Genomic DNA, 50,544 nt, shown 5'->3' with positions numbered 1-50,544 from the left:
GGTTCCTTCGCCCCCCTTATAAGCCTTTTTCTGCCATTGGTCTTCTCCCCAACAACCCCCCGGTTGGGTTTTTGTTTTCGCCTCCCCCCCTTCGCCCCCCCCCGCCCCCACCCCTCTCCGCAGGTTTCAGCCCTTGCGGGGGGAGAAACCGCCGCCGGCCTCGCCGTGGGCCGTGCAGTCCATGTCGCGGTAGCGGTCGACGAAGGTGCCGGTCAGGCCGGTGAACGCGTCGTACGTCTGGTCCATGGGCAGGTCTTTGCTCACCCTGAACCGCAGCTGCACGTGGACGGACTCGCGGGGCTTCAGCGTCTTCGGGCCGGGGATGGTGCCGCGGGCCTTTCCATCGGCCTGGCGCAGCGTCTTCCAGGCTCGCTGCGAGGTGTCCCAGTACTGCAGATCGCCGTACGGGCTCAGGTCGCGCTCACCCTCGTTGTAGACATAACTGCCCAGCTTGGCGCTGAGTTCGAACGACTTCAGCTCCTTCGCCGAGGCGTTGGTGAGCGTGGCGGTGTAGGTCGTCCAGTGAGTGCCGAGTGCGATCGACTTGGGTATGCCGAACGAGCGGCCCACGAAGGTGTTGTTGTGGTACTGCCCGTAGGCGGTGTCGAGGTCGTAGCACGTCGGGATGTCCGCGGCAGGGGCCGCCTGGGAGGCGGGCGCGGCGGCCACCGCCACGGGGAGCAGGGCGGCCGTCGCGGCCGAGGCCGACAGGGCGCGGCGCAGTTTCATGAAGATCTCTTTCCCGGTTCTTCGGACCCTTGGAGTTGGAGCCTTTGTTTCCCACGTCATTGAGTGCTCAGGCCGTGGATCCTTGGATGATCAGGTTCCTGGAGAATGGTTGGCTTACGCGGTGATGTCCGTGGCGCCCGGACCGGCCGCGCCCTTCCGGCGGCGCACGCCGATGACCGCACCCGCGCCGACCACCATCGCGGCTCCACCGGCGAGAGCGATCGCCGGGAGCGCGGACGAGGAGCCGGTCGCGGCGAGATGGGCGCCGCCCTGCGGGCCGAGGCCACCGGTGGAATCGGAACCACCCGTACCGCCACCGGACGCGGCGCTCTGGCTGGGCTCGGCCGTGCCACCCGGCTTGCCCGGCTCACCCGACTCACCCGGCTTGGTGGTCGGGGGCTGCGTCGGCTTCGCGCCCGCGGGGAGGATGGTGAAGTCGTACCAGGCTTCCTTGGCCGAACCACAGGAACCGTCGCGGTTACGGTAGTCGCCGGCGGCGAGCGCGTACCCGGCGCCGGGCTTGGCGTCCTTGACGACGCGGGTGCGCAGTTGGAGCGTGATGGTGCTGCGCGGGCCAACGGCGAAGAAGCCGAACAGGTCGTCGGGCTCCGCGTCATGGAAGGTCTTCCACCGCCCGGTCTTGGCGTCGCGGTACTCGGTCTCCAGCTCCCAGTACGGCCGGTCGACATCTTCGGCGGAGGACACGAGCAGGAAGGGCTGGACCTCCCCCAGGGGCTTGCCGGTGGTGTTGGTGAGCGTCATGGAGAAGGGGGTCCAGGCGCCGCCCGCAGTCAGCTGGCGCGGCAGCCCGCGGACGGCCACGTGCAACTGGTCGGACTCGAACGCGCAGGGCTGACCCGCACGATCGGAATCACCGGCGTCCTTGCCCCCACCGGTGGCACCACCCGCTCCGGTGGCCCCCTCAGTGGCCCCTTCGGCGGTCCCGGCGGCTTTCGGCGGCTTCCCTGGGGCAGGACGGGCGGCCCCATCGCGGTCCTGGGATGCCGAGCCACCGGCAGCGGCTTCGCCCGGGCTCTGCGGCTCGTCCGGGCTCCCCTTTCCGCCGCCGCTCGTTGCGGAATCCGCCGGCCGGTCCGCCGGTGTTGCGGCACCGGGTAAGTCGGGAGAGGCGGGCGTGCGGGGGCCGGCCTCGGACACCGGCTCCGTTGCGAACGCGGCGGCGGGCGCGGCCAGTACGGCGGCGGGCGCTAACACGAGAGCCGCTGCCGCGGCCGACAAGGTGCGGTGAATCTTCATCCAGGAGACCTTTCGGATCCCAAGTGCCGCCTGGGCGACACAGGTTGACGTTCGTCATGGGCAGGCCGTGCATGACGCATGGTGTGCGTGCGTGCGCCTGCAGACATGCGTACGTGCGCACATGCGTACGTGCACACACCTGCGCCTCTTATAGGAGCACTCGCACTACGAAAAGGTTCCACGCTTAAGTCACTGAAGTGGCGCATAAGGTGGGAGGTGTCCTGGGATTTCCGTAAGGGTCCGCCTTAAATGATCACGGAGTGGTGGATCACGGCGGGGTGATATGCCGCCATGAACTCACTGGGCGTGAGTGGGAGTTGCTCGCCCCGCTGATACAGCGGGACTGCACCCACCAGCGAGCCCGCCGCCACCGGCCGAAAGGGGCTCCGCGGCGGCCGGCCACCAGGTTCCAACCGGGAGGTCTACCGCCGACGCGACCTCGTCGAACGCCGCTTCAACCAGCTCAAGAGATTCCGCGGCATCGCCACCCGATACGAGAAGGCCGCCGCCTCCTACGAAGCAGCGGTCACACTCGCATCACTACTGCTCTGGGCAAGATCCTTTTGAAGACGGACCTCAGACCAGGCGGGCCTGAATCGCCGACGGAGGCCGAGGCCTGGCCGGCTCCACGATCTCGGCCGGGGTCCGCACCCATACACGCTCGCCAGAGCCGGTGACCGTCAGCCCCATGTCGCTGTCAGCCGGACGGTCCAGCTTCGTCGTCCACTCCCCCCACACCGATTCGACCTCACCCCACAGGCTCCGATCACCGAACTCGGTCACGGTTCCGTCCCCGTCCGCGATAGCACCCGATCCCCGCCCGTCGTTCACCCAGACTCGGAGGTCTCCGCCCTCCCGCCCTTCAACAAGCGTCACCCCAGGTAGGCGAGCGCCGGCATACAGCGCGAACCCGGGCGTGATCGTCTCCCCTGGCTGTACCTCGGTGCGCCGTGAACGCGCCAAGGAGGTATCGGGATCAACGCCTTGGCCCGCGCGGTGCGATCGCATCGGCATGTAGGTGGCCGTCCCGGCGAACGGGCCCGATGCCGTCCCGTCGTCAGCAGCGACGAGCCGGACCAGTGCGCCACACCAGAAGTCGCCCACCCTCGGGGCCACCAGCACGCCCCCCGGACGCAGTTGTTCGACCAGTGCGTACGGAACGTGCCGGAGGGCACAGGTCGCAATGATCCGGTCGTACGGTGCGCCGGCGGGATGGCCGTACTCGCCGTCCGCCACCACCAACGTGGGCGCGTGGCCCCGACGGGAAAGGTTCGCCTTGGCCATCGCCGACAGGGCTGCGTCGATTTCCACGCTGGTCACGTTCTCGTCCCCACAGCGGCCGCACAGAAGGTCGACCACCTGGCCTGTCGCGGTGCCGATCTCCAGGGTCCTGGCACCCTTGTGCACATCCAGCAGGCCGAGCATGCGCGCCACCATGGACGGCATGCTGTTGGACGACGTAGCGACCCCAGGGCCGCCTTCGCGACCGTCGTCAAGCTGAGTGACCACCGGCTCATCGCTGTAGATGAGGTCCCATCGGTCGGCATCGCTCGTGATGGGTTCGCATCGCTGCGGACCCTGACGCCAGATCTCCTCCGGGATGAATTCGTGGCGTGGTGTGCGCTCCCATACGGCGCGCCATTCGGGGGTCAACAGACCGCGCTCGTCCAGCTGTTGGACGAGCGCGGCGTGCCCCTGTCGGGGGTTCGTCATCGGGTCATGCCACCTTGGGGCGGTCGCCGTCGGGGGACGGCGGTGTGGGTGGCGGTGTCCACGGCTTGTCCGACGGGGCTCCGCCGTGCTTGCCGTCATCTGCCCTACATACGTACACCCTCATCTCCTCCTTGGTATGTGGAGTTGCTGTCTACCCGGCCGGTTCTGCGGCTGGACGCCCGAGACCGGTCACTCCTCTTCCACTGCCGGCTGCTCGACGACGAACCCGCGGATGGGCGGGGTGTCGTCGCCTCCGATGGCGAGTTCGGCGACTCGCATGGCTGCGACGGTGTCGGCGTACTCTGGGCGAGTCCACTCCATTGCGGTGTCCCTTCGTCGCGAAACTCGCTAGCCTTTGGGCGGCCGGCCGTCCCGCGGCACCTAGGGGGTCGCAGCGCCGCAGGACTCTTACGGGTGTTGAGGGCGGGCCGGGGTGGCCACGGCTCGCCCGGTCGCCAGACGCCCTTGGTGTGGGCCTCCACCTGGTCGACGGCGTGGCTGGTCAGATCTGGAGTGGGCGGCAGGTCGATACAGATCCGGCAGTAGCAGGCCACCCAGCCCGGACCGGAGTTCGCGGCCACGTGCTTCTCGCGCAGGCCCTCGGTGATGCCGCAAACACGGCACCTCGGCTCGCTGAGTTCCGGCAGCGACAGTAGCCCCTCGATCAGCTCCTCTGCGGCGGCTACGAGTCTGTCGGCCCTGGCTGGGTCTACGTCAGGGAGCCGGCGGAGGACGGCGCAGTGCAGGCACAGTGGGACCACCTCTGGGTGCCCTGACGCGTCGGGAAAGTCGTAGTGTGCTGCTACAGCGGCGCCGCAATCCACGCAGATTTCATGCCCGAGCATGGGCTCATGGGTCGCGTCATCATCCATGGCAGCCGCCCACGCTGCCGACCGTGATCACGAACGCGATGACCAGAACAGCCATCCAATACATCGCGATGCGGCGCTGGCGCGGGGTCACAGCTTCCTCCCCACCAGTGCGGCGCGAGCGCTGTGACGGTCGCTCTCACCGAACGTGGTGCACGTCCAGCCGCCGGCCTCGACGATGCGCCACTGGAACCGCTGTCGGTGGGTGTCATCGCCTGCCAGTCGGCCCCATGTATGGACCAGGCACAGCACCTCCCGACTGCCCGATTCCGCCCGCATGGTGTCCAGCAGGGCGGCGAGCTGCGGCCGGTGCGTGCTCATGGCGTAGTCGCCGAGGTGGAGCCAGCGGCCCGCCAGCCCCCAGCCCATGCCGTCGGCGTACGTGTGGCAGCGGGTCAGGCGCATGTCCAGCTCGTGGCGTGCGCGCAGGCTGCGACTGGTGCGCCGGTCGTAGACGAACACGAGCGGGCCCGGCACGCTCACAGCCACGCCGCAGCGGTGACCATGGCCAAGAGGTACTGGCAGTCACGAGCCATCTGGTGAACCTGGACGTGCGCCGACAGAACGCCGTGGCCAAGCCCCCGGTTCATCTGACCGGCGATGCCATTGAGCCGCGTGGTCAGTGGATGGTTGGGGGGCCAGCGTCGACAGGCTGTCTCGCGCGCGTCGATCAGCAGTAGCGCGATATGCCCGCGCAGCAACTCATCCAGCTCGGCCATGGTGTCCATGTCTGGCCGTCCGCTCCCGAGACTCAGCGCTCGCCGGATCGTCGCGCCGATGATGTCCGCATCGATCGGTACGTCGAGTGTGGCGTTCAGCGGCCTGTCCATTCCCTGCTCCGATCTGGTGGTGATGCACCGAGCGTGCTCTCATCACGACAGAGCGGGAATGACCAACAAGGGTTACCGAGGCGGTAATAGACTCGTTGCCGGTGCATCACGACGATGGATCGTGCCTAGGATCGCTCTGGAAGAGGGCCCTATGGACACCCCCGTAAACCCGCTTGGCCCTGATGTGCTGGAGCGTGACGACCTACGCCGAGCACTTGAAGAGCACGATTTTGCGGCCGCCTTCGCCCTGATCAGGAAGTGGGGCGGCCTGAGTCAGAACAAGATCGCCTCAGCATGCGATCTGACGCCCGGCAAGGTCTCCAACATCATCTCCGGACAGCACCAGATCACGTCGATGGCCGTCATCCGCCGCATCTCTGACGGTCTCGGCATCCCCGGTGGACTGCTCGGTCTCGCCCCCGTCCATGGGAGAGGCTGACGCGGAGTCCCACGCCGCCGACCGTAGAGGACCGCCGGCCCTCCGAGGAGGTGCCGTGGCGTCCTGACGCCACCGTCGGCCTGGCCGACCACCTGACGAGGAGCGATCTCGTGCTGAACCGTCGCGCAGCCACACGCGCTTTGTCCGCTGCGGCCATCACCGGTGCCGCACTCCTCGACACCTTTGAGGGATGGCTGCAACCCGCCAGCGCCGACAGTCGCACTCGGCGCCGTGGCCGGCTCGGAAAGCGGGACCTTGACGACCTGGAGGTCACCGCTCGTACCTTCCGCGCATGGGATCACCGATACGGTGGGGGCCTGCGCCGTAAGGCAGTTCTAGGGCAGCTCAGCGAGGTGACGTCCGCCCTCGATGAACACCAAAGCGCGCCCATCGAGCAACGTCTCTTCGGAGTCATGGCCCAACTCGCAGGCACCGCAGCGACAATGGCATGGGACTCCGGGCAGCAGCGCCGCGCGCAGGACTACTACCTCGTAGCGCTGCGGTCCGCACACGCCGCTGGAGACAACGCCTTTGGCGCCAATGTGCTTGCCGGAATGGCACGGCAGATGCTCTACGGGAACCGCCCGCAAGATGCCCTGGAACTCGTGCGTCTCGCGCAAGATGGCGTGCGCCCCACCGCAGGGCCGCGACTACGGGCGATGCTCCACACCCGCGAGGCGTGGGCCTACGCCGCGATGGGCCGGCACGCTGCCTTCCGCCGTGCGAGCGCGCAAGCTGGAGAGGCGCTGTCTGGCGCCGAGCCGGAGGAGCCGTACTGGATTGGGTACTTCGATACGGCCGAACTCGCTGGCGTAACCGGCGGTCGGCTTCTCGATCTGGCCCGCCAGGATCCCCACCAGCACGCACACACCGCCGCGCAGGAGATCCGCACAGCCCTCGACCAGCGAGGGCAAGAGGCCAGCCGGAGCCACGCCCTCGACTGGGCCGGCCTCGCCGAGTGCCATTTCCTGGTAGGAGACATCACCGGGGCGGTGGAGACCACCCATCACGCCGTTGGTGCCGCCGCACAGACTCAGTCGGGCCGAGTCCGCAAGCAGCTCGCACAGCTCTACCCGTATACGGTCGGCAGGGACGTCCCCGGCCCGCTGCGCGAGGCCCGGGACCGCATCCGCGAGCTGCTGGCGACGTAGGGAGATCCGAAGAGAATGACCACCATCGCCGTAACGGGGCACATGGACCTCACGGAAAGCACTGTGCCTTTGGTGCAGGAGGCGCTGCGGGATCTGCTGCGCGAGCACCGCGCGAGCGACTTGATCGGCGTCAGCTGCCTCGCACGCGGCTCCGACACCCTGTTCGCCGAGGCCGTGGTTGAGGTGGGCGGCCGGCTCGTCGTCGTCCTCCCCTCGCATGACTACCGGCAGGCGAAGGTCAAGCCCGACCACGCTCCCGCTTTCGATCGCCTCGCCGCTGTTGCTGAGGTGGTGACCATGCCGTACGACGCCGCGAACCGGGAGGCCTACGAAGCGGCCAATGGCGAGTTGCTGAGGCGGGCCGACCGGCTCGTAGCGGTGTGGGACGGGGTTCCGCCCACAGGCAAGGGAGGGGGCACCGCCGACACCGTCGAGCAGGCCCGCAATGCAGGCCTGCCTGTGGATGTCGTATGGCCGAGCGGGGCCGCGCGCGGCGCCTAGGCAGTGTCCGACGGGTCGAGCAAGAGGACCCGTCGGACACGCCTTAGCAGTCCAGGTAAGCCACGTGGATCCAAACACCAGTGGCGCCGCCCCACAGATCGCCCATCATCCAATTGCCCTGCCGGCCCCGGGCGTTGAACTTCTGTCCACGATTGACTTGCCCCATCACGGGGTACTCTGAGCCAGGGCCTCCCCTGTAGTTGACTCCATTGTCATTGACCGTGCACACGAGCTCAAGAGAACTGCGCACGAGGGGCGATCCGACAGTGGTTGGACGCACGTCGGCAGCGGATGCCGTGACGGTGGATACGGCAGTCAGCCCGATGAGCGTTGCTGCGGCAACAGCGGCGGCGCGCTTGGTCACGTTGGTTCCTTTGCTTCGGGAAGCGCTGGCACCTGGACAATGTCCATTGACCACGTCAGCTAATGGCGCCGTCACTCCTGTGGGTGGCACGCTTCCCGGCCAATCTGGACGGTTACCACGGTGGTGAGTGACCCCTGGGGCCGTCCGGCGAGTCACGAGCGGATCCACAAGCGCACGGCTGCACCAGTCACCGTGCCGACGCCCCAGTCGCACGACCCATCGGACACCCGCCTAGGACTTGTCCGGCCGACACCGGCCGAGTGAGCACTGCGTAGATCTGCCGGGCCATGTGGGCTGCGGCGAGTGCGGCCGGTTCGATGTCCCCGGCGCGGCCGGCCGGCGAGCGTTGTTCTGGCGGATGGTGCAGCCGCTGGACACGAGGTACGGGGCGATGCGGTGGACCTGCCCGGCCGCACGGCCCTCGGTGAGCGGGACGGTCAGCCGGTAGCCGTCGAGGGCGGCGCGGATCACTTCGGCTACGGCGTGCGGTATGGCCATGACGTCTCGTTCAGCGCTGCGAAGTCGAGGCGGCTGGGGTGGGCTGGGTGAGGATTCGCTCGCGGGGGCTGGTGCAGTGGGCGCCGGGCTGGGCGTGGCAGCGGGGGCACTCGGCGGTGAGGGGCGCGGGCCGGCCGCGGAGCAGCTCGGCCGGCAACGGGGTGCTCATCAGACGGTCCGCCGTTGCAGGCGTCGGTCGGCGCCGGTCATTGCCACGCCCGTGGTCATCTCGGCGAGCCCGGACACGATGCGTTCGCCGAGGATGCTGGAGAGGTCCGGGCCGAGTTGTCGGCCGTCGTCGTCGCGGTGTGCGCGGGCGGGGAGGTTGCTGGTGAAGATCGACGGGAGGCACCGGTTGTACCGCTCGTTGATCAGCCGGTAGGTGATCTCCTCCACCCACTCAGACGCCTTGGCCGAGCCGAGGTCGTCGAGGAGCAGCAGGGGCACGCGGCAGAGGTGGCCAAGCTCGGCTTCGGTGCCGCGGTCGGTGCCGCCGGGGCGGAGGCGTCCGTACATGTCGGCCGCGGTGGTGGCCATCACCTCGTACGCGAACTGCTCGGTCAACGGGTGCTCGGACACCAGCGCCCGCAGGTCGGCCACCTGATTCCTGAGAGCCCGCGGGCCGGCGCCGGTCAGCACGAACAGCAGCCTCGGGAAGACCTGATAGCTGCGCTGCCACGGGCGTAGTCCCGACAGGTCGGCAGCAGAGTCACGCCGGCCTGGTACGGGAACATGTCTGTGGAACCGGGCGTAGGTGATGACCTTCGCACCGAGCCGCTCAGACGACTCCGTAGCACGGTCGACCTCGACGAAGGCACGCAGCATGGTCCGTGTCGGTGAGTTGCGCGTGTACCGCAGCAACGCATCGGCGATCACGCGCGTTCCCCGTCCGCCGAACCATCCCGGATCGGGTGCGCGACCTCCGTTGTCCAGTCCAACGCCCCGAACTCATCGCCCCTCGCACGGGCGTCTTCCACGAAGGCGAGCGCGGTCTGGGTCACGGTGAGCGTGTGGGTGCTGCGCATCGCTGAGATGGCGGCGCCGGCCCGGTACGGGTGGCGGCTCTGGAACTGGGGCCTGGCCAGAACGGTGGAGGGCCTGTGTGCGCCCTCACCTTCAGTGGACCGGGGCCGCTTACCACCACGCTAACCACCGGCCCTTGGTGACGATCTCTAACAGCACACATCACGCGAAGAGTCCGCTTACCACCGGAGATGGGAGATGGGGCGGTGGTATGCGGGCTGTTTGGCGGCGCGTTCGTAGCGCGCGGAGGACCGTTGGTGGGGATCCCGAAATTCCCCAGGGTCTGCTCGATTCCCCACTTGGTTGAGCGGTGAACGATGAGCTCGGGGCCGCGCCCCAGGCCCCAGACCGCCTTGGCTCAGCCCAGTGCATCCATCAGGGCGATGACATAGGCATTCAGACGCTCCTCCACGGCTCGCGTCGTCAGCTCTGTCCTCCCTGCCTCCCGCCATGGCTGTGCCACCAACTGCACTTCTTCTGAGAACGCCAGCCCACTCCGCACCCGCCAGTACAGCCGCTCGCTCGCGGCCGCGGCCAGCACCCCGCCGGCCTCCTCATACGCCTCAGCGAACCGCAGACCCCACGCCGGGCCGTGCAGCAGCGCGAGATTGGTCGAGCAGTGCGCGACATCGAGGTCCGCCGGGCCCCAGGAGGTCGCTGCCCAGTCAACGACCCCGGCGATCCGGGCACCTGCCCGGCTAGGGGGCGGCACGTCGAACAGCACGTTGCCAGGGTGGAAGTCCCTGTGCAGGAATCGCCCTTCATAGGGCGGCGCGGGCCTGCGGATCACGTCGATCGCTGCGGCCCAAGCCGCCGCGTCGGCGCCCTTCGGCGTCACGACGGTATCGGCGGTCGCCAACGCCACATAATCCCGGGGCCGCACGGCGGGGCGCACCGCGTGGATCGCCACGAGTTGACTGGCCAGCAGAGGGACGCGCGTCTCCAATCCCTCATCGTCCAGGACCGTTCGGCCCGCCAGATGTGTCATAAGAAGCGACGGATACTCGCAATGCGCGGCGATCGGGTCAACCGCGACCAGTCCAGGAGCCGACACGCCGGTCTCCGCGAGCAGGGTCAGGGCGTGGGCCTCCCTGTGCAGCCAGTCCTCGGCGTGCTCCACGTTGACGAAGGTCCGCAGCACCAGGTCACGGACGCCTCCGTTCTGCCTGCCGATGGTCAGCCTCCGCATTTCGGCAGTGATGCCGCCGTGCAGCGCCTCGGTTCTGACGATCCGTTCGCCGAACTCCAGGTGTCGGCTCACCCAAGCCAGTGTCAACGGTCGGACAGCCGCCGCCTCATCGTGGTTGGTCACCGTGCCACCCCATCATCCGGACAGCGGCACGCGCGAAGGCTTTATTGGAGGCGACGGCCGTGCGTGCAGGTGAGGGGGAAGTTGGGCGAGCAGGTCTGTCCGCACCCGTAGCGAGGGGTGGGGAATTTCAAGGCTCTGACCGGAGATCCGTGAAGCTCATGGCTGGGGTGAGGATCCGGGTGCGGAGGAGCCGGCAGGAAGCTCGGCCATACATGGCCCTTTTGAGGGTTTTAACCCGATTTACATGACCTTCGACAACGCCTGAGCTCCAGGGGAGGGTGAGGCCGGCCGTGACGGCGTCGAGGTCGCGACGGAGGCAGCCGGCGAAGCCGCTCATCGGTTTCGGGGCGTCTTGCTCGGCTTGACGGATCCATTCGAGCGGAAGTTGTCCGCGCTGATGGCGGACCAAGTCGGCGAAGGTCCGGGCGAGGTCGCATGCACGGGCGATGTCAGGGCAGGCCAGGCGGACTTCGAGCAGTCGCTCTTCCTGGCTTTCACTCAGGGCCTCGCGTGGCCTCATGATCCACGAGGTGATCTTGCGAGGACTCGGGATGTCGGCCCGGACGGGTTCAGCGGTGCCGTCCCGGAGGGCGGCGAGGTGCCTGCGGACCACTACTCGGCTGCCCTGGTAGCCGCGTTCGCGGATTTCCAGGAACAGTCGGCTGCCGCTGACCTGGCCTGATGTCTCGGTGAAGCGAGTGTTGAGGTAGGGCTTGAACGGTTCCAGCACTCCGGCTGGGCGCCGATCGCGGGCGGAAGTCAGGAGCTGGTCGAGGTCGGTGTCGCAGAAGCGACGGACGGTCTTGCGGTCCAGGTTCAGCCGCCGGGCGATTGCGCTGATGGTCCAGCCGGCGTCCACGAGCCGGTGCATGTCTTCGTACCGGTGGCGTGTCCGCTCGACCATCTGTGTTGCTGGAAGGCCGGGGGGCGGTAGACCCATCCGGGTTGGCTCGGGTGGGGTGGGCGCCTCGTCTTCGATGCGTTTGCGCAGGCAGGCGCGGTGCTGGTGGCAGGTCTTCTCGACCGCTGTGGACAGGTTTTGCAGCAAATGCCAGCGGTCTGCAATCTCCAGGGCGTCGGGGGCTGCCTCTTTGACCGCGCGGGTATATGCGGTGGCCCTGTCCCGGCAGACGATCTCGGCGCCCGGGTGGGCTCGAAGCCAGTCGGCGAATGTCTCGGAGGTGCGGTCCGGCAGTACGTCCACAACGCGTCCGGCCTCGACGTCGACCAGAATGGTGCCGTAGGTGCAGCCGCGGGTTATCTTGAGTTGATCGTTGGTGTATGCCTGTGACCTGCATCGTCTCGTCGGGAACAGTGTCGTCGACGAGACGATGAGGTGGTTGTGGCGCGGTGTCAGCAGGGTCCGATCGTGCTCGAGGAGTGTTGTGGGACGGCAGCGACTTCGTCTGTGACAGGTGGGCCGGCTGCGCGGAGCTGTCCGAGGGTCTGGGCGAGTTGGCGGCGGAGTCTCTGGTTGTCGTTGGTGAGGTCGCGGTTGCGGGCGAGGGCGACTTCGAGGCGTCGGGTGAGGGGGGCTTCTGTTCCTCTTTGGCGTGCGGGTGTTGTGGGTGGCAGGGCTTGGCGACCCAGTGACCGGAGCCGTTCGGTCTCGGCTCGGATGTCGGGCTGGGTGTAGAGCCGTGAACGGTCGACGGTCTTCAGGCCGGCTGGCGGAGGCTTGTCCGAATCGCAGGTGCAGGGTGGAACTTGGACAGCAGTCACGTTGCGGGGGGCGAGGGTGCAACACGTCGAGCTGGATTCCGCCGACGCGAGACCGCTCACGACATCCATAGTCGCCTGAACAGCCAGATGACGTACGCCCCAAGTGTGCTTCGTGCGCCCCTCCGTCGTACGTGTGCCCCGGAGGGGGCGGTGGGGATTCGGTATGTATGCGGACGAGTTCCGCCCCTCCTGCGAGGAAGACCCGAGGGGCCAGGGGCAGGATTCGCTTGGTGTGGAGGTGTCTTCTCACCGTCTCGCCCGGCTTGGACAGGGCAGGCGTTCCGTGACAAGTGACGACAAGCAATGTGGCAAGTGACGACAAGCAAAGGGGCATCACATATGCCGACTCACATCCTTGCCGGGCTGGGAACTGCTAGCTCCAGCTACAGTCCGCCCATCACCCAGAACGCGCAGACGGTCACTGTGCACAGCCATACGACATTTGTGCCGCCTGTGCCCTGTGCCGATGCCCCTACTAGAGCCTGTCCGATGGGTCATGGCCGGGTCCGCGGCGCCTGGCACGGCACCTCGCGGCGTTGCCGGAGCGTCCCGATAGCTCCGCTATCGAGACGCTCCGGCGCCTTGCGATGCACCGCACCAGGCGCCGCGGCCTTTCCGACCCTGACCCATCGGACAGGCCCTAGGCTACTGATGTCCTCTCAGGTCGACGGCACCTTTGTGACTCAGTGCCTGGGCGCCGTCACCGATCCGAACCACCATGGCACGCTCAAGTGGTCGGACGGCACCACCAGCTCGTTCAACGTGAACACGTTCACTGCCGAACGCGTGGAAGGCCACATTGTCGGACATGCCGAGGGCACCATCATCAATGGGCACTACTCGGGTGCCACCATCAATCTCCTGCCTCTCCGGCTGGCAAACCAGACCGCAGCCTGCCTGACCGGTAGCAGTGTTTCTGGCGGCACTGGTGCAGAAGTGGTCGTCGTGACAACGCCCTGAGTCTGGATCAACCGGTCGGAACAGGGGCGCCGGCCTTCTCCCGTCTCGCGCGTCGGCGGAGCCGGGGCGCGCAGCAATGAAGAGATGGTGCATGTGAGCGACGCGACAGCAGGTGCCTTGCGGGACTTGGAGCCGTCGGTGGGGCGTCTGCTCGACCGGCATCTGGCGGTGGCCCGTGAGTGGTTCCCTCACCAGTACGTGCCGTGGAGCGGAGCACGGGACTTCGACGCCCCGCTGGACGGTACGGGCTGGAGTGCGCAGCAGTCGGCGCTGCCCCAGGCGGTGCAGGGCGCCCTGCTTGTCAACTTGCTCACCGAGGACTATCTGCCCAGTCATCACTTCGAGATCGCGGCCCGCTTCGGCAGGGACGGAGCCTGGGGCGCTTGGGTGCACCGGTGGACGGCGGAGGAGGATCGCCACGCATGTCTCATGCGGGCCTACGTCCACGCCCATCGTGCGATGGACCCGGTGGCCCTTGAGGAGCTACGGATGCGGCATGCGGGCGGCCGGGTACCGCAGCGACCCGCCGACCGTCCTGCATGCGCTGTCGTACGTGACGGCGCAGAAGCTGGCGACCTGCCAGGCGCACCGCAGCGTGGGCGTCATGTGCGGTGCCCCGGTGGGTGAACAGCTGATGGCGTGTATCGCCGCAGACGCGAGCTTGCACATGCTCTTCTGCCGGGATCTGTACGCCGACGCCCTCCGCGTGTTCCCGGACGACGCGCTGACGGCCCTGACCGACGTGACCTGCGACTTCAGGATGCCGGGCACGGCGATTCCCGGTTTCCGCGCCCGCGCTCTGCGGGTCGCGGCCGCCGGCATCTTCGACCTCGATGTCCACCACCAGCACGTCATGCGGCCCCTTTTGCGCGCCCTGGGAGTGATGTGTCTCTGTCCGGCCTCGGCCCGGCCGGCGAGCAGGCCCAGGAGCGACTGGGGCAGCACCTGGAGTCGCTGCGGGCGCAGGCCTCCCGCGCGCGAGAACTGTACGAGCGGATGAACGCCGGTGACGGTCCAGGGCGTTCCCGCACCACTGCACAGGAGGTCACGGCATGACGCAGGAAGTGGGACAGGACATCCAGCCGGTGCTGCCCGAGCGTTTGGTCACCCTGCTGACCAGTCATCTCGACGTCAAGGCGGACCCGCAGCAGCTGACGGCGGCGACGACATTCGAAAGCCTCGGGATGGACTCCTTGTCCTTGATGGAACTCGTGGTGGCGGCCGAGGAGGAGCTCGGGATCGTCCTGCCGGAGGACGCCGTGGAACTGTCCCCGATAGCCACGCTGGGCGAGGCCGCCCAGGTGTTCGCACGTGCGCGCTGATGTCGCGGTCACCGGACTGGGTCTGGTGACTCCCGCGGGGCACAGCGCCGAGGACAACTGGGCGGCTCTGTGCCGGGGCCGCTCCCTGGCCGCCTCCGATCCGGAACTCGCCGGACTGCCCGTCGACTTCTCGTGCCAGGTACCCGGTTTCGACGCCGTCGCCGAACTGGGACGGTCGCTCGCCCGGCGGGTGGACCGGTTCATCCAGTTCGCCCTCGTCGCCGCCAGGCGAGCCGTCGCCGACGCCGCGCTCGACCCCACGTCCTGGCCGGCCGAGCGGGTGGGCGTCGTGCTGGGTGTGGGCTCGAACTGCCTGAGTACCTATGTCACCGAGTTCGGCCACCTCGGCGCGGGCCGCCCCGAGCGGGTCTCACCGCTGGCGCTGCCGCGCAGTGTGCCGAACATGGCGGCCGGCGAGGTCGCGATCGACCTGGGCGCCCAGGGGCCGAACTTCATCACCTCCAGCGCCTGCGCGTCCGGCGCGACCGCGATCGGTGTCGCACGGGACCTGCTGCGGTCGGGCACCTGCGACATCGTCCTGGCAGGCGGCAGCGAGTCCGGGCGCTCCCGCATGACGGCGACCTGCTTCACCCGGATGCGCGCGCTCTCCCGACAGCGGGAGCGGCCGGAGCTGGCCAGCCGGCCGTTCGACGCGGCGCGGGACGGCTTCGTCCTGGGCGAGGGCGCCGCCGTCCTCGTAATGGAACGCCTCACACAGGCAAAGGCTCGCGGCATTCCGGCGCCGGCGCTGCTGCGCGGTTATGGAGCCGGTGCGGACGCCCGTCATCCGATTGCCCCGGACCCGGCCGGTGCCGGAGCGGCCCGTGCGGTCCGCGCCGCGCTGGAGGACGGGGCCTGCGCTGCGCGTGACGTGGGTCTGGTCAACGCGCACGGTACGTCGACACCGTTGAACGATGCCGCCGAGGCCGCGGCCCTGACCCGGGCGTTCGGTGACGACGTGCCACCGGTGACCGCGTCCAAGGGTGTGATCGGTCATGCTCTTGGCGCGGCTGGAGCGATCCAGGCTGCCTACACGGTCCTCGCCCTGCGCCGCGGCCTCATCCCGCCGGTGGCGAACTTCCAGAGCCAGGACGGCGAGCACAAGCTGGACATCGTGGCCGGCCGCCCGCGCCCGGTCGACACAAAGACGGCTATCAGCTGTTCCTTTGGGTTCGGCGGGCAGAACGCCGTCCTGCTGTTCACGGCCCCCTGAGACGGACAGGATGCGAGTGCGAGCGTTGAGGCATCAGAGTCGGCCGCGGGCCTGGCGGATCATCGCGTGCGCCGGGCAGGCGGGCATGATCGCGGCGCTGCCGGCACCGGTCGCTTCCGCTGCGCTGAGCACGGGCGGCGCGGTCGCCACCGGGACCGAGGCGGAGCACGCCCGCCAGCCAGCCGAGCTGGGCGTACCGGCGCCCGACCTGGTGCTGGCGCTGCCGCACCGGCCCGAGGGAGCGGTGCGGGTCGTCCGGGCGCTTGCGCGCGAGCCGGACGTACGAGCGGTGTGGTCGGCTGAGACGACGGGGGATCTGTGGCTGCGCTCTCGCGACGGCCGGGCCGAGCTGGTCGAGGTGCGGCTGCGAGGCACGGACAAGGACCGTAAACACGCGGCGCCCGAGGTGGTGGCCGCCGCCCGGTCAGCCGTACCCGGGCTGCGAGTCGAGCCCAGCGACGAGGCGTGGGCCGACCGCACGGTCGACGAAACGGTGGCACGTGACCTGCGCCGCGCCGAACTCCTCGCGGCACCGGCACTGTTCGTGATCCTGGCCCTCGCCTCCGGTTCCCTGGTCTCCGCCGCGCTTCCCGTCCTGGTAGTCGGCCTCGCCCTGGGCTGCACCGCCCCTCTCCTGGGTCTGCTGGCGCGGGCCGGGGACATGCCGCGGCCCGCGGTGAACGCCGCTTCGGCTATCGGACTCGGCCTCGCCGTCGACTACATCACTGATACCGCTGACGCCGTTACGGGCGCCCTGCCGTGGTACCTCACCGCGCTGGGTGTGGGACTCGCGCTCCCGCCCGGCGCCTTCACCCACAGCGCGGTCGCGCAGCTGAAGGCGCTGACCGTGGCGGCCGTCAGTCTCGGAGCGAGCCTCGGGGACCCTCGTCCTGATCTTCCAGGAGGGCCATGGCCGCGCCCTGCTGGGCGGCTTCACGGTGACACACGCCCTCGATGGCTCGTCCCTGCTGTTCGCCCTGATCATCACCCTGGCTCTGTCGGTGGACTACGAGGTGTTCCTGCTGGGCCGGATTCGCAAGGAGTACGTGCGCTCCGGAGACAACCGCACCGCGATCGTCGACGGCATCGGCCGCACCGGCAGCCTGATGACGTCCGCCCGACTGGCCGTCGCGGTCTCCACGGCGGCCATGGGCACCTCGGACGTGGCCCTGCTCAAACTCATCGGCATCGGCATCGGCATCGGCATCGGCGTGGCGCTGGGCGCGCTCGTGGACGCCGTACTCGTACGCGGTGGGCTGGTGCCCGCCGTCATGACAGCACTCGGCCCGGCAACTGGTGGGTTCCCTCGGTCCGCATGTCGGCCGCACGGAAGCTGACCGCACACCCGGAAAAGAGCGAAGGGTAATCGATGAGGGAGCCGACGCGAGAATCCACCAGCCAGACCACACACCGCCACGCACGACCGCCGCAAGGCCCCTCGCCCGCTCCGCGGATCAGGGCGATCAGGACGGCGTTCCCGCCGTACCGCTACCCCCAGCACGAGATCATGGCCACGCTGGCGCGCACCACGCTCATGAACTCCGCGACCGGCGTCCTGATGCTGCGGAAGATCGAGGCCAACGCGGGCGTGGCCACGCGCCATCTGTCCCTGCCCCTGGGCAAGCTCGTCGAACTGGCCGATCTCGACGACTTCACACAGACCAACGAGGTATGGCTGCAAACCGCCCTGGAGCTCGGCGAGCAGGCCCTGACCGGAGCCCTGAGCGAGGCCGGGGTACGTCCTGGGGACGTCGATGCAGTCATCAGCACCACCGTGACGGGTCTGGCCGTACCCTCGCTGGAAGCACGTCTGGCCCAGCGGACGGGATTGCGGCCGGACATCAGACGCATCCCGCTGTTCGGCAACGGCTGCGCCGGGGGAGCCGCGGGTCTCGCCCTGCTCCGCGACTACCTGAGCGCGCACCCGGACCAGATCGCCGTCCTGCTGGCAGTGGAGCTCTGCTCCCTGGCCTACCAGCAGAAGGACGGATCGATGGCGAACATCGTCGCCGGCAGCCTGTTCGGCGACGGCGCGGCGGTCGTGGTGGCGGCGGGCGGCCACCGGGCAGGCGAGCATCAGGGGCCACAACTAGTGGACGGCGCGAGCTGGTTGGTGCCTGACAGTGACAATGCGCTCGGCTGGGCGATCGGCTCCCACGGCTTCCGGATCCGTCTGGCGCCGGAGGTGCCCGCGCTCACCGAGGAACACCTGCCCCAAGCCGTGCACTCCTTCCTCTCCCGGCATGCGCTGACGACCGACCGGATCGGCAGCTGGATCATCCACGGCGGCGGGCCGAAGGTGCTCACCGCGGTGGAACGGGCTCTGGGCCTCGCGCCGGATGCCACCGTACTCACCCGCCGCTCCATGGCCGACCGGGGCAATCTCTCGTCCGTGTCAGTCCTCGACGTCCTGGACACCGCGATGGGAAGCCCGCCCCCGGCCGGCACTCATGGGCTCGTCGCAGCCATGGGCCCCGGATTCGCTGTCGAACTCGTTCTCGTCCGCTGGTGATCGGCCGCGGGCTACTGAAAAGCGATGCCATCATGACCGACGCGGGCTTCACCGCCCTCCCCACCTGGCTGCTGATGCTCATTCCCGTGGTGGTCGCCCGAGCGCCTGCTGGAAGTGGCTGTGGGGCGACGGAACACCCGCTGGGCGATGGCATCTGGCAGTGTGGAGTTCGGTCGCGGCCACTACCCCAACGTCGCTTCCGTTGAGTGATCGGGCTTTGACCCTGAATCCTGGACACGGGTTATGCGGCTGGTGACAGCGTGGTTGATGTTGTTCCGGACGCTGTCTCGTGGGCGATCGGGCTGCGTTGCCCGAGGCGGGAGTGACGGCGGCGGGTGTTGTAGCGGTGCAGCCAGCGGAACGCGTCGAGGCGGACCTCGCGCTCGCTGGACCAGCTCTTTCGGCCCTGGAGCGTCTCGCGTTCGAACGTCGCGTTGAAGGACTCGGCGAGTGCGTTGTCCGCGCTGGAGCCGATCGCGCTCATGGACTGGCGGACGCCGGCTCTGCGGCAGGCATCGGCGAACGCCCGGCTGGTGTACTGGGCGCCGTGGTCGGTGTGCATGACTGCGCCGGTGAGGCTGCCGCGGCATTGCTCGGCGGCAGCCAGGGCGTCGGTGACGAGTTCGGTGCGCATGTGATCCGCGATCGCCCAACCGGCCAGGTCGACGTTAGGGGTCCGGGCATAGCGGCGGACCGCACAGTAGTCGAGGTCGAGGTCGCGGCTGATGCCTCGGAGCGAGCGTCCTTCGGCGAGGAGAGCCTGGACGGCGCGGTGCCGTTCGCAGATGGTGGTGACGATGCGGCGGGGCCGCCCGCGGACGTCGAGCATTGCGTCCGGCTCGGCCGGTGGCTCGGGTTCTTCCAGCGGGTTGGCCGATGCGTGGGCGGTGCGGATACAGCTGTAATGGGCGGTGAGAGTCTTCTCCACGGCTTTCGTCAGGTTATTCCAGAGGTGCCATGCGTCCGCGACCTGTGTCGCTTGCGGGGCTGCTTGCTTGGCGGCCTCCGCGTAGGCCGATGCCCGGTCCCGGCACACGATCTCCACTTCCGGGTGGCCGGTGAGCCATTGTGCTGCCGGCTCGGCTTCTCTGCCGGCTAGGACGTCGATCGGCCTGCGGGCTTCGAGGTCGACCAGCAATGTGGCGTAGTAGGTGCGTCCCTTGCGGAAGGCGAACTCATCTACGCCCAGCACCCGCGGCGAACGTTCCGGCACCACAGGCGCTTCGAGCAGTTCCAGCAGCTTGCTGCGGCCGGCTGCCAGACGGAGCTGTCGACAAAGACGTTCACCGGCCCGGCCGTCGAGCTCGACGGCGACCGCGTGCAGCCACTGCTTGGTGCCGATACTGGAACGTCGATAGCGTTCGCTCAGCCCGCTGACCTGTTCGACGACGGTCTTCCTCTGACAGGAGGAACGGTCGCAGAAGAAGCGCCGTACCCGGAGCCTGACATGTAACTTGCGCCCTGTCAGAGGGCGTTCGGCCAGACCGCGCTCATACGAGGAGTGCACACGACGCGCTTTTGCCCAGCACCCCGGACAACGGGGCGCTGGGCCGCACGCCGCTGCCGACACCTCCAACGCGTCCGCGGTGAACGCGACCCGCTCCAACCGCACATCGATCCCGGGGAACAGCACATCTCCAATCGTCTTGATCACCACGGTGCACGAGACCGTGGTGAAACGGTTCGTCGTTCCCCGCGCTGACCTGGAGCTTCACGGAACTCCGGTCAGAGCCAATTTCAAAGATCCCTATCACCGTGGGCGCATGCCGATGCGTACTCGGCAGTGTTCGACGAGCCCGTCTGCCGGTGCGCGCCGGCGCGGGCATGAGGGTGCGGCACTGTCCCCGTCCTCCAGCGCCTGTCGGGCTGCCTTGACGGCGCGTTCCCACTTCCAGTTGGGCCCCGTGCTGTGCCGCGAGCTCCGCACTGACGTCGCTTAGTCGCCCGCCGATCTGCTCCTGATAGGTCGGGCGGTGGTGATGGACCCTGCCGTCGTCGGCGCGCGTGTGCGGCCTGGAATGGGCCGCTGCTTCCGAAGACGCTGGTGTTATCCCCCACGCGGCGCTCTACAGAGTCCTGCAGGTCCCCGCGGCGGAAGGAGGAATCTGCCTGCCCGTAGCCCTCGACCGTCCCGACCGGCTCCGCGAAGCGTCCCGGGTTGGCTGACAGGTACTTGCGAAGGACCGATGGCCAGGAGGTGCGGAACAGCTGCGCGGCATCGTTGATCGAGACCGAGTCGCCAGCGTCGCCGTCGTACAGCACCGGATCCGTGAGGAGAACCTTCTTCCACTTGCGTTTGCTCGAGTGCCGCTCCGGGGTATCCACCCCGCCCTCGCAACGATCGGTGACCCCTGAACATCTGACCTGCCTGAGAAAGGCTCACACGGGGCATCACAGCAGGTCATGCCCCTTGACAAGAGGCCGAGGGATTCCGACTTCCCTCCGTACGTTGCCCTAGTGCCTGTTGTTGGTTGGTTGGGTGTGGGCGTTGTGGTGTCGGGCGGGGCCGGTCGCTGCGCTGTGCCGGTTATAGCTGCACCGGGCCGGTCAGCCGGTGCGGGTGTGCGGGTGCGGGTGTGCGGGTGCGGCCCGTCCGCTGATGCGTCCCATGCTTCTGTTGGGACCCATCGGCGACTTCCGCTAGGGCGTGTCCGACGGGTCGCGTGACACAGCACCGACCATCGACGTCCCGGACGAGGCCTGATCCCCCTCGCCCTCGCCCTCGGCCCGACCCACCCGCTGTCGAGCAGAACGGTCCACTCCCCCGCACCGTTCGGCATCCGACCTGTCCCCTAGGAGATGGGCATTCGGCATCCCCTAGGGACCCCGAGGGGGTTTTCCCCCGTTGCGGCCCGGGGGGTCGCTCCATGGCCCAGCGGAGCGGCCGACGGGCATGATCCATCCATGACTTCACGGCGAACAAAGGTCCGGATTCTGGCTGGTGCGGCGGCCCTCGGCAGTGCGTCCGCCCTGCTGGCTTCGGTCTCGGCGACGGCCGGCTCCCACAGCGAGCGGGCACAAGGCGGGGCCGTCGTCTCCGTCCAACAAGCGGCCGACCTCACAGCGGAGGAAGTGGCCGGGGAACTCCGGGGAAAGATCGACTCGTCCCAGGTCCGCTACGGCGTGACCGCCTATCGGGTCACCTACCGCACCACTGACAGCGCGGGCGCCCCCACGACCGCGAGCCAGCTCGTCGTCCTGCCCAAGAACGGGGCGCACCACCTGTCCACCGTCTCCTGGCTGCACGGCACCACCGTCTACCGCAAGGACGTCGCCTCGGAGAATCCGAAGTCGAACGACCGGCTCGTCGCCCTGCTGTTCGCCTCGACCGGCCGGGCCGTTTCGGCGCCCGACTACGTGGGCCTCGGCTCGGGCGAAGGCTTCCACCCCTACGGTGACCCTCGGGCCACCGTCGCGGCCTCGGTGGACGGCCTGCGCGCAGCCCGGACCTTCGCTCACCGGAACGGCCGGGAGCTGAAGCGGAAGGTTCAGGTCAGCGGGTTCTCGCAGGGTGGCCCCGCGACCATGCTGGTAGGCCGGGCACTTCAGCAGAAGGGTTCCGACCGCTACTTCCAGCTGGGGGCACTCGCCCCGGTCAGCGGCCCCTACAACCTCTCGGCCTTCGAGGCCGCCGCGGCCGACGACAAGATCGTCAAATCCGGCCTCTACCTCGCCTACTTCGTCACCGCCTGGAACAAGATGTACGGCCTTTACACATCACCCGGCGACGTCTTCCGCTCCCCCTACGACAGCAAGGTGGAGGGCCTCTTCGACGGCCATCACACCACCGGGCAGATCGCCGGCGAACTCCCGGCGGCCTCCAAGGACCTGTTCACCGAGGACTTCCTGAACAAGATCCGCAAGCCCGACGGCGTCCTGAAGGACAAGCTGCGCCCGATGGACAACACGTGCGACTGGCGCCCGAACGTACCGGTGGAGATCTTCCACGGCCGGGGCGACAAGGACGTCGACTTCAGTCACGCGGCTTACTGTGCCGAGCAGTTGACGAGGAACGGCGCCACACACCGGCTGATCGACGTCGGCGACTACGACCACAACGGAACGGTGCGACAAGCCCTGCCCCGGATCGTCAGGTTCTTCGACGAGTCGGCGAGGACCGACTGAAGCGCGCCACCGGCAACGGCTGGTCGAGCGGCGCGGTGCACCCGACCTCGCCGTTCGTCGCCCGTCGGACACGCCCTAGGCCTCTGCGTGTTCACGTGAGAGCGCGCTCCGGTAGACAAGCCGCCTCGGTTCAGCGCACCTTCCAGCGCGCCGTGCAGGAAGACCTCTACCCGTTCCTTCAGGTCAAAGTGCCCGGACTCACCACCATCAGCTTTGAGGACAACGGAGAGCCTCAAGGGGGACTCCCCGAGCCGGGGAGCGAGTACGAAGAGGAGTGGAGCGAGTACGAGAAGGAGCAGTTCGAGTACGAGCACGAGGAGAGGGGTGAGTGGGTTGAGTACTTTCTCGTCAACGCGTTCGCGCAGACAGCGGCAGAATGCTCCGACGACATCGAGGTAACGATCGACTGGGCACGCCTTGCGCTCCCCGAGCTGGCGCAGCCCGTGCTGCCGGAGGGCAAGGGCGTCTTCGTCCGGCAGGACGAGCGGGGAGAGCGATGGAAGGAAGCCGTCGCGGTCGAGGGTGAGATCGGTCCGGACGACGACCCCGAGGAGCTGCTCGAGGCGCGCGGCCGATACCTCGCGTATGGCTACAACTCCATGTTCCTGTGAGCGGCTTGGACTGACGCGTTCGGCGGTGCACGGATGGAGGCTGTGCGGGCGGCCGCAGTGGGACGGCGTGAGCCGAACGAGACGACCAGGCGTAGGCTCTCCTCGCCGCATCCGGCGGCAACCACCTTGGTCGACGCCCTGGAGCAGCGTACTGTCGGACTCCGCGCGCAGAACTGCGTTCCGTGTGTGACTGAGTCCTTGAATTGGCCCGTGAGCGGTGGAGTTGGCCCGCCTGAGTGCCGAATGTGGCCCGCAGGGTAGCGGTTGACGCTCTCACCTGCGGCCGGTGGCCTCGTGCCAGTCCAGCGGCACCGTCCAGGGCCGGGCGGGTTTGGCGTGGGCGCCGTGGTAGTCCTCGCTGAACCGTTCGGCCTGCACCGGCCCCGGCCTGGCGGCCTGGCCGGTTTCCTGGATCACGGTGGCGGAGGCCCGTGGTAAACGGGAGCCAGGGTGCGCCCGGCCCACCACGGAGGCTCATGGCGGCGGCTTCGTCGCAGTTGTACCAGCCCGGGCCGAACCATCCCCAACAGGGCTCCGCTCCCTACGTCCCGGCCTACACCACACCGTGACCACACAGGCCCGAAGCCCTTGACTACACGGCCTTGGCCTTTACGCGAGTGGCCCCGTGGCATCCGGCCACGGAGCCTCCGCAAAAACCTGTTGGCGGACCACGGCGACCACTGCTAATTTTCCGGAGGCCGTGCGAGAGAACGAGGAGGTGGTACCCGTGAACGCAGTATCGACATGGGTGCTCCCCTCCGGGGTCACGGTCGGGCGATAGGTCGTCCGGGAGCGCCGTTCACGAGCACTCCCGAAAGGCACGACCATGCAATTCACTTCCGAACAGCGCCTCGACGACGGCGTCCTCGAGCGCGAATTCACCCTCGGCGAGATCCCCGGCACCCTGTGGACACCCGAATCCGCCGCACCGACTCCGCTTATCCTGATGGCCCACAACAACGGCCTGCCCAAGGCGCAACCCCGGCTGGTGGCCCGGGCCCGGCATACCGCGGCGCACGGCTACGCGGTGGCTACCATCGACGCCGCAGGGTGTGGTGATCGGCCCCGTTCCGCCGCCGACGAGCAGGCCCGCGCCGACCTCCGCCGAGCGATGCAGGCCGGCGAGCCGGTAGACGAGATCTTCGAGTCCTTCATCGGCCCGCTGGTCGAAAACGCGGTCCCAGAATGGCAGACCACCCTGGACGCCCTTCTTTCGCTGCCCGAGATCGGCGGCCCGGTCGGGTACTCGGGGTGGATGGCCCTCGGCATCCACCTTGCGGTGGTCGAGCCACGCATCGCGGCCGCCGGTTTCTTCGCCGGGGGTTTCGTGCCCCGCGCCCAGCGCGAGGAGGCCCGGCAGGTCACCGTTCCGCTGCTGGTCCTGCTGCAGTGGGATGACGAGGGGAATCCCCGGCAGCGGGCCCTGGACCTGTTCGACGCCTTCGGCACCAAGGAGAAGACGCTGCACGCCAATATGGGCGGGCACACCGGCACCCCGTGGTTCGAGGCGGAGGACGGGGACCGGTTCTTCGGCCGACACCTCATGTAAGGCCGGGCCGCCAGGCCGGCAGCAGACACTAGGCGGTGTCAGCCAGGATGCCGCCATCGAGGACAGGTCCCGGCCTCCTCGATGGCGGTGGCCGGCAGATTCGAGCCGCACCCGGAAACTTCTCCGTGGAAGCGCCCACCATCACACCATCGCACCTCAGCAGCGCCTTCTCGCCGACGCCGAGAGCAGCGCGGGCCAAGTCAGGCCCTGGTTCCGGCAGATGTACCAGACCGCCCCTTCTAAAGCAGCCGAGGAAGGTGCCGCCCTGGTCATCGAGGCGCACACGCCCCCTCAGCAGCCCGGCAGCAAACAGCGCGAGCTACGGCCTCCTCGGATCGATGCTGTTGCAGCACTGGCGGAGTTCAGCTACGGCCTCTCCTCCCCCGCACGGAGCAAGGTCGCTGAGACCGTGGGCCTTGCCGACTCAAAGCCCTGGCACGAAGGCCGAACCGGGCCCGGAGCCGAACGACCGTGGCCGGCACAGTGCATGCGCCCCAGGGCCTGGCCCTGGGAAGGGGCCGCGCGTACCAATACCGGGAGGCGATGGGCTGTTGCCAGACCACTGGTGACTCACTTGGCCGGTGGGCACGAGGCTCGGCAAGGCCGAGCACCTCGGCAGGCGAGCCGATTGGGCACGGTCCTGGCGGGAGGGCATTCGGGCATCGTCCTCACCTCAGACCATGGTTCCCCCGCCCGGCCCTGATGATCAACATTGGTAGCCTGCCGGGATGACTACGACCTTCGACGAAGCCGTCCGCGCCCGGCTGCAAGCCCCCAACATCTGGTACGTCGGCACCGTGTTCGCCGACGGGGCGCCGCAGGTCAGCCCGATGTGGGTGGATCTGGAGGGAGAGGGGGAGTTGACGTTCAACACCTCGGTCGGCCGCGTGAAGGAGGAGAACCTGCGTCGCGACCCCCGCGTCTATCTCTCCCACGCCGACGCGGCCGATCCGTTCGACCGAGTGCAGATCAGCGGCGAAGTGGCCCGCTTCATCGAGGGCGAGGAGGCGCACGACCGAATGGACCGGCTGGCGCGCAAGTACCTGGGCAGCGAGCGCTTCGAGTGGCTCATGCCGGGGGAACAGCGGGTCGCGGTGATCGTGCGCCCGGTCAAGGTCCGGCACATCGTCGGGGTGGAGCGTTTTCGGCCCGGCGGCCCCCGCCCCGCTGCCTGATCGTCGTCGGCACTGCATTTCCCCGGCAGGAGGAAGGGCAGTCACTGGCAGCCACTACCCTGCCCGCCAGCTCAAGCGATGGTGGTCGGGTGGCCGGAGACCGTTGCTGGTCTCCGGCCACCCGACCGCATCTTGTGCCGAAGCGCGACGGACGTCACCGTCGCTGTCGTCCGACCTGGGGCTGCCCACCGCCCGAAGCAGAGCAGCTGTCACCGACGAGGCGGCCTCATGGTCACCCAAGCCCCGTTCGGCAGCCGCCAGCCGCCCGAGGGCCGAGGGTCGAGGGTCGAAGGCCGAGGGTCAAGGGCCGAGGAGCAGAATCAGGATCGGCGAGGTCCCAGGTCGCTCAGGGGTGCATGCGCGCGCCCTTGAGGACCTTGTCCACCGCGTTGCGCGGCCCGTGAACGGCGATCCCCACTAGATCGAGCTGATCCTTGCCCACGGCCCGTACAGCCGCCCTGTTGTCCCTGTCGTTGCCCGTGTGGAACAGGTCCGAGGTGAACACGGCCCTTGGCAGTGAGCGGGACAGCGCACGGGCGTGCGCGGTGGTCAGCATCTCCTTCGTACCCTCGAAGACCAGCACGGGCTGGCGAAACATCGGCAGGTACACGGTGCCGTCGGCGTCCTCGTACGGCTCGCCGACCAGTTCGGGCGACGCCGTGCCAAGCCCACTGACCAGGAAGGCGGTCACGTTCAGCCGCTGCCACGGCTCAAGGTCCTCGCGCAGCAGGACGGCGATCTTGGTGTCGAAGCGGACAGGCGCGTTCTCGTACCCCGCACCGGTCTCGACCCCGGCCTTGGTCTCATGCTCGGTTCTCATGCTTCAAGACTCCAGAGTGCACGTGTTCTGCGTCTTGTACGTTCTTTGCGTGACGTCCCGGCAAGAAGTCTCCGCTTGGCGCCCGCCGGTGGCGGGGGTCGTGGAGGTCTTCCACGCCCACTTCACCGAGCACGCCTACCCCATGCACGTCCATGACGCGTGGACACTGCTGATCGTCGACGATGGCGCGGTCCGCTACGACCTGGACCGCCACGAGCGCGGCACGCCGAGCGACACCGTGAGCCTGCTCCCACCACAGGTCCCGCACAACGGCTCACCCGCCACCCCTCACGGCTGTCGCAAGCGCGTGCTCTACCTCGACATGACGCAGCTGGACGAGAGCTTCATCGGACCGGCGGTGGACAGTCCGGACCTCACCGATCCCGTCCTGCGCAGACGCATCGGACAACTGCACACGGCCCTCGGCAGCCGGGGCGACGAGTTCGAGGCGGAAAGCCGTCTGGCTCTCATCGGCGAGCACCTGCGCGAGCACCTGCGTCCAGGGCCGGCCGTCGTCGACGCGCGGCCCGACCACGGTGTCGCCCGGAACCTGCGTGACCTCCTTGACGAGCGGCTGCTCGGAGTCGTCACCCTGGAAGAGGCCGCGCGCCTGGTCCACGCCCATCCCACCCATCTCGTACGTGCCTTCAGCGGCGCCTTCGGCATCGCCCCCCACCAGTACGTGGTCTCCCGCCGCGTCGACCTGGCCCGCCGCCTACTGCTCGACGGACGGCCGCCGGGCGAGGTCGCGACCGCCGCCGGGTTCTACGACCAGTCCCACCTCAACCGGCACTTCAAGCGGGTCGTGGGCGTCACGCCGGGCCAATACGCCCGCAGCGGTGCTGCCGACTGAGCGGCCGCCCGCCCACCACCGCCTGCTTCGCAGCAGAGGCGGCGCCCGCCTCGCCCGGCGGCGGTGGCTAGCCAGGAGCCGATCACTCGACCGTCACGAGGCCCCACACCCAGATGGGCCGACGACACGGGACGCCAGAAGAAGACGAAGGAACGGCCGGTCCGGGCGCCTGGGTAGGGCTACGCCGCGCACAGTGGGTTGACCGCGGTCGTGTGCACCTTCGCGATGATGGGTGTAGCTGGCTGGTGCCGTTGCATGGTGCCGGCGTCATCCAGATGACGCCGGTTACCGCATGCGCGCTGCGCGGGACGGCCCGCCGATCTTGGCGGACGCTACGGCGCTATAGCCGTGGCTGTCGAGGCAGAAGCCGTCTGACTCGACCGCGGCAGGGTCACGAGGCTGCGGTGGTGGGGTGGTTGCCGAGGGCGGCTAGGAGGGTGCGGAGGTGGTCGGCCTCCGGGATCAGGGTGGCCTCGATCTCGTCGTCGGAGTGGCCGGCCAGGGTGAGTTCCTGGATGCGTCGGAACAGCAGACGGTCCGCTGCGGCGATCAGGGCCGCGGCGGCCCGGGGCGCGATGGCCGGGACGGGATCCTGGGTGACGGCGGCCAGGGCCGTGGCAAGCGACTCCTCTCGCTGCTCGTGCAGTTCGCGCAGCCGGGCGCTGAGGGTAGGGCTGTCGGCGACCATGCGGGCGAACGCGGAGCCGGTGAAGCCGACGACGGGGCTGTGTTCCAGCAGGGCGGCGCGAAACGTCCGTTCCAGGGCGGTGAGCGGCTCTTCGCCGGGCTCTCGCTCGGCGACGGCTTGGGCCAGGCCCTGGGTGAACGCCTCGTGGTGGTCGAGGGCCAGGTCTTCCTTGCGGGGGAAGTAGTTGGTGACCGTCTTCTTGGCGACGCGGGCTGCGGTGGCGATCTCGGTGATCGTGGTCTGCTCGAAGCCCTGCGCGATGAAGAGCCTGGTGGCGCAGTCGGAGATCAGCTGCCTGGTCTCCTGCTTCTTGGACTCGCGGAGCCCCATCTCAGTACCCATGGATCAATCTTACACCCGTAGCAAAAATATGCTTGACCTACCCACTCCTCTCTGGCTAAAGTTACGACCGTTGTAAAGTTCGCCCGAACGAAGGGACCGGGATGCGCAAGCTCACCTACTTCATCGGCACCACCATCGACGGCTTCATCGCCGCCCCGACGGCCGCTTCGACTTCTTCATGCCGCACCTCGCCGAGGACTTCGCCCCACACCTGATCGCCAAGTACACGAACGCCCTCCCGACACCAGCCGCGTGGCCGTCGGAGTCGCGGACGCACCCAACAGCGGTCACACCCAACACTCGCTTCGACACCGTGCTTATGGACCGCGGCACCTACTCCCCCGGACCGACTGCCGACCTCACCAGCCCGTACGCCCACCTGCGGCAGATCGCTCTTTCCCACTCGCTCACCACCAGCCGGACCCGGCCGTCGAGCTCACCGCGGAGGACCCGGTGACGCTGGTCCGCCGGCTCAAGCAAGAACGGGCTCGGTAGCCGGCTCTGCGGTGGCGCCGACCTGGCCGGCCAACTCCTGCCCGAGATCGACGAGCTGACCATCAAGCAGTACTCGATCGTGGCAGGCTCCGGCATCCCGCTCTTCCCCGCCGACTTCTCGCCGCGCTTCTTCAGGCTCACCGACAGCCCCGTGGTCGAGGCTGGGAACCTCATCCTCACCTACGCAAAGACGGCCGACCAGCAGCGCACCCGCTCCCCACCTGCCCCGCACCCGCCCCGCACCCCCATCAGATTCACCACCCGAACCTGCCAGGAGCCACCTTGCGCGTCACCACCTCCACCCTGTCCCTCACCGTCGCCGACGTGGACACCTCCCGCGACTTCTTCTGCGTCCACCTCGGCTATCAGGTCGCCATGGCCGCGGACGGCTTCGCGTCCCTGACCCGGGGCGATGACGCCGCGGCCGACATCGTGCTGCTGCGCAGCGGTACCGAGGTCCTCCCGCCAGAGCAGCGCGACCAGCAGGCCACGGGTCTGATCCTCGCGCTCACCGTCACCGGCATCGAGGCCGAGGAGCAGCGCCTGCGCGAAGCGGGCGCCCCCATCACCATGCCGTTGCGCGAAGAGCCCTGGGGCGAGCGGCTGTTCCAGCTCACCGACCCGAACGGAATCGTTGTCCAACTCGTCGAATGGGCCACCCCCGACGAGCCGGCGCATCCCGAGAAGCCCGAGAAGCCCATCGTGCACGTGATCAGCCCCGCCGCCGAGAACGTCACCGAGTCCCCGAACGCTCGTATGACCGGTCTGGCCGCTCCCAGCCGGGGCAGCACGGAGCTGAGCACCTGGACCGTCGCGATGGAGGTCGGCCAGAGCGGCCCCGAGCACGTCATCAGCCGCGAACAGGTCTGGACGGTGACCGCCGGCGCCCTCGAAGTCACCTGCGACGGCCGCAGCGAGAAGATCACGGCCGGGCAGACCTTCGTCCTCCCGCCGGACGTGCTCCGCCAGGTCCACGCCCCGCAGGCGGCCGAGGCACACGTCGCCATGCGCGCGGACGGCGTGGCCTCCGTCCCCGGCACCGAGGGCACCCGCGTCCTGCCCTGGGCCCAGTGACAGCATCGCGCAGGACGAATCCCACCCCTCGTAATCCTTCTCGTAACGGAGTCACCTTGTCCGTACGCATCACCGCCCTGACCGACCCCGCGGAGACCTCCGCCGGCCACCGCCTGGTCTGGCTGGCCTCCGACCCCGAGGGCCACCCCGTCGGGTCCGCCTTCCTGCGCCTGTTCACCAAGGACGGACAGCGTCACCTCGCCGAGCTGGATGTTCAGGTCCACCCGGCCGAACGGCGCCGGCGGGCGGGCTCCCTCCTGCTCGCCGCGGCCGTCGCCGCCGCCCGCGAGGACGGCCGGCGTGCCGTCATATCCCAGGCCGAATCCGACTCTCCCGGCGCCGGCTTCCTCCTCGCCTCCGGATTCCGCGCAGTGCTGAGCCTGACCTATGCCCGCCTCCCGCTGGCCGACGCGGACCTTGCCGCGCTCACCGCCGTCGCGGAGAACCCGCATGGCGGCTACCGGCTGGCGGCGTGGGAGGGAATGGTGCCCGACGAACTCGCCGACACCTTTGTGGCATCGCGTCGCGCCATGGACGACATGCCGATGGGCACCGTCGACTACGGCACCGTCGTCTGGGACCTCGATCGGGTACGAGCAGCGGCCTCGGCCGTCGCAGCACGCGGGGACGTGCTCCACACCGTGGCGGCCGTCGACCAGTCGGACGGCTCCATCGCCGGATTCACCGAACTCGTGGTCCCTGGCAGCGGGACGGGCGACGCCCAGCACTATGGCACGGCGGTGCTGCCCGAACACCGAGGCCGCGGCCTCGCCCGATGGATGAAGGCCGCCTCGATCGTCCAGGCTCGTGAACGCCACCCCCGCCTCGGCGGCCTGCTGACCGACACTGCCGACAACAACCCGTACATGCGGCGCGTCAACGACGAACTCGGGTACCTCCCGACGCACACGGCCTACGAGTACCAACTCGACCTGTAGACGAACTACGCAGCGGCCTTACACGCCCGGCACAAGCGTGAAGCCCCTGGTAGGACAGGCCTCACCACAAGGTCATGTCCGTAGCTACCAGGGGCTTCACGTTGATTACCTATGCTGCCACGCTTGACGTCCCGGGCCACATCGTCGAGTTCCTCGCCCGCATCCTGGCCGCCCACCACCGGCAGCTGCGCACCCCGCACCGCTCTCGATCGCTCGGCCCCTTCCGTCAGTCCGTGCCAGGCAGCTTCCGACGGGTCATGGGTTACTGGCTCGTGCATGTGTCGTTCCGGCACGTGTGGAGCGGGGTGCTCTCTCGGACGCGGAGTGGGCTCGGTTGAAGCCGCACCTGCCGACGAACGCGGGTCGGGGCGGACGTTGGAAGAGCCACCGGAGGGTGATCAACGGTATTTTCTTCCGCCAGCGGGCCGGTATCCCGTGGCGGGATCTGCAAACGCGGTTCGGTAGGTGGAAGACGGTGTACGACCGGCATCGCCGCTGGTCGGCGGACGGTAGATGGGAGAGGGTCCTGCGGGCGGTCCAAGCCGGCGCCCACCCCCGGAGGGCCGGATCGACTGGAGCATGGCCAGCGTGGACTCCACGTCCTGCCGGGCTTACCAGCACGCCGCTGGCGCCCGCACGCGTGCACCGTGCATCCCTGGGCGGCGTGGCCAGCCTGCTCAGCACCGGGACGACGAGGCCCTGGGGCGCTCCCGAGGCGGGCTGGCCTGCAAGATTCATCTGGCGAGCGACGGTGGCTTGCGTCCCCTCGCATTTGTCATTACGCCTGGTCAGTGGGATGACGCCGCGCAGCTGATCCCGGTTCTGGAGCGTGTTCGCGTGCCCCGTTCGGCAGGAGGGCACCCGCACACGCAGATTTTCCGCTCCGTGGCTACCCGCTTTGACAAGCGAGCCTACGTTTTTCACGGCACCGTCACCCTCGCCGCTGTACGGCTCCGGGCCCGCTCATGACTCACCCGGAAGTCCATAGCGCTTACCGGTGACACACTCCTGCTCTGGGGCTGATAGGGCAACTCAACTCGTCCCAGTGGCCTCAGCACTTGCAGCAGTCGCCCTATGGCGTGTCCGACGGATCGCGTGACCGAACCGCGCTGACGTCGTCCCGCCCAACGTGGGGCGAGGTGATCTGTCAGATCGGGAGTAAGAGCGACCGAGGACAGCTGTCGTCGGTGTGATGACCGTGCGGGCTCTTGCGTGTGGGTCGGGATGCTTATCGCGTGCGTACCCCGTCGATGGCGAGGGCGAGTAGTTGGTCTGCCTCGGCCTGGCCGTCGGGCTCCTGCTCGGTGGCCAGGGCGATGGCGCTGACGAGTTTGAGTAGTTGAGTGGTGGTGACCTCGGGGCGTACGGCGTGCACTTGGCGCGCGCGTGCGAGGAGTGCGTCGCCGGCGTTGACGATCATGGTGTGGCAGGTGCTTCCCAGGGTCGGATCCCCACCACGGGCACCGTGCATAAGTGATGCCCCCAGGCCCCGGTTGGCTACGGCGTGTGCGCCAACGGCGCGGAGCCAGGCGACGAGCGCGGCTTCGGGATCGGGATCGGAGATCAGGTCTTGCGCCTTGGCGCAGAGCGCCTCCACTCGCCCCTTGAAGACGGTCTCCAGGAGTGCCTGCCGGGTCGGAAAGTGTCGGTGCAGGGTGGCGGAGCCGACTCCCGCGTGGCGGGCGATCTGCTCCAGGGAGGCTTCGGCGCCGTGTTCAGCGATGACGATTCCGGCGGCGGCCACGATCCGGTCGTAGTTGCGGCGCGCATCGGCGCGCATCGGCTGCGGAGGCGGGGCGGCGGCGTCCTTGGGCACGGGAACTCCTGGCGGCTTGCTAACCGGGGTGGTCCTCCATATCGTAGCGAACGAGAAACGGGGGGCCACCCCAGTTACGGGGGGCCTCTGTCGCCATGGGTGAAACAAGGGGAGAGACCGTGGAGTCGACAGGAAAGACCGTCGTCGTGGTAGGGGCGACCGGCCTGCAGGGCAGGGCGGTGACGCGACATCTGCTCAGTAGCGGCTGGCAGGTTCGTGCACTGACCCGCGATCCGCTCGGGCCCTCGGCCGTGGCACTGGCGAGCGCCGGCGCGCAGGTCGTACGCGCGGAGATGGAAGACCTCGCCTCCCTGGAGGCTGCCGCCGACGGCGCTTACGGCATGTTCAGCGTCCAGCCCACGGTCGGCTCCCCCGGCACCGCGCCGGACTTCACCGCCGACGACGAGGTCCGCTGGGGGATGAACGTCGCCAAGGCCGCACACACCGCCGGCGTCTCACACTTCGTCTTCACCTCCGTTGCCGGCGCGGACCGCCACGGCACCGAGGCGCTGCCCCAGAACCTGGTCAGCAAGTGGCGGATCGAGCAACGCATCGCCGAACTCGGCCTGCCCGCGACGATCCTGCGGCCGGTGTCGTTCATGGAGAACTTCACCGGCGGTTACGCCCTGCAGGACGGGGCGCTGGCCACCGCCATCGCCCCCGACACTCCCCAGCAGATCATGGCCGTGGACGACGTCGGCTTCGTCACCGCACTGGCGTTCTCCCGACCCGAGGACTGGATCGGCCGGGCGATCACGCTGGCCGCGGACGAACTGACGCCGGTCCAGATCGCTGCGGCCATCGAGAAGACGCTCGGGCACCCGCTGCCCTACGCCCAGATCCCGATCGAAGCGATCCGGGCCGTCAGCGAGGACTTCGCGTTCGCCATGGAGTGGCTCAACGAACGCGGCTACCGCGCGGACATCCCCGCCACCCGGCGCATCCATCCCACGGCGATGGACTTCCCCACTTGGTTGGAGCACACCGGCGCAGCCCAGATCGCCGCGTTCCTGGCCGCCCGGCACACCACGGAGCAGCACGCGTGAGCGCCCGTAGGCCCGACCTCGGACGCGTCGGGATCTGGGCGGGTGACAACGACAACTACCCCGCAGCCGATCTGCGCGCTGCCGCCGCGGCGGTCGAAGACCTCGGCTACGGCACCCTGTGGTTCCCCGAGACCGCCGGGCGAGAGGCCATGGCACAGGCCGCGATCCTGTTGTCGACCACCCGGCGGATCACGGTGGCCGCCGGCATGGCGGACATCTACGCACGCGACGCGGTGACGACCGCCGCCGCCCAGCGCACCCTGGAGGAGGCGTTCCCCGAACGGTTCCTGCTCGGCCTGTGGGAGAGTCACCCCAGCCTCGCCGAAACCGTCCGCGGTCACCGCTTCCGGCCCCCGTCGGCCACCATGCGCTCCTACCTCGACGCACTGGACGCCGCCCCGTTCGGGCCGCCCGCCACAACGGCCTCGCCGCACCACGTACTGACAGCCCTGGACCCGGGCATGCTCTCGCTCGCTGCCGAACACACCTGGGGCGCCAACGTGTTGGGCATGCCCGTCGAGTACACCCGCAGGGCGCGGGCGGTGCTCGGCCCCGACGCACTGCTGGCCGTCACCCAACTCTGCGTGCTCAGCTCCGACCGCTCCCGGACAGCCGAGCTGGCCCGAGCCACGGCAGCGGCCGCCTTGCCCAACCGCCAAACGCTGCTGCGCGACTTGGGACACCAGGACGTGGACGTGCTCGGCGAGCGGCTCGTGGACGCGATCGTGGCCCACGGCCACGCCGAGGCCATCGCCCACCGCGTACACGAACACCTCGACGCCGGAGCCGACCACGTCAGCCTCCACCTCCTCACCGCCACGCCTCACACCCCACCCGTGCGGCAGTGGGAGCAACTGGCCGCGCACCTCCCGACCTGACCAGGCGTCTGCAGGTGGGAGCCGCCGCAAGAACACGGCTCCCACGCAGGCAGGCCAATGCCGACGGCGTTTCGGCCCGCTCCACGCCGTAGCCGGCACGTTCATTCGAGGGGCAAGGCGCAGCCCCGATGCCGGCCGCGCCTGCCGCGCGCTGATTCGGCGAGCCAGAGACCTCTGCCGGTGGCCGATCCACCCAACCACACGCCGGCTGAGATGGCCCTATCCTCGGTCGCTCTAAGGCCCGGGGTTGAGCCGCACGTGCCCGGCTATGGCTTCGGTGAAGGCCTGCCGGGCTCGGCTGGGGCCCTACTTGCCGAAAAACGTCGGCCGGGGCGGACGCTGGAAGAACATCGTCAGGTGATCAACGGAGCCTGTTACGGCTGAGGACCGGCATCCCGTGGCGCGATCTCCCGACGCGATTCGGGAAGTGGAAGACGGTACATGACAGCCATCGCCGCTGGTCGGCAGACGGTACATGGGACAGGGTCCTGCGAGCCGTCCAGGCCGATGCTGACGCGCAAGGCCGCATCGATTGGTCGATGGTGAGCGTGGACTCCACCGTGTGCCGTGCTCACCAGCACGCTGCGGGCGCACTACAGCAGGCGCCTCGAAGAGGCGGCAAGCGCACGCGGCCCCCACCCAGCACCGTCCAGATGAAGCCCTCAGCCGTTCACGCGGCGGGCCGACGACGAAGATCCACCTGACGCCTGGCTGGTGAGGGTGGGTTGCGGCCGTTGGCCCGGCTCGTGCCCCCCGGTCAATGGGGCGACGCCCCGCAGATGATCGCGGTCCTGGAACGCATTCGCGTGCCCCATCCGGCCGGCGGCCATCCCCGCACTCGGCCGGACCATCTCAGTGGCGACAAAGCTCACTCATCGCGCCGCAACTGCCGTTACCTGCGGCGTCGGCAGATCCCGCATACCATTCCCGAACGCCGCGACCAGCACTGGGAGCCGGTCACCGACGGGCAGACCACTCGCGGTGATCTTGCAGCCGGGTAACACGGCCTAGCTCCTACCCGGTGCTCACCCGTACGGGCGATTACAACGAGTAGCCCGGTGGCAGCAAACTCGGGATAGGACGGTGCTCACATCGTCTGGGTTTTGCATGCCTTGCATGTTCCGCAGGCAAAAGGAGGACCGTGACTTTCCCCTTGTCCACGCGTGGTTGGGCCGCCGCCGGTGCGGCGGCCCTTCTCCTGGCCGCAGCCAACTCGGCACCGACTGTTGCAGCCGGTGCTGCCAGCTCGCGACCGGCGGCAACCATCAACTGCGCCGGCTCGATCAACGTGAACGTCCATCCCCTCAACGGCGCCGTCGACGGCAAAAGCGGCAGCAACTTCCGCTGCGCGACACCGGACGAGTCCTTCGCGGCCGAACTGACAATCTCCGGCTCGGTGACGAGCAGCGGTGACCTCTTCTACATGACAAGGACCAGCGACAGCCTCAGGCGGACGGACACGGGGCAGGTCTTCCGGTTCACGATCGATCGCCGCTTCGACCGGGACACCACCGCGGCATCCGGCAACGCCACCGAACGCGGCTCCAGCAGCCAGGCACGCGACTCCGGGACCGGCACCTTCGGTACGGGGACGGGACTGGTGACATTCCTCATCACCAACAACTACATCCTCGATGTCAACGCGTAACCACCGCACCGTGGCCTGTACCCCTGGTGCCGATCCTGTGGTGCAGGCCGAGGTCAATGCCCATCGGATACGCCCCTAAGGACTGTCCGGCGGATCACCAACCCAACGGAGCCACAGCCGGATCGCGGTGAGGGTGACCGTGCCGTGAAAGACGTACGCCCTCTTGTCGTGCCGGATCGCCACGGCACGGAAGCCCTTGAGTGCGTTGATGGTCCTCTCGACCTCGTTCCTGCGGGCATACCGTGCCCGGTCAAAGCTGGTGGGCCGACCGCCCTGGCTGCCACGCCATCGGCGGTTGGCCCGCTGGTCCCTGCGCTCGGGAAGGGTGTGCCGGATCTGCCGACGCCGCAGGCACCGGCAGATCCGGCGAGAGCTGTACGCCGCCGCACAGGTGATCCGGACGCATCCGTGGGTGACCGCCGACTGGACGCGGAGCACGGATACGGTCCAGAACCGGTACCAACTTCCACTTGCCGAAGCGCGTCGGCAGATCCTGCCAAGGGATGCCGGTCCGCTGCCGGAAGAGGATGCCGTTGATGACGGTGCGTTGGCCCTTCCACCGCCCGCCCCGACCTACGTGCTTCGGAAGATGCGGCTCCAGCCCACGCCACGTCAGACAGCTCCCCGCCCCATACCAAGCAGGAACGATCCGTTGATGGGCCGTCACCCGCCCCGTCGGACACCCCCTACCCCTCATAGGCAACATGTACTTGGAGCGCAGCAAGTGGCGGCGGGCCCGACAGACCGAGCAGCAGCGACATCCAGTTCCTGTCCGCATCGGACGGCTCCCCGCTGTGGGTTTCCGACATCGGACCGAGATCTGTCCCGGATATCACCGCAGCCCACCTCCACGCACTACCCCGGCCTGTACAAGGCCGCTGCCGAAGGCCTGCCCTCCTCGCGGACAAGGGCTATATCGGCGCAGGCATCGGAATCCACATCCCCGTCCGACGTCCTCGCGGCCGGCCCGAGCAGGCCCTCCACGTCGACACCCGCATGCGAAACGCCCTGATCAGGCATGTTCGCGTGCTCGGCGAGCCCACCGCGGCAGAGTTCAAGGAGCGCTGGCGCGCTCTCAGGCACCTCACCCTCAGCCGCTCCCGGATCGGCGCCAGCGCCGGGGCCGCCCTCATTCTCACTCGCCAAGGGAAGTGATCTACATTCAGAAAACTTCACTGGCTGGCCCGTTCTTTCTAGGGCCCGGCGGACGAGCCGACTAGCGCGCGACGCGGTAGCGGAGGTAGACGACGCTCGAGCTGAATGTGCGGTTCTCGACGAGTTCGAGGTCCACCCGGCGCTCGCGCTGGGGAAAGAACGGAATGCCACCGCCGACCAGCACCGGGTAGACCCTGGCCCGGTACTCGTCGATCAGACCCAACGCGGCCGCCTCGGCGGCTAGAGTCGCGCCGCCGATCGCAATGTCGCCCTCCCCCGGCTCGGCTCGCCACCGCTCGATCTCCTTTTCCAGGCCACCGGAAGCCAGGCGGGCATTGCCCTGCACCGCCGACAGCGTGGTGGAGAACACCACCTTTGGGAGCGGCTTCCAGATCGCGGCCCACTCGAGCATTGAGTCGTCGAGCGATGGATCCTGGTCGGCGGTCTCCCAATACAGCATCGTCTCGTACAGCCGTCGTCCCAACAGGTGGACGCCGACCCCTCGAATCTCGTCGGTGACGAAGCGAAAGACCTCCTCGTCGGGAGCCGTCCAGTCGAAGTCGCCGTCCGGCCCGACGATATAGCCGTCAAGTGAGACGCCCATCGAATAGGTCACGCTGCGCATCGGAAGTCCTCCTCGGTAAGTGGGTCGACAGTACGACCGCCGGACGCCGCAGCCTCAACGCGGCTCGCGGGATACCTTGGGCCGAGTCACCTCACGAGATGATCATTTCGTTGAGGAAACGTCACCGCCTTGGCCGCCGCCTTGCACTCCTGGATCGTCTGCGGGCAGCCGCGCGACTGGCCCACCCGCGGGTCCTCAGAGTCCGCGAACTCCTCACCGTCACAGGCATGGACGGGCTTGCCGCTCATGCCGTGGAGGGCCATGCGCAATGACACAGCGTCCGCGCGATCCACGATCACCTCGACGACGTCGGCGTTGGTCAGCGCCTCCGCGAAATCTCCTCTCTTCTTGGAGGCTCCTTCCATGCGCTGGGGGGACGTGAACGTGACAGCCCCTGGCCGGGCAAGCGCGTCCAGCCCTCGTTTGGAGCATCTGCGGTTTCGTGTGGCGCTATCCACTGGTGCACTGAGAGTCGCGATCGTTTCCACCCGGATGAGGGATGTGCCGCGCTGCCGGGCGTTGAACGATTCGGGCACTCCCTGAAGAAAGGAACCAGGCTGTGGCAAGCATCGAAGACCGCGTCAAGAATCTGCTGACACAAAAGTTGATGGTGGAGCCGACTGAGGTAACCCCCGATGCACAGTTGAGGGAAGACCTGGGTGAAGAGGACGGCGACAACGGCCCCCTGGCAAACTTCCTCTCCGAGGAATTCGGCATCACCTGCCGGGAGGACGACGTACGGAACATGGATCGAGTTCAGGACGTAATCGACTTCGTCAAGCAAAGAATGACGCAAACGGCCTGACCGCGATATCCCTCCATAGCGACCGAGGGAATCGTCAGCCCTTCAGCAGCTCACCAGAGCTGTTGAAGGGCGGTAGCGCCCTCAGCTGTTGGGCGACCCCTACGCCGCACGCCGCTGGGTGCCGGTCTTCGCTTCCCCACCCGAGGCACCACAGCCGGCCGATCGCCCCGCGCTTGCCCTCCTGCTCCCCCGTTGAGCACCGCCCGCACATGGGGGAAGGTCGAGAACGGTCGAGAACGCGGGCAGGGCCGGAGGTTCTTCTCGATCCCGTGATCAGGAATAGGGGGCTAGCAGGGCAACAGCTCTCAGTTGCCGCGGCGCACCCGGGCCGCTTTGCGGGCCTCGGCGAGCTTTCGGGCCTCGCTGGCCTTGCGGGACTTGCCGCCGGTGCCGCGGGAGGCGTCCTTGCTGGTGCCCAGGCCGCGGAAGGGGGCGTTGGTGTTCTTGGCCCGGGGCGCGGCGGGCCCGCCGTCCAGCGGGGTGCCGGAGGGGGCCTTGGCGCCGGTGATCCGGCTCAGCTCCGCCTCGCCCGAGCGCACCTTGGTGATCGTCGACTCGATGCCGGCCCCGGCCATCAGCTGGCTCATCTCGCGGCGCTGGCCCGGCAGCACCAGCGTGACGACGCTGCCGGACTCACCGGCCCGGGCGGTGCGGCCCGCGCGGTGCAGATAGTCCTTGGGGTCGGTGGGCGGGTCGACGTTGACCACGAGATCGAGGTCGTCGACGTGCAGGCCGCGGGCCGCGACATTGGTGGCCACCAGGACGGTGATCTGGCCGTTCTTGAACTGTGCGAGGGTCCGGGTGCGCTGCGGTTGGGACTTGCCGCTGTGCAGGGCCGCGGCGTGCACTCCGCTGGCCCGCAGATGTCGGGTGAGCTGGTCGACCGCGTGCTTGGTGTCGAGGAACAGCAGTACGCGGCCGTCGCGGGCGGCGATCTCCGTGGTGACGGCGTACCGGTCGGGGCCGTGGACGACCAGCACATGGTGGTCCATCGTCGTGACCGCGCCCGCGGACGGGTCGACGGAGTGGACGGTGGGGTCGTGGAGGTAGCGGCGGACGAGGTGGTCCACGTCGCGGTCCAGGGTGGCCGAGAACAGCATCCGCTGGCCGTCGTGGTGCACCTGGTCGAGCACCTCGGTGACCTGCGGCAGGAAGCCCATGTCGCACATCTGGTCGGCCTCGTCGAGGACGGTGATCCGTACCCGTTCCAGGCGGCAGGCCCTGCGCTCGATGAGGTCGTGCAGGCGGCCAGGGGTGGCGACGACGACTTCGGCCCCGTCGCGCAGCGCAGCGGTCTGCCGGCCGATCGACATGCCGCCGACGACCGTGGCCATCCGTAGCCGGAGCGCGTCGGCGTACGGCGCGAGCGCCTCGGTTACCTGTTGGGCCAGTTCCCGGGTAGGTACCAGGATCAGGGCGAGGGGCTGCTTCGGCTCGGCGCGGCGCCCGGCAGTCCGTGCGAGCAGCGGCAGGCCGAAGGCGAGCGTCTTGCCCGATCCGGTGCGCCCGCGTCCCAGGACGTCGCGTCCCGCGAGGGCGTTGGGCAGCGTGGCTGCCTGGATCGGGAAGGGCTCGCGCACGCCGAGCTCGGTGAGCGTTCGCAGTACCTCGGCCGGCAGTTCCAGGTCGGTGAAGGAGGCGACCGGGGGCACCGGCGGGGTGAGGGTCACTGGCCGGGCGAGGTCGCCGTGCGAGGTGTCGGGGCGGTTCGGGTGGTTCATGACGAGCCTTCCGCATAGGGAACGTACCGAGGAAGGCCCGGCAGGGATGAGCAGCCGACGAACAGTGGGAACCGGACGGACGGAGCCGCCAGCCGTCACGGCCGTCACAGCCGTCCAAACGGTTGAGGTTAACACAAAGTGATAGTTCGATCCGGCGTTGTGGTGCCGAGCGCTCCGCCGTCGCCGGTGACGCGATACAGGCTGAGCGCCCTTTCCGCCGTGTCCAGCCGAGGTTCCCTATTCGAGAAACAGCGCGAGATCGCATCGAAGAGGGGACACGTGGCCCGGGAAAAGGGAACGGCCCACCACTTCATGCCTGAAGACTCACGCGAAGCGGGCCGCAAGGGTGGTAAAGCGAGGCAGGAGAAGACTCCCACGGCCGAATCGCGGAACACCTCTCAATCAAACCCATCAAGCCCCGGCCAGTATTAGCCAGGGCTTGAATTGTGGGTGGGGACGCCCACTCATCGGTCACGCAGGGCAATTATGGTACGACCTTTTGCCCATCACCTGGACCTTTTTGTCCTGTGTCATCTTCAGCGAAATGCCAAAGACGATCTTGGTAGGCAGCAGCCACCTTGACGGGGGACCGGCTCGGATTCCCCCCGAAGCCCCGGCCGCTCTCGCCCAAGCAGCAGCGCCGCAACCGCGAGCTCCTGAACCTTGCGCGGTGCGGCGAGGACAGTCGGCAGCAAGATGGATCGGATCTTCGTCGTCAGTCCGCCGCGCGACCGGCCGATGGCGTGGTCATCCGGCTCGGCCGCCGGAGCCCTTTTGGATGGGCTCCGGCGGCGTGCGGTGCCGACACACCCGGACCAACGTCCCGCTGATCCAAACAAACTGCCTAGTCGCCCAGGCCGCGCGCCGTGGCCAGCAGGGTGTCGTCCAGTTCCGTGGCGCGGACGCCGAGTTCCTTTTCTGACTCGCTGGAGTCGAGTAGGTGCGGGTTCTCCGTGGCGTAGAGCATTTCGATGAGTTCGCCGAAGAGGGGGGTGTCTGCGGCGAGCGCGGTGAGGGCGGCGCGGTCCAGGCGTTCCAGGCGGGGCGGGGGCGCATCGGTCAGTGTGGCGAAGCGTGCGGTCAGTTGTCGTACGGAGATGTTGGTGGCCGGCGCGTGCCAGGCTCGGCCCCAGGAGCGGTCGCTGCGGGCGGCGGCCACCAGCGTCGCGGCCACATCGCCGACGTCCGACCAGCACTGCGTCACATCGAGCCGGCCGGGGTAGGTGGCGGTCTCGCCCGCGAGTACCTGGCGCGCGATGCCCAACGTGAAGGTGCTCACCGCGCCTGCGCCGAGAAACGCAGCGGCGCGCACCTCGGTGACGCGGGCCCGTCCGGCCTCGTGGGAGGCCAGCGCATCGTGCCACATCTGGGCGCGCACCCGGCCCTTGGCCGAGACGGGGGCCATCGGGAGATCTTCGGTGATGGGGCCTTCGACGTGCCCGTATCCGTAGAGGTTGCCGAGCATGACATAGCGCGCGCCGGTGCGTTCCACGGCCGTCAGCAGGGCGGCGGCGAACGGCGGCGCGTCCGTGGTCCAGCGGTCGTAGGGCGGCATCGCGCAGTTGATCAGGACCTCGGCGCCGGAGGCGAGCTCGGTGAGACGGTCCGCGTCGCCGGCGTCGGCCGCGATGCGTTCGACCAGTGGGTGCTCGATGCCGCTGCCGCTGCGGGTGATCTGACGAACCGGTATGCCCTGGTCGGCGAGGAGGGCGGCGGTGGTGCGGCCGGTGACGCCGGAGCCCAGGACGACGTAGCGGGAGACGGCTGGGGACATGAGGAACTCCGTACGGTGCGGGAGGAAAAGGAAGGTGAAGAGGATGAAGGAAGAGGATGAAGAAGGTGCGAGGGAATGGGCGGCCACCAGGGAGGAGTTGACCCCACCGGTGGCCGTGGCTCTCAGCCTCCGTCAGGCGCGCGGGCCCGGCCACCATCGAAAGCGACGACGAACCGGAGGATCTGGCCATGCACCGCGTTGCCGTCCTGGCCGTGCCACCAGTCACCACCTTCGACCTCTCCATTCCCGAACTTGCCTTCGGTGCGGCCCAGGTGGACGGTGCGCCGGCCTACGAGGTGCGCATCGGCACGCCGGAGCCGGGTCTGGTGGAGGCGTACGGCAGCCTGCGGGTCTCCGTCCCGCACGGGCTCGACGTGGTGGACGACGCCGACACGGTGATCGTCACGGGCACCGGCGCCCGGCGGGACGCCGATCCCCGGGTACTCGCCGCACTTCGCCGTGCCGCCGCGGCGGGCAGCCGTATCGCCTCGATCTGCACCGGGGCGTTCGTCCTGGCCCAGGCCGGGCTGCTGGACGGCCGCCGCGCCACGACGTACTGGCCGTTCTCGGATGAACTGGCGGAGCGGTTTCCGCGGGTATCGGTCGTGGGGGATGTGCTGTTCGTCGACGAAGGCCGGGTGCTGACCTCCGCGGGGCTCGCCGCGGGAATGGATCTGTGTCTGCATCTGGTGCGCGCCGACTACGGCGCGGCGGTGGCGAACGCGGTCGCCCGACTCGCCCTGGTCGCCCCCTCCCGGGACGGTGGACAGGCCCAGGTGCTGGCGGCTCCGGTGGCCGACGACGCGTTCTCGCTGGCCCGGACCCGGGCCTGGGCACTGGAGCGGCTCGAACGGCCGCTTTCGCTGGCCGAGCTGGCCGCACACGCGCACACCAGCGTGCGCACACTCACCCGCCGCTTCCAGGCAGAAACCGGGCGTACTCCGCTCCAGTGGCTCCTGGAACAGCGCGTGGACCGCGCCCGGGAGCTGCTGGAGCTCACCGATCTGCCGGTAGACCAGGTGGCCGAGCGCTGCGGCCTCGGTAGCGCGGACTCCCTGCGTCAGCACCTGCTGCGCCGGGTGCGGCTCACCCCGACCGCCTACCGCCGGGATGCCCGCCGTCGCAAAGAAGCGCGCGTCAGAGCGGAGGCGGTCGCGGCTGCGGACGGCGCTCCGTAGTTCCGTACCCGGAACCCGAGGAGCTCGTACGCCGGTGCGTCACCCCTCCGTCGGCTGCCTGTCGTTCCCGTCGGCCTGTCGTTCCCGTCGGTCTGCCTTTCCCGTCGGCCTGTCGTTTCCGTCGGTCTGTCGTTTCCGTCGGTCTGTCGTTTCCGTCGGTCTGTTGCGTCCCGGTGGTCGTGTTCTCCGGCCTGGTCGGGTTGTGTTCCTTACCCGGGCTTGAGGAACTCCCGGGCTCCGCGCAACCGTGTGCGTACGCGCCTCTGTGTGGCGCTGCTGTCGAGGCGGACGTCGAGGGGCCCGGGCATACGGGCGTCGGCTCTGCTGCCGGCAGACAGCCGGCCGGGGTCCAGCCCGTCGCGTCGGGCGATGAGAGTGCCGAGTTCGTGACGGCTGAGGGCATCCGCTCCGGCGAGGTGGTACATCCCGGCCTGGTCGGATGTCGCGAGTTCCCGCAGCGCGGAGGCCAGGTCCTGGACGTGCACCGGGCAGCGGAAGTCGTCGGTGAACAGGACGCCGTCGTGGGTTTCGGCAGCCAGGGCGTGGACCATACGCTCGTGCAGGGATCCGCCGTGGCCGATGATCAATGAGGTACGTGCCACCGCAGCGGCCGGCGCCAGGAGCCGCACAGTGGTCTCTGCCGCAGCCTTCGCCGCGCCATACGGGGTGACCGGGTCGGGCAGGCAGTTCTCGTCGTAGTAGATCCGGGAACCGGAGAACACGGCGTCGCTGGAGACGTGAACGAGGCGGCAACCACGTTTCGTCGCGGCCATAGCCACGCGGATCGAGCCGTCGGCGGTGACCGCCCAGTCGTCCTTTCCACTGGCTGCGTTGATGACGGCGTCGGGGGCAACCGCGGCCAGTACCTGGTCGACATGCCCAGGGGTGCGAAGGTCGATCTGATACCACGAGGCTCCGGGAACGTTACCGGGCATGGAACAGTACGTCGCGGCCGTCTCCCAGCCCGCACCCACCGCCTGGCTCACAAGTTCCGTCCCCAGGAACCCGCTGCCGCCGATGATCAGGATCTTCATTACGCCCTACGGTAGGGCAGTCCGGCTACGCTCACGCACCGGTTGGCCAGGTTCGGCGCAGCAAGGACGGCGAAGGGCGAAGGCCGTAGCGACCTGCTGGGCTCGACATCGCCGGGGTCTTCCTCCGGCGTCCCCGTGATCCAAACGAAGCGCCCTGGCCCCGCCCGATACACGGGCCAACATCCGCCTCCCCACATAGCACGCGGCCTCAACCGAGCGTCGCGGTTGGCGTGCTGCTGGGCTGCGGATCCGACGGGAGAAAGTGCGGGTGGCCTCTGCCAACGCTGTGAGCAGGGCCATACGTCGGCGGACGCTGGTCTGCGAGCATGCGCTGATGGGATCGGGAGGCGAGCACGCTCGGCTATGGACCGCAGCCGGCAGTGCGCGGGTGGACCTGCTGGCTGCGCGTTTCGAGCGGTTCGCCTTCGACCGGCACAGCCACGAGGAGCTGGCCGTCGGCGTCATCGAGCAGGGCGCGGAGGGGCTGCACATCGCCGGCGGCAAGGTCGTGGTTCCGGCCGGGCAGTTGGTGGTCCTCAATCCCGGGCAGGTGCACACCGGTTTCGCCGCCGACGAGTCCGGCTGGCGGTACCGGATGTTCTATTTCGACACGGCGCTCGTCGACGAGTTGGCCCACGAGCGCTTGGGCGCCGCGGATGTCTGGTTTCCGGAGACGGCCGTGCGGGACGCCACGCTGTTCGCCCGGCTGCGCCGCGTCCACCGGGAGCAGGAGCACGCGGGCGATCCCTTGACCGCGGAGTCCCTGCTGCTCGGCGGCCTGGGCGCGTTGCTGCGCCGGCACGCCCGTACCGGCCGGGTGACCGCCATCGGCACGCCGCAAGATGTGCGCCGCGGTCCGGATCTGGCCCGGCAGCTGCTGCATGACCGCTGGACCGAGCCGGTCACCGTCGCAGAGCTCAGCGCGGCGGCGAACATGCCGCGGGCCTCGCTCATCGCCGCCTTCCGCCAGGCGTACGGGCTGCCGCCGCACGCCTACCTGCTGCGGCTGCGCGCCAACCGGGCTCGCCGCCTGCTACTGGCCGGGCAGCGGCCGGCCGAAGTGGCGGCCGCTACGGGCTTCGCCGATCAGTCGCACCTGACCCGCATCTGCAAGCGCTACTTCGGGGTCACTCCGGGGGCCATCCGCGCCTGAGCGTCAGAGTGCGGCGGCGTGCGGCGGCGTGCGGCGGCGTTGCCGCGACTTCCGTGACCGTGATCGTCGCCCCGCGACGCCCCTGGCCGTCACCGTCGTCCCGCGACGCCCCTGGCCGTGACCGTCATCCCGCGATTTCCGTGACCGTGATCGTGATCGTCGTCCGCGACTTTTGTTCAAGACCACCGCCGGTCGTGCCGCGAGGCTGTGCCCCAGCCGTGCAACGAGACACGAAAGGCGGCTGGAACAATGGTGTGGGCCATAGCGGTGTCCCCTCTCGTCATGGTGCTGGGGATGATCACGGGGTTGCGTCGGCCGGCGCACTGGGCAGCGCTTTCGGGCGTCGCCCTGGCGGCGGTCCTGATCTGGTGGCTGCCGGACTTCGCGCTGCCAGGAGGCGCGTTGACGGCAGCGGCGGGCGGAGCCGGTCTGCTGGTGCTCAACGCCGCCGCGGTGATGCTGCCCGGCGTCTACCTCAGCCAGTGCTCACTCGCCGGGAGGTACACCGGTCGCTGCAGGAGTGGGTGCGCGGGCTACCACTGCCCGGCCCCGCGAAGGTCGCCCTGGTGGTGGCGGGCATCGCGCCCACGGTGGAGGCGCTCACCGGCTTCGGGGTCTCGCTTCTGGTCACCGTGCCGGTGCTGCTCGCTCTCACGCCGCCGGCGACCGCACTGCGGCAGGCGATGCTCGGGATGAACATCATGCCGTGGGGCACCCTCGGCCTCGCCACGGTCATCGGCGCCGCGCTCATCGGCACGGACCCGGCCGCACTGGGCACCGCCACCGCGGTCACCAGCAGCCTGGTCTTCCCCCTGGTCACCGTCTGGGCGGCGCTGCTGGCCCGCCCGCAACACCGGCTCCGTACCGCCGTCGTGGCCGCGGGCGCGGGCGGGACGCTCTCGCTCGGGCTGCTGCTGCTCAACCGGGCGGGCGTGGTCCAGCCGGCCGGTGTTCTGGCCGGGCTGCTCACGACGGCGTTGGGGCTGGTGCTGTGCGCCGTCCGCCGGGCCCGTCGGGCCCCTTCCGGCGCGGGGACCGAGCCCGCCGCCGGTCGGCTGTTCCCACCGCGCGCGGTCCTGCATGCGTACGGCCTCGTCCTCGGCGGCATCGTCGTCACCCGTACGGCCACAGCCCTCGGCGTTCCGCCCTTGGAACTGCACGCGGGCCACGCAAGCTTCGCGCTGCTGTCCTCGCCGGGCCTGCCCCTGCTGGCCGCCGCCCTGCTGCTGGACCGGGGCCGACTGCGCGGCACGGACGCCCGGGCCGCGCTGATCCGCGCCGGCCGACCGCTGCTGGCCCTGACCGGGTTCGTCGCCCTCGGCCGGCTGATGGCGGACAGCGGCATGATCGGGGAGATAGGCGTGGCGGTCGCCGCGGCGCCGCCGCTGGTCATCGCGCTTGCCTCCCCCGCGCTCGGCATGCTCGGCGGCTTCATCACCGGCTCCAACGTCGGCGGCAACGCGCTGATGATGCCGCTTCAGGAGCGCCTGGCCCCGCACGGCGACGGGCTCGACGTATGGTTCGCGGCCCTGCAGAACAGCGCGGCGGGCCATGCCGTCTTCACCTCGCTCCCCATGATCATGCTGATCCTGGCGGTGGCCGGCGACTCCGCGAAGAGCGCGGGTGTCGTGGAGTACGGCCTGCTGCGCTTCGGCCTGCGAGTGGCAGCTGCGCTGTACGCCGCCCTGGCGGCGACGGCCGTCGCCCTGGTCTCGTTCGCGTGATCCTTGGCCGGCGTCATGGGTTCGCGGTTCGGCGGGTGGGTGCGCCGGGCCGGGGTCATTGATGGTGCGCCGACCGCCTCAGTCGGTCAGTCGGTCGGTCAGTCAGTCGGTTTCTCAGCGGCGAGCCACGACAAACACACAACGCGATGAAGGAGACACCGTGGGGTGCGAACTGGGCACCGTGGAAGTTCTATGGCGCTACCCGGTCAAGTCGATGCTCGGCGAACCGGTGCCCTCCACAGCGGTGACCGAACACGGACTGGTGGGAGACCGCTGTCTCGCGGTCGTCGACCGGGTCTCGGGGAAGGTCGCCAGCGCGAAGAATCCGCGGCTGTGGAGGGACCTGCTCAAGTGCACCGCGACTCTTGAGCAGAGCCGTCCGCGTATCGAACTGCCGAACGGCAAGCTGGTCTGGAGCGACGACACCGCCATCGACGACGTCCTGTCGGCCGCCCTCGGCCGGAACGTCACACTGACCAACACCCTGCCGTCACAGGGCATGCTCGACCGCTCCGTACCGGAGCAGGTGCTCCGAGAAGGCGTCGACGCCGAGGTCCGGGCGGACGTCCTGCAGGTCGGCTCGCTGGCGCCCGCCGGCACGTTCTTCGACTTCGCCCCCATCCACCTGATGAGCACCTCCACCCTGCGCCAAGTGGCCGCGCTCAGCCCCCGTGGGGCCGTGGAAGCGGAGCGCTACCGCCCCAACATCGTCATCAAGACGGACGGTGTGGGCTTCACCGACGATGCCTGGGTGGGCAGGGAACTGAGCATCGGCGACCGGCTGACCCTCCGCGTAGTGGCCTCCACACCCCGCTGCGCCGTCCCGACGCTCGCGCACGGCGCACTGCCTCAGGACAGAGCCGCCCTGCGCACCCTCGCCGAACACCACCGCATCGTCGCGATGCCCGGACGCCGCCCCGAGCCGTGCGCCGGCGTCTACGCCCAGGTGATCCGGCCGGGGCACATCGCACCGGGCGACGCAGTACGCCTCTCGTACGACGTCGTCGCGGGCGCACGGTGACCTCGGCCCATGCGCCGCAGCACTGCCCCAGCTGCGCTCCCAGGCAAGGGTGCGGGCCCTGCTGGTCCATGTCCTACGGATCCTGAATCTGGGCTTCGGCAGGACGCAGACGGTGCTCCAGCTCGCGGGCCCTGGCACTCGCCGGGACTGTACCCGCTGACGGACGTGCTCCTGAGCTGTCTGGTTGCCGCGCACGCGCGGGCGGCTCCGCTCATCGCAAGCGGTTGTCGCGATGAGTGGCGGTGGGGCCGAGCATCACCGAGCTGCACGGCGGGGAAGTCCTCGACGGTCCTCACGAGGTGCCCACCGGGCCAGGGGCGAGGAGTCAGACCACGTGCACGTCAGGTGCCGGAGGGCCGGCTCGGGTCGGCAGCGCCCCGGCGCAGTTCCTCGTTGAGTCGCTGGGCCTCTTCGAGCTGGTCCTCAAGGATGACGATGCGGCAGGCGGCCTCGATCGGGGTGCCCTGGTCGACGAGGTCGCGGGCGCGTGCCGCGATGCGCAGCTGGTAGCGGGAGTAGCGGCGATGGCCGCCTGCGGAGCGCAGGGGAACGATGAGGCGGGCTTCGCCGACGGCCCGGAGAAAAGCAGGAGTGGTGCCGATCATTTCCGCGGCGCGACCCATGGTGTAGGCGGGGTAGTCGTCGTCATCGAATTTGTCGGTGGCGCGCGAGGGGGTTTGTCGGGTCATTGAACCTCTTCATGGGACGCGTCGAGGGCCCTGGTGCCGTACGGCATCAGGGCCCCGAGGGATGTCAACACCATCTGCCGGCGCCGGGCACCGGCCTTCTGTTTCCGCCGTGTCGCCTCTGAGGGGGCGAGCACCCGGGGTTCGCAGCCGCGAGGCCGGAGCCCTCCCGATACGGGCACCCGCGGCGCCCGGGCGGGCAGGATCCTTGCTCGGGTGATCCTGATGGCGTGTCGTCCTCTCTCTTCTCTTGTCTGCTCTCTGTAGCAGCCGATCGGCGCGACAGTTCATGTCAGTTCATGTTTGCCGCACCTCATCGACTTCGTCGACTACAGGAGAAATCCTAACCGTGTGAATGGGCAATGTATACCGCGGCCATCACAGATTCCCCTCGGCCGCACGAGCACAATCGCCCGATTCAGCTTCAGGGGTGTGCGGCCGATCCCGGTCCCGGTCCCGGTGGCGCGCCGCGATCCGTCACGGCGGCTACGCGGTGCAGCCAGCGTGGTAGGCGCCCGGCCCGTGACGGCGGACCCGGGAGATTCACGAGGGGGTCGGGATTCTCCGCGAGCAGGAGGCGAAGGCGATGTCGAATATCTGATGCCGCAACTACAGATATGAGCACCGGTACGGTAAGGGTTTTTATGCCCTCGAAAATCTTCGGGCTCGTGCACCGTGCATGGCCGGCAGCGCCGTGCTACCGTTTTGATCAGTTGCAGTTGTGGTTCCCGAAGGCTTCGATTGCGCTCACCGCCGTACAGACGGGAGCGCTTTTCTGTTTCCCGGATTCCCCGGATTTCCGGAGTATTTCCGACGGGGTGATCATCGCGGCGACACGGCGTCCGCACGGTGTGGGCTCCGGATACTGCCCCGAAGGAGATATGACATGGCTACTGGCACTGTGAAGTGGTTCAACGCGGAAAAGGGCTTCGGCTTCATCGAGCAGGAGGGCGGCGGCGCTGACGTCTTCGCTCACTACTCGAACATCGCCGCCCAGGGCTTCCGCGAGCTGCAGGAAGGCCAGAAGGTGAACTTCGACGTCACGCAGGGCCAGAAGGGCCCGCAGGCCGAGAACATCGTTCCCGCCTGACGCTGACGCGCACGCCGTAGCTGGGGCCCGCACCTTGGGTGCGGGCCCCAGCTCGTTGCTTTACGTTCTTCCGTCGCGCGCCACAGCGACCGCACAGACAGCGTG

Annotated in this window: 47 protein-coding genes and 9 pseudogenes; 31 read left to right on the top strand and 25 right to left on the bottom strand. The window is 68.8% G+C overall.

Going from position 1 to position 50,544, the window contains the following annotated elements; translation table 11 throughout:
- Window positions 1-126 precede the first annotated feature (126 nt).
- Complete coding sequence (locus tag ACZ5XZ_RS03420; RefSeq protein WP_468974110.1) at window positions 127-729, bottom strand: hypothetical protein; 603 nt, start codon at window positions 727-729, stop codon at window positions 127-129.
- A gap of 114 nt (window positions 730-843) precedes the next feature.
- Window positions 844-1,551: an LPXTG cell wall anchor domain-containing protein gene (locus tag ACZ5XZ_RS03415; protein ID WP_468974108.1), complete on the bottom strand. Its 708-nt coding sequence runs from the start codon at window positions 1,549-1,551 to the stop codon at window positions 844-846.
- An 855-nt stretch (window positions 1,552-2,406) separates the two neighbouring features.
- Between ACZ5XZ_RS03415 and ACZ5XZ_RS03410 the strand changes: the two are divergent.
- Window positions 2,407-2,553: pseudogene (locus ACZ5XZ_RS03410) on the top strand (IS5/IS1182 family transposase); the annotation flags it as partial.
- A 9-nt stretch (window positions 2,554-2,562) separates the two neighbouring features.
- On the opposite strand, the gene ACZ5XZ_RS03405 reads toward ACZ5XZ_RS03410, so the two are convergent.
- The 3 genes from ACZ5XZ_RS03405 to ACZ5XZ_RS03395 form a co-directional block, all read right to left on the bottom strand.
- Window positions 2,563-3,699: a methyltransferase domain-containing protein gene (locus ACZ5XZ_RS03405; RefSeq protein ID WP_468974106.1), complete on the bottom strand. Its 1,137-nt coding sequence runs from the start codon at window positions 3,697-3,699 to the stop codon at window positions 2,563-2,565.
- A 959-nt stretch (window positions 3,700-4,658) separates the two neighbouring features.
- Window positions 4,659-5,057: a recombinase family protein gene (locus ACZ5XZ_RS03400; RefSeq protein WP_468974104.1), complete on the bottom strand. Its 399-nt coding sequence runs from the start codon at window positions 5,055-5,057 to the stop codon at window positions 4,659-4,661.
- Complete coding sequence (locus tag ACZ5XZ_RS03395) at window positions 5,048-5,398, bottom strand: DUF6415 family natural product biosynthesis protein (RefSeq protein ID WP_468974102.1); 351 nt, start codon at window positions 5,396-5,398, stop codon at window positions 5,048-5,050. Before ACZ5XZ_RS03395 ends, ACZ5XZ_RS03400 begins: the two co-directional genes overlap by 10 nt.
- 151 nt (window positions 5,399-5,549) lie before the next feature.
- Between ACZ5XZ_RS03395 and ACZ5XZ_RS03390 the strand changes: the two genes are divergently transcribed.
- The 3 genes from ACZ5XZ_RS03390 to ACZ5XZ_RS03380 all read left to right on the top strand — a co-directional run bounded on the left by ACZ5XZ_RS03390 (window position 5,550) and on the right by ACZ5XZ_RS03380 (window position 7,489).
- Window positions 5,550-5,837 carry a helix-turn-helix domain-containing protein gene (locus ACZ5XZ_RS03390; RefSeq protein WP_468974100.1) on the top strand — a complete coding sequence of 96 codons (288 nt, stop codon included), beginning with the start codon at window positions 5,550-5,552 and terminating at the stop codon, window positions 5,835-5,837.
- A gap of 110 nt (window positions 5,838-5,947) precedes the next feature.
- On the top strand, window positions 5,948-6,988 hold the full coding sequence (locus ACZ5XZ_RS03385; protein WP_468974098.1) for a hypothetical protein: 1,041 nt from the start codon (window positions 5,948-5,950) through the stop codon (window positions 6,986-6,988).
- A gap of 15 nt (window positions 6,989-7,003) precedes the next feature.
- Window positions 7,004-7,489, top strand: coding sequence for a hypothetical protein (locus ACZ5XZ_RS03380; RefSeq protein ID WP_468974096.1), 486 nt, complete (start codon window positions 7,004-7,006; stop codon window positions 7,487-7,489).
- A gap of 43 nt (window positions 7,490-7,532) precedes the next feature.
- Here ACZ5XZ_RS03380 and ACZ5XZ_RS03375 read toward each other — a convergent pair whose 3' ends face one another.
- The 6 genes from ACZ5XZ_RS03375 to ACZ5XZ_RS03350 all read right to left on the bottom strand — a co-directional run bounded on the left by ACZ5XZ_RS03375 (window position 7,533) and on the right by ACZ5XZ_RS03350 (window position 12,742).
- Window positions 7,533-7,853, bottom strand: coding sequence for an SH3 domain-containing protein (locus ACZ5XZ_RS03375; protein WP_468974094.1), 321 nt, complete (start codon window positions 7,851-7,853; stop codon window positions 7,533-7,535).
- 508 nt (window positions 7,854-8,361) lie between these two features.
- Window positions 8,362-8,520: a zinc finger domain-containing protein gene (locus ACZ5XZ_RS03370; protein ID WP_468974092.1), complete on the bottom strand. Its 159-nt coding sequence runs from the start codon at window positions 8,518-8,520 to the stop codon at window positions 8,362-8,364.
- A complete protein-coding gene (locus ACZ5XZ_RS03365) occupies window positions 8,520-9,227 on the bottom strand; it encodes a P-loop NTPase family protein (protein WP_468974090.1) in 708 nt (235 codons plus the stop codon). Before ACZ5XZ_RS03365 ends, ACZ5XZ_RS03370 begins: the two co-directional genes overlap by 1 nt.
- The gene (locus ACZ5XZ_RS03360; protein ID WP_468974088.1) at window positions 9,224-9,376 is read right to left on the bottom strand and encodes a hypothetical protein; all 153 of its coding nucleotides are present in this window, start codon (window positions 9,374-9,376) and stop codon (window positions 9,224-9,226) included. Before ACZ5XZ_RS03360 ends, ACZ5XZ_RS03365 begins: the two co-directional genes overlap by 4 nt.
- Before the next feature lie 356 nt (window positions 9,377-9,732).
- The gene (locus ACZ5XZ_RS03355; RefSeq protein WP_468974086.1) at window positions 9,733-10,686 is read right to left on the bottom strand and encodes a phosphotransferase family protein; all 954 of its coding nucleotides are present in this window, start codon (window positions 10,684-10,686) and stop codon (window positions 9,733-9,735) included.
- A 127-nt stretch (window positions 10,687-10,813) separates the two neighbouring features.
- Window positions 10,814-12,742, bottom strand: a complete 1,929-nt coding sequence (locus ACZ5XZ_RS03350) for an ISL3 family transposase (RefSeq protein WP_468974084.1) — start codon at window positions 12,740-12,742, stop codon at window positions 10,814-10,816.
- A 317-nt stretch (window positions 12,743-13,059) separates the two neighbouring features.
- Between ACZ5XZ_RS03350 and ACZ5XZ_RS03345 the strand changes: the two genes are divergently transcribed.
- The 8 genes and pseudogenes from ACZ5XZ_RS03345 to ACZ5XZ_RS03310 all read left to right on the top strand — a co-directional run bounded on the left by ACZ5XZ_RS03345 (window position 13,060) and on the right by ACZ5XZ_RS03310 (window position 18,415).
- Complete coding sequence (locus ACZ5XZ_RS03345) at window positions 13,060-13,368, top strand: hypothetical protein (RefSeq protein ID WP_468974081.1); 309 nt, start codon at window positions 13,060-13,062, stop codon at window positions 13,366-13,368.
- Between the two features lie 84 nt (window positions 13,369-13,452).
- Window positions 13,453-13,848: pseudogene (locus ACZ5XZ_RS03340) on the top strand (acyl-ACP desaturase); the annotation flags it as partial.
- Between the two features lie 16 nt (window positions 13,849-13,864).
- Window positions 13,865-14,368: an acyl-ACP desaturase gene (locus ACZ5XZ_RS03335; protein WP_468974183.1), complete on the top strand. Its 504-nt coding sequence runs from the start codon at window positions 13,865-13,867 to the stop codon at window positions 14,366-14,368.
- Between the two features lie 52 nt (window positions 14,369-14,420).
- Entirely contained in the window at window positions 14,421-14,690 is a 270-nt protein-coding gene (locus ACZ5XZ_RS03330; RefSeq protein ID WP_468974079.1) for an acyl carrier protein, read from the top strand.
- A complete protein-coding gene (locus ACZ5XZ_RS03325; RefSeq protein WP_468974075.1) occupies window positions 14,680-15,903 on the top strand; it encodes a beta-ketoacyl-[acyl-carrier-protein] synthase family protein in 1,224 nt (407 codons plus the stop codon). The genes ACZ5XZ_RS03330 and ACZ5XZ_RS03325 overlap by 11 nt, the downstream gene beginning before the upstream one ends.
- Window positions 15,904-15,913: 10 nt before the next feature.
- Window positions 15,914-16,612: pseudogene (locus ACZ5XZ_RS03320) on the top strand (MMPL family transporter); the annotation flags it as partial.
- Between the two features lie 229 nt (window positions 16,613-16,841).
- Window positions 16,842-17,240, top strand: a complete 399-nt coding sequence (locus ACZ5XZ_RS03315) for an MMPL family transporter (RefSeq protein WP_468974073.1) — start codon at window positions 16,842-16,844, stop codon at window positions 17,238-17,240.
- A gap of 32 nt (window positions 17,241-17,272) precedes the next feature.
- Window positions 17,273-18,415, top strand: a complete 1,143-nt coding sequence (locus ACZ5XZ_RS03310; protein ID WP_468974071.1) for a type III polyketide synthase — start codon at window positions 17,273-17,275, stop codon at window positions 18,413-18,415.
- Window positions 18,416-18,656: 241 nt separating this feature from the next.
- On the opposite strand, the pseudogene ACZ5XZ_RS03305 reads toward ACZ5XZ_RS03310, so the two are convergent.
- Together ACZ5XZ_RS03305 and ACZ5XZ_RS03300 are read right to left on the bottom strand one after the other, a co-directional pair.
- A pseudogene (locus ACZ5XZ_RS03305) lies at window positions 18,657-19,076 on the bottom strand (transposase); the annotation flags it as partial.
- A 231-nt stretch (window positions 19,077-19,307) separates the two neighbouring features.
- Window positions 19,308-19,985: pseudogene (locus ACZ5XZ_RS03300) on the bottom strand (ISL3 family transposase); the annotation flags it as partial.
- A gap of 1,334 nt (window positions 19,986-21,319) precedes the next feature.
- On the opposite strand from ACZ5XZ_RS03300, the gene ACZ5XZ_RS03295 reads away from it, so the two are divergent.
- Entirely contained in the window at window positions 21,320-22,540 is a 1,221-nt protein-coding gene (locus ACZ5XZ_RS03295; RefSeq protein WP_468974069.1) for a lipase family protein, read from the top strand.
- Between the two features lie 152 nt (window positions 22,541-22,692).
- On the top strand, window positions 22,693-23,151 hold the full coding sequence (locus ACZ5XZ_RS03290; RefSeq protein ID WP_468974067.1) for a hypothetical protein: 459 nt from the start codon (window positions 22,693-22,695) through the stop codon (window positions 23,149-23,151).
- Window positions 23,152-23,424: 273 nt separating this feature from the next.
- Here the strand turns inward: ACZ5XZ_RS03290 and ACZ5XZ_RS03285 are convergent, their stop codons facing one another.
- Entirely contained in the window at window positions 23,425-23,568 is a 144-nt protein-coding gene (locus ACZ5XZ_RS03285; protein WP_468974065.1) for a hypothetical protein, read from the bottom strand.
- Window positions 23,569-23,977: 409 nt separating this feature from the next.
- Here ACZ5XZ_RS03285 and ACZ5XZ_RS03280 point away from each other — a divergent pair, with 409 nt between their 5' ends.
- Entirely contained in the window at window positions 23,978-24,700 is a 723-nt protein-coding gene (locus ACZ5XZ_RS03280; protein ID WP_468974063.1) for a dienelactone hydrolase family protein, read from the top strand.
- A gap of 728 nt (window positions 24,701-25,428) precedes the next feature.
- Window positions 25,429-25,875 carry a TIGR03618 family F420-dependent PPOX class oxidoreductase gene (locus ACZ5XZ_RS03275; protein WP_468974061.1) on the top strand — a complete coding sequence of 149 codons (447 nt, stop codon included), beginning with the start codon at window positions 25,429-25,431 and terminating at the stop codon, window positions 25,873-25,875.
- A 346-nt stretch (window positions 25,876-26,221) separates the two neighbouring features.
- Here ACZ5XZ_RS03275 and ACZ5XZ_RS03270 read toward each other — a convergent pair whose 3' ends face one another.
- Complete coding sequence (locus ACZ5XZ_RS03270; RefSeq protein ID WP_468974059.1) at window positions 26,222-26,695, bottom strand: DUF2000 family protein; 474 nt, start codon at window positions 26,693-26,695, stop codon at window positions 26,222-26,224.
- A 34-nt stretch (window positions 26,696-26,729) separates the two neighbouring features.
- Between ACZ5XZ_RS03270 and ACZ5XZ_RS03265 the strand changes: the two genes are divergently transcribed.
- The gene (locus tag ACZ5XZ_RS03265) at window positions 26,730-27,548 is read left to right on the top strand and encodes a helix-turn-helix transcriptional regulator (protein WP_468974180.1); all 819 of its coding nucleotides are present in this window, start codon (window positions 26,730-26,732) and stop codon (window positions 27,546-27,548) included.
- A gap of 391 nt (window positions 27,549-27,939) precedes the next feature.
- Here the strand turns inward: ACZ5XZ_RS03265 and ACZ5XZ_RS03260 are convergent, their stop codons facing one another.
- On the bottom strand, window positions 27,940-28,566 hold the full coding sequence (locus tag ACZ5XZ_RS03260) for a TetR/AcrR family transcriptional regulator (RefSeq protein ID WP_468974178.1): 627 nt from the start codon (window positions 28,564-28,566) through the stop codon (window positions 27,940-27,942).
- Window positions 28,567-29,355: 789 nt separating this feature from the next.
- Here ACZ5XZ_RS03260 and ACZ5XZ_RS03255 point away from each other — a divergent pair.
- The 3 genes and pseudogenes from ACZ5XZ_RS03255 to ACZ5XZ_RS03245 all read left to right on the top strand — a co-directional run bounded on the left by ACZ5XZ_RS03255 (window position 29,356) and on the right by ACZ5XZ_RS03245 (window position 32,054).
- Window positions 29,356-30,147: a VOC family protein gene (locus ACZ5XZ_RS03255; protein ID WP_468974057.1), complete on the top strand. Its 792-nt coding sequence runs from the start codon at window positions 29,356-29,358 to the stop codon at window positions 30,145-30,147.
- A gap of 56 nt (window positions 30,148-30,203) precedes the next feature.
- The gene (locus tag ACZ5XZ_RS03250; protein WP_468974055.1) at window positions 30,204-31,085 is read left to right on the top strand and encodes a GNAT family N-acetyltransferase; all 882 of its coding nucleotides are present in this window, start codon (window positions 30,204-30,206) and stop codon (window positions 31,083-31,085) included.
- A gap of 295 nt (window positions 31,086-31,380) precedes the next feature.
- Window positions 31,381-32,054 (top strand): annotated as a pseudogene (locus tag ACZ5XZ_RS03245) (IS5 family transposase).
- Window positions 32,055-32,313: 259 nt separating this feature from the next.
- Here the strand turns inward: ACZ5XZ_RS03245 and ACZ5XZ_RS03240 are convergent.
- Window positions 32,314-32,901, bottom strand: coding sequence for a TetR/AcrR family transcriptional regulator (locus tag ACZ5XZ_RS03240; protein ID WP_468974053.1), 588 nt, complete (start codon window positions 32,899-32,901; stop codon window positions 32,314-32,316).
- 119 nt (window positions 32,902-33,020) lie between these two features.
- Here ACZ5XZ_RS03240 and ACZ5XZ_RS03235 point away from each other — a divergent pair, with 119 nt between their 5' ends.
- From ACZ5XZ_RS03235 to ACZ5XZ_RS03220, 4 genes and pseudogenes are all read left to right on the top strand, one after another.
- A complete protein-coding gene (locus ACZ5XZ_RS03235) occupies window positions 33,021-33,947 on the top strand; it encodes an NmrA/HSCARG family protein (RefSeq protein WP_468974051.1) in 927 nt (308 codons plus the stop codon).
- Window positions 33,944-34,825 carry a TIGR03620 family F420-dependent LLM class oxidoreductase gene (locus ACZ5XZ_RS03230; protein WP_468974049.1) on the top strand — a complete coding sequence of 294 codons (882 nt, stop codon included), beginning with the start codon at window positions 33,944-33,946 and terminating at the stop codon, window positions 34,823-34,825. Before ACZ5XZ_RS03235 ends, ACZ5XZ_RS03230 begins: the two co-directional genes overlap by 4 nt.
- Before the next feature lie 268 nt (window positions 34,826-35,093).
- Window positions 35,094-35,769 (top strand): annotated as a pseudogene (locus ACZ5XZ_RS03225) (IS5 family transposase); the annotation flags it as partial.
- A gap of 197 nt (window positions 35,770-35,966) precedes the next feature.
- A complete protein-coding gene (locus ACZ5XZ_RS03220) occupies window positions 35,967-36,473 on the top strand; it encodes a hypothetical protein (protein ID WP_468974047.1) in 507 nt (168 codons plus the stop codon).
- Window positions 36,474-36,548: 75 nt separating this feature from the next.
- On the opposite strand, the pseudogene ACZ5XZ_RS03215 reads toward ACZ5XZ_RS03220, so the two are convergent.
- Window positions 36,549-37,089 (bottom strand): annotated as a pseudogene (locus ACZ5XZ_RS03215) (transposase).
- A 143-nt stretch (window positions 37,090-37,232) separates the two neighbouring features.
- Here ACZ5XZ_RS03215 and ACZ5XZ_RS03210 point away from each other — a divergent pair.
- A complete protein-coding gene (locus ACZ5XZ_RS03210; RefSeq protein WP_468974176.1) occupies window positions 37,233-37,628 on the top strand; it encodes a transposase family protein in 396 nt (131 codons plus the stop codon).
- A 61-nt stretch (window positions 37,629-37,689) separates the two neighbouring features.
- Here the strand turns inward: ACZ5XZ_RS03210 and ACZ5XZ_RS03205 are convergent, their stop codons facing one another.
- Together ACZ5XZ_RS03205 and ACZ5XZ_RS03200 are read right to left on the bottom strand one after the other, a co-directional pair.
- Window positions 37,690-38,253, bottom strand: coding sequence for a dihydrofolate reductase family protein (locus tag ACZ5XZ_RS03205; RefSeq protein ID WP_468974045.1), 564 nt, complete (start codon window positions 38,251-38,253; stop codon window positions 37,690-37,692).
- Between the two features lie 86 nt (window positions 38,254-38,339).
- Window positions 38,340-38,618 carry a hypothetical protein gene (locus tag ACZ5XZ_RS03200; RefSeq protein ID WP_468974043.1) on the bottom strand — a complete coding sequence of 93 codons (279 nt, stop codon included), beginning with the start codon at window positions 38,616-38,618 and terminating at the stop codon, window positions 38,340-38,342.
- Between the two features lie 194 nt (window positions 38,619-38,812).
- Here ACZ5XZ_RS03200 and ACZ5XZ_RS03195 point away from each other — a divergent pair, with 194 nt between their 5' ends.
- Entirely contained in the window at window positions 38,813-39,058 is a 246-nt protein-coding gene (locus tag ACZ5XZ_RS03195) for an acyl carrier protein (protein ID WP_468974041.1), read from the top strand.
- A gap of 305 nt (window positions 39,059-39,363) precedes the next feature.
- Here the strand turns inward: ACZ5XZ_RS03195 and ACZ5XZ_RS03190 are convergent, their stop codons facing one another.
- The 3 genes and pseudogenes from ACZ5XZ_RS03190 to ACZ5XZ_RS03180 form a co-directional block, all read right to left on the bottom strand.
- On the bottom strand, window positions 39,364-40,779 hold the full coding sequence (locus ACZ5XZ_RS03190) for a DEAD/DEAH box helicase (RefSeq protein WP_468974039.1): 1,416 nt from the start codon (window positions 40,777-40,779) through the stop codon (window positions 39,364-39,366).
- A gap of 695 nt (window positions 40,780-41,474) precedes the next feature.
- Window positions 41,475-41,582: pseudogene (locus ACZ5XZ_RS03185) on the bottom strand (IS5-like element ISMt1 family transposase); the annotation flags it as partial.
- Between the two features lie 41 nt (window positions 41,583-41,623).
- Window positions 41,624-42,553 carry an NAD-dependent epimerase/dehydratase family protein gene (locus ACZ5XZ_RS03180; RefSeq protein WP_468974037.1) on the bottom strand — a complete coding sequence of 310 codons (930 nt, stop codon included), beginning with the start codon at window positions 42,551-42,553 and terminating at the stop codon, window positions 41,624-41,626.
- A gap of 188 nt (window positions 42,554-42,741) precedes the next feature.
- Between ACZ5XZ_RS03180 and ACZ5XZ_RS03175 the strand changes: the two genes are divergently transcribed.
- Window positions 42,742-43,731 carry a GlxA family transcriptional regulator gene (locus ACZ5XZ_RS03175; protein ID WP_468974035.1) on the top strand — a complete coding sequence of 330 codons (990 nt, stop codon included), beginning with the start codon at window positions 42,742-42,744 and terminating at the stop codon, window positions 43,729-43,731.
- Between the two features lie 209 nt (window positions 43,732-43,940).
- On the opposite strand, the gene ACZ5XZ_RS03170 is transcribed toward ACZ5XZ_RS03175, so the two are convergent.
- Entirely contained in the window at window positions 43,941-44,765 is an 825-nt protein-coding gene (locus tag ACZ5XZ_RS03170; RefSeq protein WP_468974033.1) for an SDR family oxidoreductase, read from the bottom strand.
- Window positions 44,766-45,153: 388 nt separating this feature from the next.
- On the opposite strand from ACZ5XZ_RS03170, the gene ACZ5XZ_RS03165 reads away from it, so the two are divergent.
- The 3 genes from ACZ5XZ_RS03165 to ACZ5XZ_RS03155 all read left to right on the top strand — a co-directional run bounded on the left by ACZ5XZ_RS03165 (window position 45,154) and on the right by ACZ5XZ_RS03155 (window position 48,663).
- Window positions 45,154-45,918 (top strand): AraC family transcriptional regulator, encoded by a 765-nt coding sequence (locus tag ACZ5XZ_RS03165; protein ID WP_468974031.1) that lies wholly within the window; start codon window positions 45,154-45,156, stop codon window positions 45,916-45,918.
- Between the two features lie 524 nt (window positions 45,919-46,442).
- Window positions 46,443-47,642, top strand: coding sequence for an L-lactate permease (locus ACZ5XZ_RS03160; RefSeq protein ID WP_468974029.1), 1,200 nt, complete (start codon window positions 46,443-46,445; stop codon window positions 47,640-47,642).
- Window positions 47,643-47,802: 160 nt separating this feature from the next.
- The gene (locus ACZ5XZ_RS03155; RefSeq protein ID WP_468974027.1) at window positions 47,803-48,663 is read left to right on the top strand and encodes an MOSC domain-containing protein; all 861 of its coding nucleotides are present in this window, start codon (window positions 47,803-47,805) and stop codon (window positions 48,661-48,663) included.
- 341 nt (window positions 48,664-49,004) lie between these two features.
- Here the strand turns inward: ACZ5XZ_RS03155 and ACZ5XZ_RS03150 are convergent, their stop codons facing one another.
- The gene (locus tag ACZ5XZ_RS03150) at window positions 49,005-49,352 is read right to left on the bottom strand and encodes a MerR family transcriptional regulator (RefSeq protein WP_468974025.1); all 348 of its coding nucleotides are present in this window, start codon (window positions 49,350-49,352) and stop codon (window positions 49,005-49,007) included.
- A gap of 883 nt (window positions 49,353-50,235) precedes the next feature.
- Here ACZ5XZ_RS03150 and ACZ5XZ_RS03145 point away from each other — a divergent pair.
- Complete coding sequence (locus ACZ5XZ_RS03145; RefSeq protein WP_006604711.1) at window positions 50,236-50,439, top strand: cold-shock protein; 204 nt, start codon at window positions 50,236-50,238, stop codon at window positions 50,437-50,439.
- The last annotated feature ends 105 nt before the right edge of the window (window positions 50,440-50,544 follow it).

Source organism: Streptomyces sp. NPDC033270 (genome assembly GCF_055576575.1).
Note: the sequence above shows the minus strand (reverse complement) of the source record. Positions and strands in the feature narration are given on the sequence as shown.

Bases quoted from the DNA above. Each gene is read 5' to 3' on its own strand.
- ACZ5XZ_RS03420 (WP_468974110.1), bottom strand. From the start codon at position 729: ATGAAACTGCGCCGCGCCCTGTCGGCCTCGGCCGCGACGGCCGCCCTG.
- ACZ5XZ_RS03405 (WP_468974106.1), bottom strand. From the start codon at position 3,699: ATGACGAACCCCCGACAGGGGCACGCCGCGCTCGTCCAACAGCTGGAC.
- ACZ5XZ_RS03395 (WP_468974102.1), bottom strand. From the start codon at position 5,398: ATGGACAGGCCGCTGAACGCCACACTCGACGTACCGATCGATGCGGAC.
- ACZ5XZ_RS03390 (WP_468974100.1), top strand. From the start codon at position 5,550: ATGGACACCCCCGTAAACCCGCTTGGCCCTGATGTGCTGGAGCGTGAC.
- ACZ5XZ_RS03380 (WP_468974096.1), top strand. From the start codon at position 7,004: ATGACCACCATCGCCGTAACGGGGCACATGGACCTCACGGAAAGCACT.
- ACZ5XZ_RS03370 (WP_468974092.1), bottom strand. From the start codon at position 8,520: ATGAGCACCCCGTTGCCGGCCGAGCTGCTCCGCGGCCGGCCCGCGCCC.
- ACZ5XZ_RS03360 (WP_468974088.1), bottom strand. From the start codon at position 9,376: ATGCGCAGCACCCACACGCTCACCGTGACCCAGACCGCGCTCGCCTTC.
- ACZ5XZ_RS03350 (WP_468974084.1), bottom strand. From the start codon at position 12,742: ATGCCCCTTTGCTTGTCGTCACTTGCCACATTGCTTGTCGTCACTTGT.
- ACZ5XZ_RS03345 (WP_468974081.1), top strand. From the start codon at position 13,060: ATGTCCTCTCAGGTCGACGGCACCTTTGTGACTCAGTGCCTGGGCGCC.
- ACZ5XZ_RS03335 (WP_468974183.1), top strand. From the start codon at position 13,865: ATGCGGGCGGCCGGGTACCGCAGCGACCCGCCGACCGTCCTGCATGCG.
- ACZ5XZ_RS03330 (WP_468974079.1), top strand. From the start codon at position 14,421: ATGACGCAGGAAGTGGGACAGGACATCCAGCCGGTGCTGCCCGAGCGT.
- ACZ5XZ_RS03310 (WP_468974071.1), top strand. From the start codon at position 17,273: ATGAGGGAGCCGACGCGAGAATCCACCAGCCAGACCACACACCGCCAC.
- ACZ5XZ_RS03295 (WP_468974069.1), top strand. From the start codon at position 21,320: ATGACTTCACGGCGAACAAAGGTCCGGATTCTGGCTGGTGCGGCGGCC.
- ACZ5XZ_RS03280 (WP_468974063.1), top strand. From the start codon at position 23,978: ATGCAATTCACTTCCGAACAGCGCCTCGACGACGGCGTCCTCGAGCGC.
- ACZ5XZ_RS03275 (WP_468974061.1), top strand. From the start codon at position 25,429: ATGACTACGACCTTCGACGAAGCCGTCCGCGCCCGGCTGCAAGCCCCC.
- ACZ5XZ_RS03270 (WP_468974059.1), bottom strand. From the start codon at position 26,695: ATGAGAACCGAGCATGAGACCAAGGCCGGGGTCGAGACCGGTGCGGGG.
- ACZ5XZ_RS03260 (WP_468974178.1), bottom strand. From the start codon at position 28,566: ATGGGGCTCCGCGAGTCCAAGAAGCAGGAGACCAGGCAGCTGATCTCC.
- ACZ5XZ_RS03205 (WP_468974045.1), bottom strand. From the start codon at position 38,253: ATGCGCAGCGTGACCTATTCGATGGGCGTCTCACTTGACGGCTATATC.
- ACZ5XZ_RS03200 (WP_468974043.1), bottom strand. From the start codon at position 38,618: ATGGAAGGAGCCTCCAAGAAGAGAGGAGATTTCGCGGAGGCGCTGACC.
- ACZ5XZ_RS03190 (WP_468974039.1), bottom strand. From the start codon at position 40,779: ATGAACCACCCGAACCGCCCCGACACCTCGCACGGCGACCTCGCCCGG.
- ACZ5XZ_RS03180 (WP_468974037.1), bottom strand. From the start codon at position 42,553: ATGTCCCCAGCCGTCTCCCGCTACGTCGTCCTGGGCTCCGGCGTCACC.
- ACZ5XZ_RS03175 (WP_468974035.1), top strand. From the start codon at position 42,742: ATGCACCGCGTTGCCGTCCTGGCCGTGCCACCAGTCACCACCTTCGAC.
- ACZ5XZ_RS03170 (WP_468974033.1), bottom strand. From the start codon at position 44,765: ATGAAGATCCTGATCATCGGCGGCAGCGGGTTCCTGGGGACGGAACTT.
- ACZ5XZ_RS03150 (WP_468974025.1), bottom strand. From the start codon at position 49,352: ATGACCCGACAAACCCCCTCGCGCGCCACCGACAAATTCGATGACGAC.
- ACZ5XZ_RS03145 (WP_006604711.1), top strand. From the start codon at position 50,236: ATGGCTACTGGCACTGTGAAGTGGTTCAACGCGGAAAAGGGCTTCGGC.